The organism is Bacillus sp. NPDC094077 (assembly GCF_050279465.1).
Taxonomy (GTDB): Bacteria; Bacillota; Bacilli; order Bacillales; family Bacillaceae_G; genus Bacillus_A.
Map to the genome: position 1 here is coordinate 114,880 of NZ_JBNNUF010000011.1, position 57,671 is coordinate 172,550.

Sequence of the window (57,671 nt, forward strand, 5' to 3'; positions counted from 1 at the left end):
TGGTTAAGCAATCGTTGGCATAATCGAGAAGCGCTTTTGAAACGGAAAGACTGGCTTATGCTATATGATGTTATTTGTGAAGTACAAAGGAACGTATTCGGGGTCTTATTTGGTTTGAATAGAATGTATGTACACCATCCAGCGTTTAAATGGATGCCATATAATGTAGAACGAATGACTATTAAACTTGAAAATTTATATGAGCGTATGGCGAATACGTTGATAGGGAGTCCAGAGTATAGTGTACAGGAGTTAGAAGTGTTAATCGAAGAGGTATTACAGTTAGTAGAACAATATGCTCCAGAATTAAATATTGCTGAGCAGCAAAAACGTATTCAATATGCGAAGTAAAAAGAAGAGCTGTAACAACAAGTTACAGCTCTTCTTTTTATTTTACTAATTTCCCTAGTACAGGTAAACGGTGAATACGATCACCGAGAATATGCGAAGCAAGTCCACTCGTTAATACGAATAAAAGATAAACAAGTCCTCCTGCAGCGCCACATATAAATACAATGAGCAGTGATTCGATATAAGATTGTCCAGGAATAATCCATTGTAAAATTGCTTTTAATGCAATTACAACAGCAGACATTGCTGCGGAGTATATCGTAATAAGGAATACAGTTTTTGCTGTTTCGCCAATTTTAAATTTCGCAAATTTAATGATGCAATACAACATAATAATATTCGAAACGAGGTATCCAAGAATTGTTCCAAGTACAGCACCGTGTCCACCAAATAAGTGTAAGAGTGGTGTGTTTACTAAGATTTTAACGAGAATACCGACTGAAAATGCAATCATTGTTTTTCTTTGATAATCAATGCCTTGTAATATAGCTGCAGAAACTGTAAAAATCGCACTTAATATAGCAGAAGGTGCAAATGAAATCAAATATTGTGACCCACCGAGTGCAATTTCAGGGTTCACATAAACCATACGGAATGCATCGTAAGCGATACTAGCTAAACCGAATGCAGCTGGGATAGTGAAGAATAACAATACTTGGAATATCTTTGAAATTTGTTCTTGTAATTCATCTAGTTTCCCGCCTGTGTAAGATTTCGTAATAGCCGGAATGATTGTTAATGAGAATCCAGTTGCAAGTGAAGCTGGAATCATAATTAATTTTTGTGCATAATTCGTTATATAAGCGAAAACTGCATTGGCGGTTTCTAAAGGCTCTCCCATCGCCCTAAGGACATCTGCAACCGTATATTGATCTACTAATGTATAGAGCGGGATTGCAATGCCTACAAAAACAATTGGAATTGCGTAACGTAGTAATTCCATATAAATATTTTTTAACGAAATATCGGATGCTCTCGTTTTTAGCTCGCCTTCAGGAGGTTTTAATCCATTATATTTTTTCCAGTACATCATTAAAATGGAGACGCTCGCAAGTGCCCCGATAACAGCGCCAAATGTAGCAACTGCAACAGAAGAAGCTACGGAACCACCTAATAGTTTTGAGACGATAAAACTACCGACTAAAATGAAAACGACACGTGCAATTTGTTCTACGACTTGAGAAACGGCACTTGGCTTCATATGTTGAAAGCCTTGGAAATAACCACGTGTAACACTCATAGCTGGTACGATAATAAGCGCGAAACTTAATGCTCGCATCGTAAGTGTTACGTCGGCAATAAATTTTGGATCTGGCGTTTTAGAACGAATAATAAATTGTGATATGTAAGGGGCTCCAATAAATAAAATTAAAAATCCTAAAAAGCCCATAAATAGCATCAATTTTACGCTAGAGTTATATAATTTTTTACTTGTACTATAATCACCAAGCGCATTATGTTTTGCAACAAATTTGGAGACGGCAATAGGGATACCAGCTGTTGAAAAGCTTAATAAAATACCGTACCAAGAGTATGCATATCCGTATAAAGCGACCCCTTGCGTTCCAACTAATAATTGAAAAGGGAAGAAGTATATAAAACCTAAAATTCGTGAAATCATTGTTGCACCACTTAATAAAGCAGTGCCTTTTAAAACTTTTGAAGTGGACAAAATCCTTTCCTCCTACTCGTGCTGTCTTGCATTCATCCCGCATTAACGGGCAGTAAGACTCCCACCTCAAAATGCGACTGGAGCAAAGAAGTTAGGGGGAGATCAACTGCCCGTAAACGCCCGATTGGTTCAACTAATAATCAATGGGGGATGAACAAAACCCCCACTGATTAAAGTTTCACTTTATCGTATACTACTATAAACCTGTTAGAGAAGTTAATACAGTATAAACCATAAATGTTCTAATACTATTCATACAAAAGTCATATTTTGAATTTTTAAATAGAATGTAATACATAAAAATTCAAAATATGAGTTGACACTATTTTTAATGTATGATAAAAATGATAGTAATCAATTCGGAAAATAATATTTGGGCAATGAAAGGGTATAGTAGTGAAAATCTTCCTATTTCAGAGAGCTGATGGTTGGTGTGAATCAGTATATAGATTATTCATGAAGTTCGTCCTGGAGCATCTTTCATAAATCTCACATTATGAGGAAATGGAAGACGGTAGTTTATACCGTTATCAAATAAAGTGGTGAAGATTATTTCACAACTAGGGTGGTACCGCGATATTTATCGTCCCTACGTATTTACGTAGGGACGTTTTTTATTTAGGTCCTAACTTTGTTGTGTCTTCATAACTAGGGTGGTACCGCGATATTTTATCGTCCCTACGTATTTGCGTAGGGACGTTTTTATTTAGGTCTTACTTTTGTTATATCTTCATAACTAGGGTGGTACCGCGATATTTTTGTCGTCCCTACGTATTTACGTAGGGGCGTTTTTTATTAGGGAGGAAGTGAACGTATTAGAAAAGAGTATGGATCGAACAATATAAATACCGAATTGTAAAACAGAAAAAGATAAAGAGAGGAGATTGGCAAATGAATTCACAGCAATGGACATCGAAATTAGGTTTCATATTAGCTGCAGCAGGTTCAGCAATTGGTCTTGGGGCGATTTGGAAGTTCCCGTATATGGCCGGCATTGGAGGAGGCGGAGCGTTCTTCCTTATTTTCATCGGTTTCACATTATTAATTGGATTACCGCTATTATTAGCCGAATTCGTTATCGGAAGAAGTACACAAAAAGAGGCCGTTGATGCTTATAGAGAAATCGCACCGAAAACGTTATGGCCGTGGTTAGGTAAATTAGGGATTGTAACTTGTTTCATATTACTTTCTTTCTACAGTGTTGTAGGAGGTTGGATTTTATTATATTTATGGAATGCAATTACAGGTAGACTATGGGAAGGAAACGGGGCGTATGAAGCTACGTTCGGTGAAATCATTTCCAATCCGTATTTAGCAGTCGGATCACAGCTATTATTCATCCTTATTACTATTTTTATCGTAAGTAAAGGCGTGCAAAATGGTGTTGAAAAAGTAAATAAATATTTCATGCCGGCACTATTTGTTTTATTCTTTGTATTAATCGTTCGTGCACTTACATTAGACGGTGCTGGAGAAGGGGTGCGTTTCTTCTTACAACCTGATTTCTCAAATGTGACGTCAGAAATTATTTTATATGCGATGGGGCAATCGTTCTTCTCACTATCTGTCGGTGTAGCCGTTATGGTAACGTATAGCTCATACTTACCGAAAGAAGAAAGTTTACCGCGTTCAGCATTTTCTATTGTTGCTTTGACGCTCGTTATTACTTTACTTGCAGGACTTGCAATTTTCCCAGTTGTGTTCGCATTTGGAATGGAACCATCTCAAGGACCGGGACTATTATTTATCGTATTACCAGCTATTTTCAGTAAAATGGCGTTCGGAAAATTATTCTTCATCGTTTTCTTATTACTATTCTTCTTTGCTACTATTACATCAGCAATTTCGATGTTAGAAATTAGCGTTGCGTCATTAACATCAAAAGGTAAAGGGAAACGCGAAAAAATGGCCTTAATAGTTGGGTTATTAATCTTCGTTGTTGGTGTACCATCAGCATTATCATTCGGGATTTTAAGTGATCTCAAGATTTTTGGAAAGACTGTCTTTGATTTAGCAGATTATGCGGTTAGTAACGTATTAATGCCACTAGGCGTATTATTGGTTTCCATCTTCGTTCCTTTAAAAATGAAGAAAGATGTATTAATGAAAGAACTTGGCGTAAGTAAAAATAAAGGCTATAAACTATTCGTATTATGGTTATTCTTACTTCGCTATATTGCACCAATTGCGATTATTATCGTATTCTTAAATGTATTAGGAATCATTTAATCTAAAGCGCTAGTCTATCGTTTTAACGAAAGGCTAGCGCTTTTTCTTTAAGAAAACATGGAAGATGCAAGGTGAGAGGATTTGTCATATAATAAAATGCAAAAGGTATATTAGGAGGTGTTTATATGGCGATTATAATTCAATTGCCAGACACTGCAGCGTCTCATGCAAAGCCAAGTATGGAAATGGCGATACTTTGCGTGAGGTAGACAAGTAATATACAATCGCCCAAATGAGCTCGTATCATTTTTTATATTTGGCTTTGCACCTTATTGAAATGAACCATAAAAAATAAGGGGCGAGCAGAAATGAAATATGTAAAAGCTGCGACTGTTTTACCAGAAAGTTTAATTATTGAAATTCAAAAGTATGTACAAGGTGAAACAATTTACATTCCAAAACAAGAAACAGAACATTATAAATGGGGTACACAATCTGGAGGAAGAAAGCAATTGGATGAACGAAATAAAGCAATTAAGGATGCGTTTAAAAGTGGAATTGCTATTCATCAACTTGCTGAAAAGTATTTTCTGTCCGGAGAAACGATTAAGAAAATCGTGTATTCTAAATAAGGACGCCGCCTCTAATGGGAAAATTAGAGGCGGTTTTGTTATGTAAAGTTCTTTTGTAAATCGTCTTTTACATACCGTAAAACATGATTATTGTATACAATGATACTAGATCAACAATTTGTATGGAGTGATAAAGATGGAAGCTTTTATTAGAAGTGATCAATATAATTTTATAAAATCACAAGCTTATATTTTAGCGAACGGGCATGCGACAGCAAATGATAGAGGTGTAATTGCGGCATTAAAATCGCTCGCTATGGAGAAAGTAATCGGTGTTTTTGAAAATTTAAATGAGGAACAAAAAGAACTAATTGATACGGTATTAGAAGTTGAAAATAGAGAAGGTGCAGAATCGTTTTTACTAAAAATAAATCCGTATGTAATACCATTTCAGGAAGTTACAGCACAAACGTTAAAAAAATTATTCCCTAAGGCGAAAAAATTAAAGCTTCCTGATATGGAAGAACTGGATATGAAAGAAATATCTTATTTAAGCTGGATTGATAAGGGGTCAAGTAGAAAATTTATTATAGCGAAAAATGATAAAAATAAGTTTGTTGGTCTGCAGGGAACATTTCAAAGTTTAAATAAAAAAAGTATTTGTTCATTATGTCATGGGCATGAAGAAGTAGGGATGTTTTTAGTTGAAATTAAAGGTGATGTACCAGGAACTTTCGTTAAAAAAGGAAATTATATTTGCAAAGATGGTGTAGCTTGTAATCATAATATGAAATCGCTTGATAAATTACAGGATTTTATTGAGAGATTAAAGAAGTAAATAGAAATAGTAAACCTCTAGTTAATAAACTGGAGGTTTTATTTTTGCACCAGAACCGGTATTAGTGTGTATACTTGGAAATTTTGGAGACATTAAATATGCAAAACTTTGTAGTTTACATATTTTTCGCTTTTGTATTTTGGGAACAAGTGTTAGGAGGGTATTTATGATGAAAAGCTGTACAGCACTTCTTATTATTGATGTACAAGTAGGTTCATTTGAAGAGAGAAAAGTTCTATATAATGAAATGGAATTATTAAGAGTTATTCGATTATTGATTTCTAAAGCCCGTTCTGCTTCAGCCCCTATTTTTTATATGAAATTTAACGGGAAGTCTGGTTCCGCGCTTAAACAAGGGACACCTGGGTGGGAAATTCATAAATCTATTGCTCCAGCAACAGGAGATGTTGTTCTTGAGAAGAATCACCCGGATTCTTTTCATAAAACGGGTCTTCAACAAGCGCTGGAAATGAGGAATATAAAACGAATTGTTATAGCAGGAATTCAATCTGAAATTTGCGTAGATGCAACATGCAGGCGCGCGTACAGCTTAGGATATGACGTTACTCTTGTAGGGAATGGACATAGTACATATAATTCTACAGTATTATCAGCGTCTCAAATCATTAAGCATCATAACGAGATAATCGGTCAATGGTTTGCTTGTGTAAAAAGTGCGGAAAATATAGATTTTTAATAAAGATTTGGTTTTAGAAGCATTCCCACAACTATTATTTTTCTCAAGGTTATTAAAACAAGAACTGGACAACATGGAGAATTTTATTAAATGCTCTTAATGGAGTATTGGCATTTTAAATGAGATCAACGTCAAGAGGCATTAGAAAAAGCAGAACAATAATATTAAATTGGCTGTCATTCGCAGGAATTTAAGCCTTGCACTTATGACTATTTGGTTGAGCGATCGATATGTTGTGCTGAAACGCCAATATATCTTAAACAGGAGCTCTCTTTATCAAGAGAGCTCCTGTTCTTATTTCTTCTTCTTTTCTGTCGGTTGGCTTTGTTTAGCGAAATTAGATGAATCATCGAAATTCGGTTGCTTTTTACCCGCATTATTACTTCTACCTTTTCCCATATGTAATGCACCTCCCCTCACCCTTACTATTCCCAATAAAAAAATCCTTTTGCATCCAAAAGAATTTTTTATTGACTCTTATTAATAATGCCCAACTGTTCCCGTAGTACTTCCAGCTCTGCCATACCATATTGCATGTTTTTGACCATGGTGTTGATGTTGGCCATGAATTAGTCATATATAATATGTATCATCCCTTATTTTTTATGACTTTTTACGATTTAGGTCTTAATAATATAAAAACATTGCAAATTTAATTCAAAGCTACACTTGTTATAAAAGTAGGTGCGGATAAGTTTAAATTTTTAAAATGGTCAATAAAACAAAGGAAATCTTGAATATATATTGTTGCATATCAGGATGGATTGGAGTTGACATGGCTAATAAAAATAATAGAGTAAAAAATGAAATAATACTTTGGGCATTAACAACAATTGTGCTTTTAATCATATGGCATTTATTCGAAAGATAAAATCGCATCGTACCTTTAAAAGCACGATGCGATTTTATTATTTTTTATGCCAGTTTTTGTTAATAAAGTCTTCACGACCAGATTCTTTTTGCTCGGTAGCATACTTCTCAGGATTTTTTTTATAGAAATGTTGATGGTATTCCTCTGCCTCATAAAAAGGTGCAGATGGACGAATTTCAGTCACGATTGGATCTTTAAACATACCACTTTCTGCAAGAGTTTGCTTTGATTTTTCAGCAAGTTCTTTTTGTGTTTCGTTATGATAAAAGATTGCAGTGCGATAAGATGGACCACGGTCGAAAAATTGTCCGCCATCATCAGTTGGATCGATTTGTGGCCAATATAAATCTAATAATTTTTGATAAGGAAAAATAGAAGGATCGAATGTAATTTGTACAACTTCTAAATGGCCAGATGTTTCAGCCTTTACTTGTTCGTATGTTGGATTTTCTATGTGACCTCCCGCATAACCAGAAATAACTTTTTGAATACCAGGAAGCTCATCAAATGGTTTTACCATGCACCAAAAGCAACCACCTGCGAAGGTTGCGAGTTCGTATGTTTTTTCGGACATTGCTGTAATCCTCCTAAATGTATATGTTTTATATAGTATTATATAAATTGTTTTATTACGCAATAAAAAAGATTCGAAAATATATGTTTTTTATAAACAAGATCCTCCACTCACATCAATTAATTGTCCAGTAACCCAGCGACTGTCTGGAGAAGCAAGAAATGCAGCAGTATCGGCAATGTCTTCTACTTCACCTAAGCGATTGAAAGCGGAAATATTAGTAGCGTACTGTTTCATCATTGGATCGCTCAAGAGTTCCGCATTCATATCTGTTTTGATAAAGCCTGGAAGAATTGCATTCACCGTTATTCCTCTTGCTCCAAGCTGTTTTGCTAACGTAAAAGTCATTGTATTAATAGCACCTTTCGTCATACTATATGCAACAAAATCAGGTAAAGAAATGCGGGTGGCAGCGGATGAAATATTAATAATTCTGCTATTGTCACGTAAACGAGATAGAGCTTGTTGAATGATAAAGAATGGTGCTTTTGCATTTACTGAAACAATTCTATCAAAAAATTGTTCAGTCGTTTCTTCAATAAAAGCACCAGGACCAATTCCAGCATTGTTTATTAAAATATCAAATTGTGTTCCACCAGTTCTTTTTTGTAATTCGTTATCTAAAGAACTATAAAGGTTTTCTACACCATGTAAAGATTCAAGATTTGCACCGATAGAAAAAGCTGAGCCACCATTTGATTGAATTTCATGAACAGTTTCTTCAGCATCTTCTTTTCGATTTCCATAATGAACAGCAACTAATGCACCGTCGTTTGCTAAACGTTTTGCGATAGCACGTCCAATTCCTCGGCTTGCTCCTGTAACTAATGCCACTTTTCCTTTTAACATAGTTTTCTCATCTCCTCATAAATTTTATATGTTTTTAAGGTGTTTTTCTTTATGTAGTAACGCGAACATACTTAAGTAATATATGAGTATGTGTAAGAAGTTCATTCCGATTTTGTTTTGAGAAAAAATAAATAGACTTCTCGTAAATGGATTGAATTTTAATTTTTTTCAAAAAATATGTTGACAATGAAAAGAACAACGTCCTATAATACGTTTAACAAATAAAAGTTAATTAAGAATTTTCTAACTTTATATTTTGTATATGCAAAGAAGAGGAAAGTAGATGATTATGATCGTTTCAGAGAGCTACTCCATGGCTGTGAGAGTAGTAACAATCGAATCATTGAAGATCACCTCGGAGCATCGCTTGCGAAAGGGAAACTGAGTAGAGGGCGGCGGCATCGTCTCCGGTAAAAGGACGGGGGTCTGATTGGACCTACAGAGCTTATATTTCGTGAGAAGTGTAAGGAAGCTGAGTGGTAACGCGAAACTCTCGCCTCAGCAATCAAAGCTACTAAATTGTAGTAGTTGATTGCTGGGGCGAGAGTTTTTATTTTAAACAATAGAATAAAAGAATGTGTTGAAGAGGAGAGTAAATGATATAGATTGTTTCAGAGAGCTGCCCCAAGGCTGTGAGGGTGGTAACAATTCAATCATTGAAGATCACCTCGGAGCACTACTTTTGAAAACTAGTAAAAAGTAGCGGAGTTGTTTCCGATAGAAAAACAAAAGTCTAATTGGACTTGCAGAGCTTATATTTCGTGAGAAGTGTAAGGAAGCTGAGTGGTACCACGATTCCCTCGTCTCAGCAATGGATTGCTACAAGTATGTAACGAATCGATTGTTGTGACGAGTATATTTTTAAGTTTATTATACTGAATATTCTGTTAAAAATACTCATCTCAGCAATCGATATAGAAAGAGGTTGCAAAAATAGAAAGAAAAAAGAGGAGCGATGTGAGATGGGAAACCAGTACATTTATATGAATGGGGAATTTGTAGAAAAAGAAAAGGCAGTTGTTTCAGTATATGATCACGGTTTTTTATACGGAGACGGTGTATTTGAAGGGATTCGCAGTTACGGAGGAAATGTATTTTGTTTAAAAGAACATGTGAAACGATTATATGAATCAGCGAAATCTATTTTACTTACAATTCCAATGACGGTAGAAGAAATGGAAGGTGCAATTTTACAAACACTTCAAAAAAATGAATACGCGGATGCCTACATTCGATTAATTGTCTCAAGAGGAAAAGGTGACTTAGGGCTTGATCCGAGAAGTTGTGTGAAACCGAGCGTAATTATCATTGCAGAACAATTAAAGTTATTCCCTCAGGAATTTTATGATAATGGGCTAAACGTTGTATCTGTGGCTTCAAGACGTAATACGCCAGATGCTTTAGACCCACGTATTAAGTCAATGAATTACTTAAATAACGTACTTGTGAAAATTGAAGCGGCACAAGCAGGAGTGCTAGAGGCTCTTATGTTAAATCAACAAGGATATGTATGTGAAGGGTCTGGAGATAATGTTTTCATTGTGAAAGATGGAAAAGTGTTAACACCTCCTTCGTATTTAGGGGCGCTAGAAGGTATTACGAGAAATAGTGTTATCGAGTTATGTGAGCGTCTTAATATTCCGTGTGAGGAAAGGCCATTTACTCGCCATGACGTATATGTAGCAGATGAAGTGTTCTTAACGGGAACGGCAGCAGAGTTAATCCCAGTTGTCAAAGTTGATTCAAGAGAAATTGGTGATGGGAAACCAGGAAGTGTAACGAAACAATTAACTGAAGAATTTAAAAAGTTAACGAGAGAAAGAGGAGTACGTGTTCCAGGACTTGCAGAGAGCTTAGCGTAGAACAGGAGAGGAGTTAATCGAAATGGAGGAACAGTATACAACATGTGAGAAATTACAGTGTGAAGAAGTGACAGGTGCCGGACATGTTATTCAATGTTTGAAGAAATTAGGTGTAACGACCATTTTCGGTTATCCAGGCGGAGCGATTTTGCCAGTATATGATGCGTTATATGGAAGTGGTTTGAAGCACGTTTTAACTCGTCATGAACAAGCTGCCATTCATGCGGCAGAAGGATATGCAAGAGCTTCTGGAAAGGTCGGGGTAGTCTTTGCTACCTCTGGCCCAGGGGCGACGAATTTAGTTACGGGCTTAGCAGATGCTTATATGGATTCGATTCCTTTAGTTGTCATTACAGGGCAAGTTGCAACGCCTTTAATCGGTAAAGATGGATTTCAAGAAGCTGATGTTGTCGGAATTACAGTACCTGTAACGAAACATAATTACCAAGTCCGTGATGTAAATCATTTGTCACGCATTGTGCAAGAAGCTTTTTATATCGCTGAAAGTGGGCGGCCGGGACCGGTATTAATTGATATTCCGAAAGATGTTCAAAATGCAAATGTAACAAGTTTCTTTAATGAAGAAATTGAGATTCCAGGCTACAAACCAGAACTTGTACCAGACAGTATGAAACTTAGAGAGGTAGCTAAGGCAATTTCAAAAGCAAAACGCCCACTTCTTTACATCGGAGGAGGTGTCATTCATTCAGGTGGATCCGATGAACTCTTCGAATTCGCAAGGGAGAATCGTATTCCAGTCGTTTCAACCTTAATGGGGCTTGGTGCATATCCGCCAGGAGATCCATTGTTTTTAGGAATGCTCGGTATGCATGGGACATATGCTGCGAACATGGCGGTAACAGAATGTGATTTACTACTTGCTTTAGGTGTTCGCTTTGATGATCGTGTAACAGGAAAGTTAGAACTTTTTTCTCCGTATTCAAAAAAAGTACATATTGATATTGATACATCTGAACTTCATAAAAATATAACAGTCGAATATCCAATTGTTGGAGATGTGAAAAGGGCATTACGTATGCTAAATAAATTGCCTACTTATATAGAAACAACTACATGGCTTGCGAAAGTAAAGGAGTGGCAAGCAGAACATCCGCTGTCATATAGGCAAACAGAATCAGAGCTAAAACCACAACATGTTATCAATTTAGTGAGTGAATTAACGAGTGGTGAAGCGATTGTTACGACAGAAGTAGGGCAGCACCAGATGTGGGCCGCACATTTTTATAAAGCGAAAAAACCACGAACTTTTCTTACATCAGGTGGATTAGGAACAATGGGATTCGGTTTCCCGGCAGCTATTGGTGCTCAGCTTGCTAAAGAAAAAGAGCTTGTCATATGTATTGCGGGTGATGCTTCTTTCCAAATGAACATTCAAGAACTACAAACAATTGCCGAACATAATATCCCTGTAAAAGTATTTATTATAAATAACAAATTTTTAGGGATGGTAAGACAATGGCAGGAGATGTTTTATGAAAATCGCTTGTCAGAATCAAAAATTGGATCGCCAGACTTTGTAAAAGTCGCAGAGGCATATGGTGTAAAAGGGCTAAGAGCAACAAATGCATCCGAGGCGAAAAAGGTGATGTTAGAAGCCTTCGCACACGAAGGTCCTGTCGTAGTTGACTTTTGTGTAGAAGAAGGAGAAAACGTATTTCCGATGGTGCCACCCAATAAAGGGAATAACGAAATGATTATGAAGAGGTGGGAAGAATGACTCATACTTTTTCACTAGTTATTCATAACGATCCGAGCGTGTTATTACGTATAAGTGGTATTTTTGCTCGGCGTGGTTATTATATTTCTTCATTAAATTTAAGTGAACATGAAATGAAGTTAACAGCAATTTGTACAGAACAGGAAGCGACATTACTCGTTAGTCAGTTGGAAAAATTAATCAATGTATTACAAGTAAACAAATTATAAGGAGTGTATGGAATATGAAAACTTATTATGAGAAAGATGCAAATTTAGAGTTATTACAAGGGAAAACAGTTGCGGTAGTCGGTTATGGATCACAAGGTCATGCACAAGCGCAAAATTTACGTGATTCTGGTGTGGAAGTTGTAGTTGGTGTTCGTCCTGGTAAGTCGTATGAAGTAGCGAAAGCAGATGGATTTGAAGTAATGTCTGTTGCAGAAGCGGTTCGAACCGCACAAGTTGTACAAATGTTATTACCGGATGAGCAACAAGCGTATGTTTATAAAACGGAGGTAGAAGAAAATCTTTGTGAAGGACAAATGTTACTTTTCTCACATGGTTTTAATATTCACTTCGGACAAATTAATCCGCCAAGTTACGTAGACGTAGCGATGGTCGCGCCAAAAAGTCCAGGTCATCTCGTTCGCCGTGTATTCCAAGAAGGGAATGGTGTTCCGGCATTAGTCGCAGTGCATCAAGATGCAACAGGAACAGCGTTACATGTAGCACTTTCGTATGCAAAAGGAGTAGGTTGTACACGCGCAGGTGTAATTGAAACGACATTTCAAGAAGAAACGGAGACAGACTTATTCGGTGAGCAAGCGGTACTTTGCGGTGGGGTAACCGCACTTGTAAAAGCTGGTTTTGAAACATTAACGGAAGGTGGATACCGTCCTGAAATTGCATACTTTGAATGTTTGCATGAATTAAAGTTAATTGTCGATTTAATGTACGAAGGTGGATTAACAAATATGCGTCATTCTATTTCGGATACGGCAGAGTTTGGAGATTATGTAACAGGATCGAGAATTGTTACAGATGAAACGAAGAAGGAAATGAAGCGTGTTCTTGCAGAAATTCAGCAAGGTGAATTCGCGAAGAAATGGATTTTAGAAAATCAAGCAGGACGTCCAACGTATAATGCGATGAAAAAAGCAGAACAAAATCATCAATTAGAAAAGGTAGGAGCTGAGCTTCGTGAAATGATGAGCTGGATTAACGAGCCAGAAAAGAAAACGTTAGTAAAGAAATAGATTGAGAGATTATAAGTGAAAAATACGTAAGAGGGGATTTGACAAGATGAGAAGTGACATGATTAAAAAAGGTTTTGATAAGGCTCCACATCGTAGTTTATTAAAAGCAACTGGTTTAAAAGATGAAGATTTTGATAAACCGTTTATAGCAATTTGTAATTCTTTTATTGAAATTATTCCAGGGCATAAACACTTGAACGAGTTTGGCAAACTTGTAAAAGAAGCAGTACGTGCAGCAGGTATGGTCCCATTTGAATTTAATACAATTGGAGTAGATGACGGTATTGCAATGGGCCATATTGGTATGCGTTATTCGCTTCCGAGTCGTGAAATTATTGCAGATTCAGTAGAAACGGTTGTAAATGCACACTGGTTTGACGGCATGATTTGTATTCCAAACTGTGACAAAATTACACCCGGTATGATGATGGCGGCTCTTCGTATTAACATTCCAACTGTGTTTGTTTCAGGTGGACCGATGGCAGCAGGAAAAACATCTAAAGGAGAAGTTGTCGATTTGAGTTCCGTTTTTGAAGGGGTAGGAGCTTATCAATCTGGGAAAATTTCAGAAGAAGAATTAAAGGATATTGAAGATCATGGCTGTCCATCTTGTGGTTCTTGTTCTGGCATGTTTACAGCGAACTCTATGAACTGTTTATGTGAAGTGTTAGGTTTAGCCCTTCCTGGTAATGGGAGTATTTTAGCGATTGACCCTAGACGTGAAGAGTTAATTAAACAAGCAGCAGAAAAATTAAAAGTTTTAATTGAAAGAGATATTAAACCGCGTGATATCGTGACAGAAGAGGCAATTGATGATGCATTTGCACTTGATATGGCGATGGGTGGTTCAACAAATACAGTGTTGCATACATTAGCGCTCGCACAAGAGGCGGGACTAGATTATGATATGAGCCGAATTGATGCCGTTTCAAGACGTGTACCGCATTTATGTAAAGTAAGTCCAGCTTCTAACTGGCATATGGAAGATATTGATCGAGCGGGCGGAATTAGTGCAATCTTGAAAGAGATGAGTAGAAAAGAAGGGGTACTTCATTTAGACCGTATTACGGCTACTGGGCAAACATTAAGAGAAAACATTGCTCATGCAGAGATTAAAGATAAGGAAGTTATTCATTCTCTCGAAAACCCTCATAGTGAAGAGGGAGGCTTACGTATTTTAAAAGGAAATCTAGCGAAAGATGGAGCGGTTATTAAAAGCGGAGCAACCGAAGTAAAACGATTTGAGGGACCTTGCGTTATTTTTAATTCACAAGATGAGGCACTTGCCGGCATTATGCTTGGGAAAGTAAAAAAAGGAGATGTAGTTGTCATTCGTTATGAAGGGCCAAGAGGCGGACCGGGTATGCCTGAAATGTTAGCACCAACATCAGCAATTGCTGGTATGGGATTAGGTGCTGAGGTTGCATTATTAACGGATGGACGTTTCTCAGGTGCCTCACGTGGTATTTCGGTAGGACATATTTCACCAGAAGCAGCTGCGGGTGGAACAATCGCACTACTTGAACAAGGGGATATTGTATGTATTGATGTTGAGGAACGCTTGCTAGAAGTAAGAGTGAGTGATGAGGAATTAGAAAAACGTAAAAAAGAATGGAAACGACCAGAACCGAAAGTGAAAACGGGATGGCTTGGACGATACTCTCAGATGGTAACATCGGCGAATACAGGTGCAGTTTTAAAGGTGCCGAATTTTGATTGAGTCAAAATAAAAGAGATAAGGATGGTAGAAAATGGTGCAAAATGTGAAGGAGAGAGTGAAGATTGAAGATATCCTTATGGCTCATAACTGTATGAAGGATATCGTCATGAAAACGCCCTTGCAACGAGATAAGGTTTTATCTGAAAAATACGAATGTGAGGTGTATATTAAACGAGAAGATTTGCAAGTGATTCGTTCTTTCAAAATTCGCGGTGCATACAATTTAATTCAAAGTTTGTCGAAAGAACAATTACAAAATGGTGTTGTTTGTGCAAGTGCTGGCAATCATGCACAAGGAGTTGCGTATACGTGTAATTTATTAAATATTCCATCGAAAATCTTTATGCCAACAACGACACCAAAACAGAAAGTATCACAAGTTCAATTTTTTGGTGGTAGCTTTGCAGAAATCATGTTAGTTGGTGATACATTTGATGGTGCTTTTCAAGAAGCACAGCGCTATTGTGAGGGAAATAGGATGACATTTGTGCATCCGTTTGATGATCCGTATGTGATTGCAGGGCAAGGAACGGTAGCTGTTGAAATTATGCACGATATGGATAAGGCAGTTGATTATCTCTTTACAGCAATCGGCGGTGGTGGATTAGCATCGGGTGTAGGTACATATGTGAAAGGTGTTAGTCCAGCTACAAAGGTCATTGGTGTAGAACCGATGGGGGCTGCATCTATGAAAGAGGCTTTTCTTCAAAACGAAAATGTAGCATTAGAGAAAATAGATAGTTTTGTTGATGGAGCAGCTGTCAAAAAAGCAGGGAAGTTAACATTTGAAACTTGTAAAGATGTCATTGATGACATTGTTTTAGTACCAGAGGGAAAGGTTTGTACGACGATTTTAGAATTGTATAAGAAAAATGCAATTGTAGCTGAACCTGCTGGAGCGCTTTCTATTGCAGCGCTTGATCTATACAGAGATGAAATAAGAGGAAAAACAGTTGTATGTACGTTGAGTGGTGGAAATAATGATATTGATAGAATGCAAGAAATGAAAGAACGTTCGCTCATTTATGAAGGACTAAAGCATTACTTCATCATTGAATTCCCGCAGCGTTCGGGAGCGCTAAGAGAATTTCTTGATAAAGGATTAGGGCCAGAAGATGATATAACACGATTTGAGTACATTAAGAAACATAATAAAGAAAATGGTCCAGCACTAGTCGGAGTAGAATTAAAACATAAAGAAGATTATGAGCAATTAATTACTCGTTTTAAAGAAAATAATATTCAATTTGTGGAGCTTAATAAAAATCCTGTTTTGTTTGATTTGCTTATTTAGTAGAAAAAATAAACATGTAACTTTATTTGAAATGAAAAAAGATAGATACAAGCAAGGGAAATACTGCTTGTTCTATCTTTTTATAGTTAAATTAAATACTCCCCATATTCAAGAAGGATAAAGCTAGTTAACCAAAAAAATATCGCAATACGAATGATTACGTACATTGTAAATTCAAAGGGAGAAAGTTTTCTTTCTTCCTTTATTTTTCTTAGTAGTCTAATAGAAAAAAAGGAACATAAAAGCAGAACTGCTATAGATATTTTATATACGTTTCCTATCAGACTTATATTTTCTAATAAGTTTTTCAGCATGCTCATCACCTATTCTGTAATGTATGTTACAGAGAAAAGGATCTCGTGCTGTTTTAGTTGCGTTTGTTTATTATTTTCCCAGTAGCATTAATTTCTACATCAGTTGAAATCGTTTGTAAATATTGTAGAGCTTTTTTCTTTTCCTCCTCATTTACAGGGGAAACTTGGTTGTTGCGAATGATGTAAGGATTGAATGACATTTGGACATCTTTTCCTTTAAAGGTTAAAGTTAAGACGCCAGTTTCGGCGCTTTTTCCATTCACATAACTTGGGAATAAAAAGTTACCTAATGAGTAAGCGATAGGAACTTTATTATAATACTCAAATCCTTGTAACCAGTGCGGGTGACTTCCGACAATAGCATCAGCCCCTGCTTCAACCATTTTTGGTACATATTGTTTTTGGTATTCTACCGGACGATTTGATTTTTCAACGCCCCAATGCATATAGACGATTAAATAGTCTGCATCTTGTTTTTGCTCTTTAATTGTTTTTGTTACAAGATTTAAATCATAACCATTTGCAACGCCAGGTTTATTGTCACCAGCTACCCAATTAGAATCAGGCATAAATCGAACGAAGGAAAGGAATTTGAATTTTTTCCCTTTTACAGTGATTTCTCGTGCTGTATATGCATCTTTTGCATTTTTTCCGGCTCCAATGTAAGGGAACTTTAACTTTTCTACGTGAGAGATGGTATCTAATAATCCATCTTGCCCATAATCAAGTGTATGGTTATTCCCAATATTTACGATGTCATATCCAGTGTTTTTAATAGCTTGTAGTGTAGATGGATCACTTTTAATCCAAAACAGTTGCCCAGGTGCTTTCTTTTCTCTCGTTGTAAATGCCGACTCTAAATTAACAAAAGAAATATCAGCTTTTGTTATTTCTTCTTTTACATGTTGGAATGGGTAATCAGCCCCATTTTTTTCGATTACAGGACGTAATTGCCAATCGAACATTGTATCACCAGAGAAGGTGAGTGTAATCTCAGGGTCTTCTATTTTCTTTTCGCTTTTTGAAGCTGTTTTACTCGATGTGTTTTTTATATCGGGTTTGTCTTTCGCTTTTGAAATAAAAGAGTAATTGATTAATAAAACAATTGGTGTAATGAAAATGGCTATTAACAGAAATCGTTTTAGTAAAGTTTTCATATATACCTTCCCTTTTGAGTTTATCCCGCTATTGAAAACTTCCGCAATTAGATTAAAATCAATCCACTAAAGGGAGTTATCGAAATATGTATAGTTATAAAAAAACGGGTTATAGAAGTGAAAATCATTTGTTAATATTCACAATATTAAGTTAACATATAGATAACCTGTAAATCAATGTGTAAACCAAAATATAGAAATAAAGAATTCGAAGGGTGAAGAATGAGAAATGGTTATATTAGGAGCAGTTGTAAATGGGATTTGTATTATATTTGGTACTTTACTTGGCAAATTATTTAGTACAATTCCAGAGAGTATGAAAGGGACGATAATGCACGCGATTGGTTTAGCGGTTACTGTACTTGGACTTCAAATGGCATTAAAAAGTGAAAACTTTCTTGTTGTGATACTAAGTTTAGTTATTGGTACGGTAATCGGGGAATGGCTACAATTAGAAGAAAAGTTAAAACGTTTAGGGGATTGGTTAGAAAATAAAGTTGGATCGGAAGGGAAAGGAAGCATATCAGAAGGATTTGTAACAGCTACTCTTATTTTTGCAATTGGCGCAATGGGGATACTTGGTGCATTGGACAGTGGGATTCGCGGAAATCATGATATTTTATTCACAAAGGCGATTATCGATGGATTCATTTCTATTATATTAACGACAACTCTAGGAATTGGCGTAGTATTTTCAGCGATTCCAGTTATTTTATATGAGGGAGGTATTGCCATTTTTGCAACACAGATCAATAGTTTTGTCCCGAAAGAATTAATGAATCAATTTATAGTGGAAATGACAGCTACGGGCGGTATTATGATATTCGCCATTGGATTAAACTTACTTGGATTTATTAAAATTAAAGTGGCGAATTTACTTCCAGGTATATTGGTGGTTGGAATAATTGTTTCAATTATTTATGGTTACGGCTTGTTAGTAAAGTAGTAGAGGATGGAGATGCGTATGGAGGAATTTCAATTTACAAAACGTGTACATAAAATGTTGGAGATTGCAGCAAAAGAGACTGAATGTTATATCATTCAGCCAGTTCATCTGTTTATCGGCATGTGTAAAGAAGGTACTGGAGTTTGCGGCGAGTTATATATGTATTTGTTTCGTAAAGTGGGTGCGGATTTTTTAAAAGAACTTTCGTTACAAAAAATATTTGATTTAAATGATCAAGAGTATATAAAAATAGGGGAATATAAATTATCTTGTAAGACGCTAGAAATTTTACAAATAGCGAAGAAACGTATGGAACGTTTTCAGCAAGTATTAATCAATGAAGGACATGTTATATATGCATTATTTCGTGTAGATACTGTTATTGACAAAGCTATACATACACAAATGCAAAAAGATGTATTACGTATTACAGCTGAACCAAGAGATTTAGCGGTTGATTTAAAAAACTTTATTCCGATTTATAATAATTTAGCTTGTAATGTTAGAAGAGCTAGTTTTTCAGATTTTGAAAAATTAGTACGTTTTGTTAGGGATGAATTTGGTAAACGTTGGTTACATTCAATAGATTATGGATTTCGCACATATAAAGAAAATTTACCTATTTATATAGCTGAACAAGAAGAAGTGATAGTAGGTTTCGCTTGTTACGATGTAGTGAGAGGAAAGAAAGCATTGTTTGGTCCGATGGGTACAGCGAGACAAAATCGTGTGAAAGGGGTAGGGAGGGAATTGTTGCATCATTGTTTGTATAATATGAAGCAAGATGGATATGAATATGCAATTATTGGACAAGCGGGTCCGATTGAGTTTTATGAGCGATGTTGTCATGCTCGTTTAATACCGATAGAAGATAATTGACCAACTCCATATAGGGGAGTTGGTTTTATTATGAAAAAAATGTGGAATTTAAGTGGTTTTTGCTAGGAAATAGCGGGATTTGTAATTAATATTACGCGTAAAGCAAATTACTAAACTTTTTACAAAAAAAGGTGTAGAATGGGTATCGAATGAAAGAAGGTGTGAAAATGGCCAACTGGAAACGAAATTTAATGATTTGTTGGCTAGGTTGTTTTACCACTGCAGCCGGTATGAGTTTAGTAATTCCTTTTTTATCTTTTTATATTGAGGAATTAGGGGTGACTGGCACTTCTAGTATTGCACAGTGGTCGGGACTTGCATTTGGTGTAACATTTCTAATGGGTGCGATTGTATCACCGATATGGGGAAAGCTTGGTGATATACATGGACGGAAATTGATGCTTATTCGTGCTAGCCTTGGCATGGCGATTATTATGACGCTTATGGGGTTTGTAACGGACGTGTATCAACTAGTCGCACTAAGATTTTTGATGGGAGCAGTATCTGGTTTCCTTTCAACGGCGATGACATTTATTGCAGCAGAAACTCCGAAAGAGCATTCAGGTTGGGCAATCTCTACAATTTCAACTGGTGGCGTGAGCGGCTCTTTACTTGGGCCATTACTTGGAGGATATTTGTCTGAGTTAATTGGAATGCGCCATGTCTTTCTTGTTACAGGAGCTTTTTTATTCCTTTCCTTCCTCATCGTCTTTTTCTTCCTACATGAAGAAAATCAATCTGCTCAAGCAAAAAAGGTACAGCAAAAAAAAGTATGGACGATGGTCCCAGCAAAACATTTAATTATTAGTTTATTTGTAACAACATTTATTATTCAACTTGCGAATATGTCTGTTCAGCCAATTGTTACATTGTACGTGAAAAATTTAGTTGGCCCTCATACAGCACATATTGAAACAATTGCGGGCGCAGTTATGTCAGCGACAGGATTAGCAGTTATTTTAGCAGCGCCTAAATTAGGAAGATTATCAGATCATATAGGTCCTCAAAAAACGTTAGTAGTAGCATTGTTTGCTGCAGGAATTATTTTTATCCCGCAAGCATTTGTAACCTCAGCTTGGCAACTATTAATTCTTCGCTTTTTATTAGGAATCGCACAAGCAGGATTATTACCTTCCGTACAAACTCTACTAAAACAACATACACCAACCCATGTTACGGGACGAATATTTGGATATAATCAGTCGTTTCAGTTTTTAGGAAATATGATTGGTCCAGTGCTCGGGGGACAAATTGCAGCTCATGCAGGCTTCCAATATGTTTTCTTCTCTACATCATCATTATTATTCATTGCGTGTATTTGGGTTTATTTCCATAATAAGAACGAAGAGGTATCGGAGAAACAACATTTGGAAGTTAGTTAACTTAGTGAAAAAGGATGAGGCAATATTTGCTTCATCCTTTTTCACTAAAATTGAAGGCAAAGATAACTTAATGTACCAAGCTCGTAACTACGGTGAATGACTTCGCCGTTATTTACACCACTTCCCATTGCGATAAATAAAGGAACAAAATGCTCTGCTCTTGGTACTGCTAATTGTGCATGAGGCGCATTGTTCTCCCAATTAAACAATACATCTTTATCGTTAGTCTGCATATGTTTTATAATCCAATCATCAAATTCAATTGCCCATTTTTCAGGGGTAGTTTGATTCCATTTTAAGGCTCGTAAATTATGAACAGTAACTCCGCTGCCGATTACTAAAATACCTTCTTGTCCAAGTCCTTTTAGTGCTTCTCCAATTTCAAATTGTTCTTTCGCAGGAAGGAATGGATTTACTGATATTTGTACGACAGGAATATTTGCTTCTGGATACATGCGATGCAGGAGTGTCCATGAACCATGATCTAAACCTCTCGTCATATTATGATGGACTGGAATACCTTTGTTTTTAAATTTTGTTTCTAGCATAGAGGCAATGCTAGAAGAGCCTTTCGCCTGATATTTGATTTCGTATAACTCAGGGGGAAAACCTCCAAAATCATAAATTGTTTCATATTCATCATCTGATGAGGAGATTGTTAATACTTCACTTTCCCAGTGAGCGGTAAAAATAACAATTGCTTTCGGTTTAAATGTTTCTCCAAGTGTTTTTAAAAAACGTGTATAATCTGTATCTTGAATAGCAAGCATTGGTGAACCATGTGCTAAAAATAGTGATGGCATCATAATAGAAACCTCCTAAAAATATTTTAATTACTTTATGTTAGTAACTATATAATTTTATTTTAAATCCGTCAAGACAATAGTTGGAAAGATAATAAAAAATAAGGCATTTGTCATAATGGAAGCAATTGCATATAATACATAATAAGAAAAATGAATCCACATTCATTTTTTAGAGATACATAATAGATTTGGGGGCTGACGAAATGAACGTACAGGAAAGTTTCGTTACGGCATTGGATGGATCGGAAATTTATTTACGCAAGTGGTTACCAGAAGGTGAACCAAAAGGGATTATTCAAATTGCACATGGTATGACAGAACATGCAGGTGTGTATGCAGAATGTATTGATGCTTTATTGGAAGCAGGGTATGGTGTTTATGCGCATGATCATAAAGGGCACGGGAAAACAGTAAAAAAAGAAGAAGACTATGGTCATTTTGAGCCAAATGTAGGTTGGAATGAGGCTGTTTCTGATGTTATCTTTGTATCGGAAATGATAAAAGAAGAGCAGACGTGTCCATTGTTTTTACTTGGACATAGTATGGGCTCTTTTTTAGCAAGACGCGCTGTACAACTTAGAGGAGAACTATATGATGGATTTCTTATTTCAGGAACTGGCGGAAACCCAGGGTTTTTAGGAGTAATTGGTCATAAAGTAGCGACAATTGAGATGAAACTACGCGGAGCGAAAACGAAAAGTCCGATGCTAAACTTTTTATCTTTCGGAAACTTTAACTCGCACTTTAAACCAAATCGTACAAAATTTGATTGGTTATCTTCAGATATTAATCAAGTTGATAAATATATTGCGGATCCGTTATGTGGATTCATTTGTACGACGAGTTTTTATCGAGAATTATTTTCTGGTGTATTAGAAGTAAATAAACTAGAAGAATACAAGAAGACGCCAAAAAATCTTCCAATACATTTATTCTCTGGTGATCGTGATCCTGTTGGGGATATGGGAAAAGGTGTAAAAGAAGTTTATGAAAACTATAAAAAATGTGGTGTGAAAGACGTGACACTACGTTTATATGAAAATGGAAGGCATGAAATGTTCCATGAAGTGAATAGAGATGAAGTGTTTAAAGATTTGATTTTTTGGTTAGATGGACATATTGTATGAGAAGAAACCTCACTTTTTCTGAAGTGAGGTTTTTTGAGGAAACGGAGCAATAAAATAGAAAAACCAATTTTTTTGGCTACACAAAACCGAAATTCATTTCCCACCTACCGTTGGATTATCGTCCTTCACACGCTTGAGGAAGGAGACTTCTTTCGGATAATGTGTTAAAAGTTTTGATTTAAAAAATGTGAAATTGGACATAACGCAGACGGTTGTAGTTGCAAGATTTTAAGAATAACTTCTAATCAAACTTTTTATAAAGCGACAGATGCCTGTTCATAATAGTAGTATAATAGTGAATGAGGTGTTAATAGTATGGAAGATAAAACATTAGGCTTACTACTGGATGTTGTTGGTGAATTATTTTCAGATGAAATTTCAATTGCCGTTTCGAATACGAAAGAATATATCTACTATCGGCCAAGTAAACGAATTGATTTAAAGATTAGCGTCGGGGATCCTATAAAGGAAGGAACGATTGCCCATAAAGCAATGGTGACGAAGCAAAAAGCCTCTGAGTTTATTAACCGGGATGTTTTTGGTATTCCTTATCATGGAATGGCCGTACCATTTTCAAATAATGGAAAGCTTGAAGGTTGCGTGACGGCAATTTATCCAGCTTTAACAGATGGAAAGTCAGTCGTTACCTTAAAAACAACAGACGGCTGGATTCCGGTTCCTTTTTCAAAGGTCATGTATTTAGAGGCGAAAGATAAAAAGACGTATGTGAATTCAGAAGAGTTATCAGGAACACATAAATACTCTCTGCAAGAATTCGAATACTTGCTTCCGAAGGATTCATTTATTAGATGCCACCGTTCATTTATTGTAAATGTTAATCATATTAAAGCGATTTATCCTGATACCCATTCTACTTTTTTACTTTCGATGGATAATGGGGAGAGGGTACCAGTTAGTCAATCATATGCCAGTTATTTTCGCAAGATTCTAGGATTCTAGATTTTTCTGCTTTAGAACCTAGATTTGCTGTTTTATCTGAATTTTCGGCATTGTATACCAAAATCCCTATTTTGATGGTGTTAATGTGTAAAATAATTATGAATATTTATTAGGAGAGGGATTACATATGGAGAATAATTTGGATAGAATCAGGGATCAACGCCTGAAGGATCGGGTAGTTACACCTGAAGAAGCGGCTTCCTGGATTCAAAGTGGAATGACTTTAGGCTTAAGTGGGTTTACACGTGCAGGTGATGTGAAAGCAGTCCCATTTGCGCTGGTGAACCGAGTTAAGAATGATAAATCTTTTAAAGTAAATGTTTATACTGGGGCTTCCTTAGGTTCGGATGTAGACAAATTATTTGCTGAGGCAGGAATTTTAGGGAAAAGATTGCCTTTCCAAGCCGATGCGACTATGCGAAAAGGAATTAATAATGGAGACTTTTTATTTGTGGATCAGCATTTGTCTCATACAGCGGAGTTACTTCGCGCTGACGTTATGGATGTAGATTTCGCTATTTTGGAAGCGGTTGCGATTACTGAGGACGGAATGATTATTCCAACCACCTCAATTGGAAATTCCTTGGCATTTTCCCTAAATGCTAAGTCTGTTATTATTGAAATGAATATGGCTCAATCTACACAACTAGAGGGGCTGCATGATTTATATGAACCAGGTAAACAGGGGGAAAGGCTCCCGATTCCGCTCGTGAAAACGGATGATCGAATTGGAACAATCGGTATTCCGATTGATGTTGAAAAAGTGAAGGGAATTGTGTTTACGAACCAACTGGATTCACCATCGACAATTGTTCCTCCAGATGAAGAAACTGTTATTATGGCACAGCATTTAATAGAGTTCCTTCGAAAAGAAGTAAAAATAGGCCGATTAACAAATAGTTTAGCACCGTTACAATCGGGAATTGGTTCAGTGGCCAATGCAGTCCTGCATGGAATGTTAGATTCGGAGTTTGAAGATTTAGAAGTGTATTCTGAGGTTTTACAGGATGCGGTCTTTGATCTTATGGATGCTGGGAAAGTCCATTTTGCTTCCTGCTGCTCCATCACGCTTTCTGAAGAGAAAATGCAACAAGTATTTTCCAACTTTGAAAAATATCGTGACAAATTAATGATGCGCCCGCAAGAGATTTCCAATCATCCTGAAATCATTCGCCGCCTTGGATTAATCTCGATTAATACTGCTTTAGAATTAGATATATACGGAAATGTCAACTCTACTCACGTTTTAGGTACAAAAATGATGAACGGTATTGGTGGTTCTGGTGATTTTGCAAGAAATGCACGCTTAGCTATCTTTGTTACTAAATCCATTGCGAAAGGTGGTAACATTTCAAGTATCGTTCCTTTCGTATCTCATGTAGACCATACTGAACACGATGTAGATGTTATCGTCACTGAACAGGGCTATGCTGACCTAAGGGGACTGGCGCCAAGGGAAAGAGTGGAACTGATTATTGAGAATTGCGCACATCCAATGTATCGTGACCAACTACGAGCTTATTACGAAGAAGCACAAACAAGGGGTGGACAAACTCCTCATGTTTTAGAAAAAGCCTTTTCTTGGCATACGAATTATGCTAAAAATGGAACAATGCTTGAAGCGGTAGTAGAAACTGTATAGGTGCGTATCATAAGAAATAGTAAAACGAGTGATGGAGTTTGAAGCTCACTACAATATGTTACAAATATAAAGTGCCCTATAGGGTTAAATTTAGAAAAAAGAACGCCAATTTTCAGGAATGGCGTTCTTTTTCTTTAAATAAATTGTTAAAAACTGTACTTACCCATATAACGGTGAGCCGTTGTAGCTTTATAATAAAGATTTATAAAAATTACCTCTAATCTATGAAAATAAAGGTTTTTTAAATTACTTTCCGAATCATTTTATTAGTTTACATATCGAAGGTGAGGAGAAAGAATCATGAAGATAAGAGAAGCATTATTAAGAGAAGCAAATGAATTAAGTGAACTTGCACTACATTCAAAAGCAACGTGGAATTATAGTGAAGAATTTATTTTAGCTTGTAAGGAAGATTTAACAATTACAGAAGAGTACATAAAAAATAATTTTGTATATGTTTTAGAAAATGATAATACGAAGATTGGATTTTTCTCATTTTTACGTAATGAAAATGCTCTCGATTTCCTATACATTCATCCTCGTTTTAAAGGGAAAGGCTACGGAAAAATACTTTGGAAGTTTGTAATAGAGCAAGCAAATGAACTAGGATTAAAGAGTTTTACGATTGATAGTGATCCGAATGCAAAAGGGTATTACTTGAAAATGGGAGCAAAGCTAATCGGGGAGACACCATCAACGGTTTTTAAAGAGCGACTACTACCTCTTTTGCAATATGATGTGTAAAACTATTAATGTCAGGGGAAACTGAGAATGGATAATGTGAAGAAAAAACAAATATATGAAGCGTTAATAAAATCATGGTCGATTGAAACAAGTTCAAAGTGGACGATTGAGAATCCAGCAAAGGGACAATGTGGTGTAACGGCTCTAGTCGTTCAAGATATATACGGAGGAAAGATTAAAAAGACGAAAGTAGGAGAAGTATGGCACTTTTATAACCTTATAGATGGACAGGTGTTTGATTTTACAGAGACACAATTTAATGAAGAATTGAATTATATGGGCGTGGAATCTAATCGAGAAGAAGCATTTGCGGATACAAATGAAAAACAATATAGCAGTTTGAAGGGGAAGATAACGAAAGAATTAAAATTATCTTTTGACTCTTAATCTTTAATAAGTTACTATAATGGTGGTAACTCATTAAAGGGAACTTCATAGAGTTGAAAGGGGAAATACTTTTGAAAACAACTTATGTAAACGCTACAATTGCAACGATGAATGAACAAAACGAAGTGATAGAAAATGGATATATCATTGTAGAAAATGATCAAATTATAGATGTAAATAGCGGAGAATTCGCTAACGATTTTGAAGTAGATGAAGTAATTGACATGAAAGGAAAGTGGGTTTTACCAGGGCTTGTAAATACACATACACATGTTGTTATGAGTCTTTTGAGAGGTATTGGCGATGATATGTTATTACAGCCGTGGCTTGAGACGAGAATTTGGCCACTTGAAAGTCAGTTTACTCCAGAGCTTGCGGTCGCTAGTACGGAATTAGGATTACTTGAAATGGTGAAAAGTGGTACAACATCATTCTCTGATATGTTTAATCCAATTGGAGTAGATCAAGATGCAATTATGGAAACGGTATCAAGGAGTGGAATGCGAGCTGCTGTTTCAAGAACTTTATTTAGCTTTGGAACGAAAGAAGATGAAAAGAAAGCAATTGAAGAAGCTGAGAAATATGTGAAGCGTTATTATAAGGAAAGTGGTATGTTAACTACGATGGTTGCACCGCATAGTCCATATACATGTTCCACAGAACTGTTAGAAGAGTGCGCGCGTATTGCAGTAGAAAATCAAACTATGGTTCATATTCACCTTTCGGAAACAGAGCGTGAAGTACGTGATATTGAAGCACAGTACGGAAAACGTCCAGTAGAATATGCAGCAAGTTGCGGATTGTTTAAACGTCCAACAGTTATTGCGCACGGTGTGGTTTTAAATGAAAATGAGCGTGCTTTCTTAGCGGAATATGATGTTCGAGTAGCTCATAATCCGAATAGTAATTTAAAACTAGGTTCTGGTATAGCGAATGTAAAAGCGATGCTAGAAGCAGGAATTAAAGTAGGGATTGCAACAGATAGTGTTGCGTCTAATAATAATTTAGATATGTTTGAAGAAATGCGTATTGCAACTTTATTACAAAAAGGTATTCATCAAGACGCAACAGCATTACCAGTTGAAACAGCTCTTTCTCTTGCGACAAAAGGAGCTGCGGAAGTAATTGGTATGAAACAAACTGGATCACTTGAGGTTGGAAAGTGTGCCGATTTTATTACGATTGATCCGTCTAATAAACCGCATTTACAACCAGCTGATGAAGTGTTATCACACCTTGTATATGCAGCTAGTGGAAAAGATATAAGTGATGTAATTATTAACGGTAAACGTGTTGTTTGGAATGGTGAATGTAAAACATTAGATGAAGAGCGTATTATATTTGAAGCGAGTCGTTATAAACGAGGTTTACAAAGATAGGTATTTACATGTTGGTTGAAAAAGCTGTCCTTTTTTAAAAAGGACAGCTTTTTTCTTGAACGAATAAATATTCAATAGAATGTCGCATCTTTCTGTTAGCATTTCTGTTATAATATATAACGTTTTATAATAATTTATTTTTAAGGAGAACAATTTATGAAGCGAAAAAAGAGCCATTTAATGGTAATGGCACTTGTTACATCTTTATTATTAACAGCTTGTAATAATAAAGCGAATAAAAGTGATACAGAGGCTAAAAAACAAGTGTTAAATGTAACAGTATCAGAAGAAATTCCTTCGCTTGATACTGCGAAAACGATGGATGGTACATCAGCACACGTTATGCAAAACATATTTGAAGGGCTGTATGTGCTAAATGATCAGGATCATCCTATTCCAGCAGTAGCAAAATCGTTTAAAAGAAGTGAAGATGGTAAAAAATATACATTTGATTTGCGTAAAGATGCAAAATGGTCAAATGGAGACAATGTAACAGCAAATGACTTTATGTTTGCATGGAAACGTGCAGTTAACCCGCAAACGGCATCTCAATATGCATACATGCTCTTTTATGTGAAAAATGCGAAAGAAATAAATAAGGGAACAATGGCTCTTGATGAACTTGGGGTTAAAGTTATAAATGATTATAAGTTAGAAGTTGAACTAGAACAGCCAATTCCGTATTTTTTACAGTTGTTAGCGTTACCTATATACTTACCACAGCATGAATCATTTTTGAAAGAACAAGGAAACAAATATGGATTGGAACCTAGTAATCTCATATATAACGGCCCATTTGTATTAGAAAAATGGAAACATGAACAAGAGTTCCAATTAAAGAAGAATGCTACATATTGGGATCAAAAGAAAGTGAAATTAGACGAAATAAACTTTCATATCGTAAAGGATACAATGACGGCTGTAAACTTATATGAGGCTGGCGATTTGGATCGAGTACCTATTAATTCTCAAGTTGTAGACAAGTATAAAGGGAATAAGGAATTACATATGTCAAGTGATCCTGGAATCGCTATGCTACGTTTTAATGAGAAAAATAATGCGTTAGCCAATAAGAAAGTACGTCAATCTATCTCATTAGCATTAAATAAAGATGATATCGTTGCTCACTTTATTAATAACGGGGCAAAACCTGCAAATGGACTTGTACCAGTTGGTCATATAAATGAAGAGACGGGCAAAGATTTTAGAAAAGAAAACGGAGATATTTCTTCATATGATTTGCAAAATGCGAAAAGGCTTTGGGAAGAAGCGAAAAAAGAACTTGGAGTAGAAGAAGTAAAACTCGAGTTTTTAACGTTTGAACAAGATAACGCAAAACGTATGACAGAATATATAAAAGGTGACTTAGAAAATAATTTGCATGGATTAACGTTACAAATTAAACAGCAGCCATTTAAGCAAAAGTTACAGTTAGAACAAACAGGTGATTACGATATAACTATGGCAAATTGGGGACCTGATTATAAAGACCCAATTAGTTATTTAGATCTATTTACGACGGGTAATCCAAACAATAAAATGAGTTACTCCAATTCTCGTTATGATGATTTAATAAAGAAAGCGAAAAATGATTTTGTACTTGATCCAGAGAAACGATGGGAAGCGTTGCGAGAGGCTGAGCAGGTCTTATTAGAAGACGCTGCTGTGGCACCGCTTTATCACATTGGTTCAGCTTATGTACAAAAGGATTATGTAAAAGGAATTGAAAAGCATCAATTTGGTGGCGTGTATACTTATAAGAATGCTTATATTGAAGATAAATAGAGGTATTTATTATAAAAAAGAAACCTTACTTTGGAGAGTGAGGTTTCTTTTTTACACATGAGTGCTATTAAACCGATTTTAATAAAGAATAAAAATTCGTATCATATGGAATATCATCTTGATACATATAATTTTTTAGAACTCCTTCTTTTTCAAAACCTAATTTTAATAGCACTTTATTTGAAGCTTTATTTTCAAGAAAGACAATGGCACCAATACGTTTTAAATGAAGCGTGTGGAGACCATATGATATAACTTCAGAAATTGCTTCGGTGGCATATCCTTTTCCCCAGTATTCAGGGAGAAAGGCATAACTTATGTTTGCTCGTTTATGCTCAGAAGACCAATCGTGAAAACCAATTGTTCCAATGAGTTCTTTCTTATCTTTTAATTCGATTCCCCATTTTATACCGTTTCTTGCATTGTAACTCAACTTGAAATTATTAATAATTTGCTTTACTTGATCTACATTCTGTAATGGTTTTTGGCCATAATAGCGCAATACTTTAGGATTAGAAAAGCAATCCAATATACCTGGTGCATCTTCTTCGGTAAGTTCTCGCAAAATGAGTCGGTCGGTTTTTAATATAGGAAACATGCCTTCACTCCATTTCTTATGAAACTAGAATGTATTTGTTATTATTTAATTTAATCTGAAAATAAAGATTATTCAAGGCGTAATGATGATTTTGATTTATGTTAAAATTAATTGTGGAATATATTTCAAAAAAGAGGTTTAGATATGGACAAAAACTCAATATTAATCGTAGACGACGATCGAGATATTATTCAATTTATTAAAGTGAATTTAATACAAGAAGGTTATACTGTTTTCAGTGCTGAAAATGGGGAAGAGGCATTAGAGGTAATAAATAATAACAGTATTCAACTTGCTATCCTTGATGTTATGATGCCTCAAATGGATGGGATTGAATTGTGTAGAAGGATAAGAGAGAAACATAGTATTCCAATTATGTTTTTAAGTGCAAAATCATCAGATGTAGATAAGGTAATTGGATTAAGTACAGGAGCAGATGATTATATTGTGAAACCGTTTAGTACAATTGAGTTTGTGGCCAGGGTGAAGGCTCAATTAAGAAGGTATACATATTTCAATCAAAATACTGTTCAAGTAATTGAAAAGAAAATAAGCATTAGAGGTTTAGAAATAGATGAAGTGTCGAGAACAGTGATGCTATATGGACAAACAATTAATCTTACAAAAACCGAATATGATATTTTGCACTTAATGGCAGCTGCAAAGAACCGTGTGTTCACTATTGAAGAAATATTTGAAAGTGTTTGGAATGAAAGGGCTTATGAAAGTAATAATACGGTAATGGTTCATATTGCTAGGTTAAGAAATAAAATTGAGGGAAATCCAAAAGAGCCGAAGTTTATACAAAATGTTTGGGGAGTCGGATATAAAATTGAAGATTAAATTATTACAAGGAATTAGAGCTAAATTCTTTTTCGCATTTATATGTAGTATTTTGTTAGCTACGGTAAATATCATATTAGTTCAAATTTTATTTGGAAGTATATATAGTGATGTTGTCGCGCTAGAGGAAAGATATTCATTTTTTTATTTTATGTTTTTTCTTCTGTTAACCACTATATATTTTGCATTACTGACAAAGACTACTATAAAAAGATTGAATGAGATCAACAAGAATGTGAAGGAAATAAGCAATGGTAATTTGGAAATACATATACCTATTTCGAAGAGCGATGAGATTGGTGAGTTAGCGACGAATGTTAATAGAATGGCCAAAAGTCTAAAAGAGTCTATTGAGAATGAAAAAAAATCACAGGAAATGAAAAATGAAATGATTAGTAATATTTCGCATGACTTACGAACGCCTGTAACATCTCTAATCGGTTATGCTGACCTATTAGGAAATAAGCTTCATTCAAATGTAGAAGAATGTGAACAATATGTAAGTGTATTAAAGCGAAAAAGCTATGAATTAAAAAATCAAGTAGATGATTTATTAGAATACTGTCAAATAAATTATAGAGAGATCGAATTACATAAAAATGTAGTAAATATAAAAGCATTAATTGAACAAATCATGATTGATTTTGTACCACAACTAGATAATGCCAATATGAGCTTTTATATTAAAAGTGGTGAGGGGCTATATGTGGAAGTTGATGTAGCACTTATAGTGAGACTATTTGAAAATGTAATTAGTAATAGCATTATGTACGGGAAAGATGGAAAGGAAATTTTGATTCGAATTTCAAAAAGAGAAATGAATGTTGATATAGAAATCAAAAATTTTGGGCACCCCATTCAGAAAGAGAAACTTCCTTACGTTTTTGAAAAGTTTTATCGTGGCGAAAAATCACGTAGCGCTTATACTGGTGGAAAAGGCATGGGGCTTACGATTGCGAGAAGAATAGCAGAGCTCCATAAAGGAGATATCACTGTGCGTAGTAACGATAAAGAAACAATTTTCACCGTAATTTTACCGCAGTATACATAAATGTAAGAAAGTCGTAAATGTTTCTTCCATATGTCGTAATTTCTACTTTGTATCATGGAGAACAAAGATATGAAGGTAGGGATATAACATGTGGAAGAAATATTTTTTAGTAATTTTAGTTGCTTTTTTAATTATAAGTTGGAGTGTAGTTTATTTAGCTAATGGTGTTATATCAGTCATTGTTTGGTGGAGTATACAAGCTTTTAGCTTAGTTTCAATTGTTATTTTGATAGGTTCAGTATTACTATTTATTTGGAAAAGCATTTTTAGAAAGCAGATAGATAGAACGCTACTCTTAATAGTTCTATTCTCTATAATTGGAGCTTGGCCCTTAGGGTGGTTCGCTAACATAGGTGGAATTGCTTACCCAGCAGAGGTACAGTCTATGAGTCCTAAAGTAGTAGTTCGCTTTCCCTTGAATGAACGAGCACTAGTAGGCTGGGGCGGTGATCGATTAGAAACGAACTATCACGTTATAAAACCAAATGAAAGATGGGCATATGATATTCTCCTTCCACCTGCTGAAGTGAAAAGTAGTAAGTTGGGGGATTATGGAATATATGGAGCAGAAGTAATGACACCAGCTTCCGGGACAGTTGTATCAATTAATAATGATGAAAAAGATTTAGTTCCGGGATCGGATGATTTTCAGTCAATGGTGGGGAATCACATTTATATACAGTTAGATGAAACAGGAACATTTTTAGTTCTCGCCCACTTAAAGAAAGGATCGATTAAAGTTAAAGAAGGACAACATGTAAATGAAGGTGACATTCTTGCCCAAGTTGGAAACTCCGGAAGTTCAAGTGAGCCGCATTTACACATCCATCATCAAAGGCAGGATCCATCCAAGGTGAGTATGTTTTTTACGGAAGGATTACCACTATACTTTCGAATTGAAAAAGGTGCGATGATGCCGGAAAGAGGGGCATACATAAGTGGTAAGTAGAAGGAAATCATTTCGTCCAAAAAGGGTATTCCAAATTGAAATTGGAATACCCTTTTTCATTAACCTACAAATGTTTGATACAGTAAGAAAATATTTAAAACGATAACGAGTGCAGCGATTATCCACGCGATGAATGTTGTAATGCGATGGTTAACAAGCGCTCCCATAATCTTTTTATTACTTGTAAACATAATAAGTGGTACTAGTGCAAAGGCAATCCCGAACGATAAGACAACTTGGCTCATAACGAGAGCGTAAGTTGGATTTACACCTAAAGCAATTATAACTAGAGGTGGAATCATTGTTATAAATCGGCGTAAGTATAACGGAATATGCATGCGAATGAATCCTTGCATAATAATGTCACCAGACATTGTACCGACAGACGAGCTAGATAATCCTGCTGATAAAAGTCCGATTCCAAATAAGGCAGCGGATGCAGGACCGACTAAATTACTGAATTGGTTAAAAGCAACATCAAGATCTTCAACGTGCAAGCCGTTTTTAAAGAATAAAGCCGCTGCTACAATTAACATACTCGCATTAATTGCTCCAGCGATAACCATTGCAATAATGATATCAATGAATTCGAAACGGAAAATCTTTTTCTTTTGTTCATCATTTGTTCCAACTACGCGGCGCTGTGTTAAGGCGGAATGTAAATATATTGCGTGTGGCATAACTGTCGCACCTAAAATACCAGCTGCTAAAAGTATGCTATCCACGCCTTGGAATTTTGGAATAAATAGTCCTGAAAGAAGAGGGCTTAATTCCGGTTTTGCATAAAAAACTTGGACACCAAAAGCGATAACAACGATAAAAATCATCCCTGTTATGATAGCTTCTAATGGACGAAAGCCTCTGCGTTGAAATTCAAGAATAATAAACGATCCAGCTGCTGTAATTAAAGCGGCTGGTAACATTGGAATTCCAAATAATAAGTACAATCCGAGTGCTGCTCCAATAAATTCAGCTAAATCAGTCGCCATAATAACGAGTTCTCCTTGAATCCATAAACCGATGGAAACAGGTTTTGGGAAGTTTTCACGAGCTATCTCAGGAAGGTTTCTCCCAGTAGCGATTCCTAATTTAGCTGATAAAGTTTGAATTAATACAGCCATTAAATTAGAAGCGAGAATTACCCAAAGTAATAAATAACCATATTGTGAGCCGGCAGCAATATTCGTTGCAAAATTCCCAGGATCAATGTAAGCGACTGAAGCGATGAAAGCAGGCCCTAAGAATGGTAATAGTCTTTTTAAGCCTTTCGTTTGTCCGCTTAACGCTAAATGTGCTGATTGAACAGTTGTACTTTGAGAAGGGACTTGTTCTTCTTTTGACATATCTTTATTCATAGTATTGTTCCCCTTTGAAATCTTAACTTGATGAAATTATTGTATTTATTCTTACTCATTATTTCAATACATTTAAATATATTATGTGTCAATTTCATTTGAACATAAAAGTTTCCTTAATGCAAATTATATGACTTTGTGCAATCGATGGTGTGAAAATGTAAAATTATTTTGGAAGTTTATGGCTACTGAATAAAGGGGAAGATAATAAATTAAAGGGCTATTTTTGAAATTTATGTAAACATAAAGCCTATAATATAGCATATTAATTGATGGAAATGAATTTGTGTGATATATAATATATTGGGATTACAACATAACCATAGTGTTTTGATGTGTAATCTTGTTTTTATTTTTGTTAACTTATAGAAAAAATTGTAAATAGAAGAAAATAGGCTAAGTACAATTTCGCATATATTTTCTTATTATATATGTTTTGATATGAACGTTAACTTATACATGATTTTAAAAATTAGATAGGTGGTAGAAATACATTGGCAACTACAAAACCATATAGAGTATTACTATATTACATGTATACAACAATTGAAAACCCTGAAGAATTCGCTGCAGAACATTTAGCATTTTGTAATTCACTTGAGTTAAAAGGAAGAATTCTTGTAGCTAAAGAAGGAATTAACGGAACTTGTTCTGGAACTGTAGAGCAAACAGAGAAATACATGGAAGCAATGAACAATGATCCACGCTTTGATGGCATCGTGTTTAAAGTAGATGAAGAAGAAGGGCATGCATTCAAGAAAATGCACGTACGTCCTCGTCCAGAGTTAGTTACACTTCGTCTAGAAGACGACATTAACCCAAAAGAAATTACTGGGAAGTATTTAGAACCAAAAGATTTTTATGAGGCGATGAAACAAGAAGATACAGTTATCATTGATGCACGAAATGATTATGAATTTGATTTAGGTCACTTTAAAGGTGCAATTAAACCAGATATTGAATCATTCCGTGAATTACCAGATTGGATTAGAGAAAATAAAGAAACACTTGAAGGCAAAAAGATTTTAACGTACTGTACAGGTGGAATTCGTTGTGAGAAGTTCTCTGGTTGGTTAGTTCGTGAAGGTTACGAAGATGTAAGCCAGCTTCACGGCGGAATTGTAACGTACGGAAAAGATACAGAAGTACAAGGTGAACTTTGGGATGGTCAATGTTACGTGTTCGATGAGCGTATCTCTGTACCAGTAAACCAAAAAGAACATGTTATCGTTGGTAAAGACCACTTTACAGGTGAACCTTGTGAGCGCTATGTAAACTGTGCAAACCCAGAATGTAATAAGAAGATTTTATGTTCTGAGGAAAATGAAGCGAAATATTTACGTGCATGTTCTCATGAATGTCGTGTACACCCACGTAACCGCTACGTAGCACAACATGAATTAACTGAAGAGCAAGTAGCTGCTGCATTAGAGAAAATCGAAGCAGGAAAGTAAGCGGAATTAGTGTAATAAAAAGAGAAGAGGCTACTCCAAATTTCATTTTGTAGTAGCCTTTTTTATTGTTCGGTTCTTTATTTTGTCAGTTTTTGTCGGTAATTCGATATATTTTAAAAATCGCTGATATATTTTGAGTTGTGGTCGATATATTCGAAAAATCGCCAATAAAAAATTCACCTACTAACGTACGGCGCGCATTACTAGGGTAAGAAATAATCTTCTGGAGTCAAAAGTCTTTACTGCTTATCCTCTTTCTCTTTCACAGCAGAAAGAACAGTTTGTTTTACCCACGCTTTTCTTCTTCTATGCTGTATACCCCATTGGTATAAATTTTGCGCACCTAAAATAAAGGAAATGACTATGCCGCTGATCGCTATTAACAGCGCGAAAAATTCAAGAGGCGATGATATTTTGTTTGAATTGGTGTTTCTTAAAAGGTCAATCATAGTAAAACCTAACATTTGTCCTACTACAGAGTAGAGCGTTAAAATTAATAGTAAAAGGCTATCTTTTTTAGAGGCGACATTTTCTTGGTATTTAAATAAGCTATCAAGGTTTTGCTTCGCGTTTGCGTATAGAACCTCAATGTTAAAAAGCTTTCTTAAGCGGAAGAAAATATCTTCACTTTGTGATTGGGATACTAACTCTAAAGAAAAGTAATTAGCTGTAAACGAATTGATTGAATAAATTAATTTCTCTATTTCATTTGTATCTTGTTCAATATTTAGCTCAGCATAGGCGTTTGCCATTTTTAATAAAACAATTTTATGAAATAAATTTAATAATAAAGCGTAATAAAATTCCCCGTACATTTGACTAGCAAGTTTAGTGACTTCTTGTTCACCTTCATTTGTTATACATGTGAAAATGTGTTCTTCCATTATGAAATAGCGGTTAGGAGCCCATCTTTGGTAAGAATGATTTGCTAAATAATCGTGAATATAAGGAATATTATTTGCGCTAATATACGGTTTACCATCGTCTGTTAATCCGGAAAGACTGGAAGTACGATATATATCGACTACATGAAGGTCTGACTCTTTCTTTATGGATAATAAAGTTTGTACATACATTCGTTGGTCTTCAAAGAATGGGAATGTTTGAAAGTAAGAACTCCGCAATCTCTTTTTCTCAAAGAAATCTGTTAAGCCATGAAATAAATCACCAAATATAAGTTTTTCCACTTGTGAATATTTTTTTCCATCACATTCAATACAAATAGTCTCAGTTGTATCATTTCTAGTTTCAAGTACACGGAAGCGGGCAGCGAATTCGATTGCTTCTGATAATGTCATGTTTGGAGCGGTTTTTACTTCTGTTCGAATTGTTAAGAAGCCAAGCTCATAAGGACAAAGTGTTACATCAATTGAGTGTACGGTGAATGGGACTGAAATAAGGTTTGTTGTTAAATATCCATTTAAGTTAAGGTCTTTAGAATAACGTTGCAATCCTTTTTGATATTCTGAATGAGGAAAAAGAATTTTATTTGTAAATGAAAGATAGTACGCTTCCATATTTTGATGTGAAACTTTAAACTGCCCATAATATGTATTTTCATCATCGAGATGATCGAGTCGAAAAGGACGAAAATTATTTTTTTGTAAGAAAGGGAACATATTTTGTTCATATCCACTTTTAAACGAAAATGGGAAAATAAATTGAAATATAGCTGTTGTTACATCTTTTTCCTCTATTGATTGTATTGCCTCCATTTACATTGTTTCCTTTCCATTTAAGCTATAGAAACAACATGCCCAATTTTTCTTGAAAATAACCTCTCATTTTCAGTAGATTAGGAATGAAAATTCAGCTAATTAAGTAGGGGACATGTATAATATTATGTATACTAAAACTAGTATAATTATGTTATGAAAAGGGGGATATAGTATGCGTATTTTAGTGTTAGGGGCTGGGGGCGTTGGCGGATTTTTTGGTGGTCGATTAGTAGAAAAGGGAGAGGATGTTACATTTCTCGTCCGCAGTAAAAGAAAACAGCAATTAGAGGAAAAAGGACTTATTATTCGTAGTGTTAGCGGGGATTTTTCATTTCAACCGAAATTAATAACGAAAGAAGATCGTACTGCTCCATTTGATGTGATTTTATTTTCAACAAAGGCGTATCATTTAAACGACGCAATTGAAGATTTAAAGCCATTTGTAGATGAAAATACTGTGATAATCCCATTATTAAATGGTATCGCTCATTTATCGCTATTACAAAAGGAATTCGGTGAAGAAAAAGTAATTGGCGGTTTATGCTTTATCGAGACGACGTTAAATGATCAAGGAGAAATTGTACAAACTAGTACTGCCAACAGACTTGTATTCGGGGAAATAAAGCCCCAAGATTCAGCGAGAATAAAGCGTATTTCTAAAGTTTTTGCAGGTACGAAAGCCAGTTTTATTTTAAGTGAAAATATTACGCAAGATATGTGGCATAAATATTTATTTATTACTGTAATGTCAGGTGTGACAACATTAATGCGTGCACCGATAGGACCGATTCGTGAAAGTGATGGAGGTCGAGAATTTATCCGGAATTTATTTGCAGAATCTGTGCAAATCATGAAAGCTATGAAGGCACCAGTTAAGGATAATATTATTGAGGAACATATGAAAACGATTGATAAAATTTCGTATGATATGAAGTCATCGATGCAGCGTGATATGGAAAAAGGTTCGTTTATTGAAGGGAAGCACTTGCAAGGATACTTATTGGATTTAGCAGAGCAATTTTCTATAGAAGCACCATTATTAGGAGCGGTATATCAAAACTTGAAGGTATATGAAGAAATGGCCTTTAACAAATCTGTAATAGAATTAGATGTATGAAAAAATAAAAAAGATAGCAATATATAAGTGTATTGCTATCTTTTTTATTTGTGTATGACAAATTATTTGTTTCTTTTAACTCTTTCTGTCAAATTTATTTCCTCTTCACGTTTACCATATAGCTGATTAATTTCATTTGCTACTACATCTAAATATGAGTCGGAAAAAAGTGGCTTCTTTTTTTTAGACATATGGGTCTCCTTTGTGGATTTTTTAGTATTCATTATGTATATTTATTGGCGGATTATGCGCAATCATTTTAAATTTTTTCTTTTTCAAAATTTTTGTTTACTTTTTGAAAATAAAGGAGTATTATAATCCACAGTTTCAATTTTCTAAATCGCTGAAACCGCATGGTGCGGGGGACCCGTTTTAATGGATTAGTGCATAATCAAATGGGGTGAATCCTTGAAAAAGGTAGGGCTACTCATAGGCCCGAATCCGACAGCTAACCTCGTAAGCGTTATATTGAGAAGGAAGGTGGAGCTTGTGCGACAAAAAAAATAATGTCTACAAGTCTATTTCTTGATGGCTTGTAGACATTTTTTGTTTTCTGAAGAAATAGTTTATCCCGCTTTAACGGGCAATAAGACTCCCACCTCAAAATTCGGCGGATGCGCGGAAGTTAGGTGGGAGATCAACTGCCCGTAAAAGCTTGATTGGTTCAACTAATAATCCGTGGGGGATAACCCTTCCCCACGGATTAAAGTTTCACTTTATTAGCTGTAACTAGTAGAAAAGTTCGTACAAAATTATTGGAGAGTGGACAGCAGTGGTTTCATCTATCAAAAAATTTTTAATTGGAAGGCCGTTAAAATCAACTGAGTTAGGAGAACAAAAACTCAATAAAACGAAAGCGTTAGCTATTTTATCTTCTGATGCTTTATCATCAGTTGCTTACGGTCCAGAGCAAATTTTAATTGCTTTAACAGGTCTTGGAGCAATAGCTTATTGGTATTCCATTCCGATAGCTGTTGGAGTATTGGTATTATTGACAGCTCTTATTTTATCTTATCGTCAAATTATTTTCGCTTATCCTCATGGCGGGGGCGCATATGTTGTATCAAAAGAAAATTTAGGGATGAATCCAGGTTTAATAGCAGGAGGATCTTTATTAGTCGATTATATTTTAACTGTTGCAGTAAGTGTGTCTGCAGGTACAGATGCGATTACGTCTGCTTTTCCTAGCTTACATGCGCATAATGTAATCATTGCGGTTATATTTGTTATATTGATTACTATTTTAAATTTAAGAGGGGTAACGGAATCAGCTTCCATTTTAGCATATCCTGTTTATTTATTTGTTCTAGCACTATTTATATTAATTGGTGTAGGGATATACAATATTTTAACTGGTCACGTTTCACCGACTTTACATTCGCCAATTGGAACACCAGTTGCCGGAATTAGCCTATTTTTACTGTTACGAGCGTTTGCATCAGGAAGTTCTGCTTTAACAGGTGTTGAAGCAATCTCTAATGCAATCCCGAATTTTAAAGATCCTTCTCCTAACAATGCGGCAAAAACATTGCTTGCGATGGGGGCTTTACTTGCCGTTTTATTTTCGGGAATCGTCTTTTTAGCTTACTATTATGGCATTACTCCAAGTAAACAAGTAACGGTTGTTTCACAAATCGCTGAACAAACATTTGGACGTAATTTTATGTACTTTTTCATACAAGGTACAACAGCTTTAATATTAATTCTTGCTGCTAATACAGGATATTCTGCATTTCCATTATTGGCGGTTAATCTTGCGAAAGATAAGTTCATACCAAGAATGTTTACGATTAGAGGAGACCGTCTAGGGTATTCAAACGGTATTATTATACTTGGGATTGCTTCGATTATTTTAATTGTAGCTTTCCAAGGGAAAACAGAACACTTGATTCCGTTATATGCGGTAGGGGTATTTATTCCGTTTACACTTTCTCAAACTGGAATGGTACTAAAATGGCTTCGTGAAAAGCCTGAAGGATGGATGTTACGATTAACGATTAATTTAATTGGTGCAGTTATTAGTTTTATCGTTATGAGTATGTTCTTTTTAACTAAATTCGCGCAAGTTTGGTCAATCCTTATTTTCTTACCTGCAATCATCTTCTTGTTTCATCGAATTAAGAAGCATTACGATGCAGTTGGCGATCAATTGAGTTTAAAAACTTGTGAGCCGCTTATTCCGATTGAGGGGAATGTAATTGTTGTCCCTGTAGCTGGTATGACTCATGTAGTAGAAAATTCATTGAATTATGCTAAAGCTCTTTCACCAGATCAAGTAATTGCTGTATATGTTGCTTTTGATAGAGAAGAGGAAAAGGTATTTGAAGAGAAGTGGAAGAAGTGGCAACCTGACGTAAGGCTTGTTACATTGCACTCTCATTATAGAAGTATCATTCAGCCATTAACAAAGTTTATTGATACAGTGCAGTATAAAGCAAGTGAATCAAATTACAGAGTTACGGTCGTTATACCACAGTTTATTCCGAAAAAGGGTTGGCATAACATTCTTCATAATCAGTCTAGCTTATTAATTCGTGCGTATTTACTGTATCGAAGAAATGTTGTAATTACGACAGTACCATATCATTTGAAAAAATAGAAAAATTAATGTTAAGGATAGCTTCACTTTAGTGAAGCTATCTTTTTGTATGTATATGCTATGCATAATTGCATATAGGCTTAAAAGATATATTAATATAATTTTATCGGTTATGAGTAAATAGTGTTTTCTGTTGTGGTATATAGATAATCTAATCGGGAAAGTGAATCGAATTTTATTTTGGAATAAGGACATGAAAGCTTGAAAATAAAGGGAATGAAAATACTTCTTTACGATAGATAAATGGCTGTGTTTAAATGACCTTACAGTACAAAACTTAAATGAAAACAAAACGAGATTTCATATTTTCGTACGTTAATTAGTTTAAAATGAATAGTATTTTTATGTAATATATTCACTGTGTGAATGTGAGTAAAATAGAAATTTTATACAACTTTATTCGCACTAAACATATATGAAAAGTTATGGAATGTTTTATAACAATAAGTAAGTACTGTAGCAAGGAAATTTGAGAGAGAGGGTTAGTACATGAATCACGATGAGAACACTCTCTATTTTTAACCATCTCAATATATGTAAGAAAATAATACAATGCGATATTAATAGTTGCTAATACATAGGAGGAGTTAAAGTGAAAAAGACTTTAATTACAGGGTTATTGGTTACAGCAGTATCTACAAGTTGCTTCGTTCCTGTAAGCGCTTACGCTAAGGAGGGGCAAACAGAAGTGAAAACAGTTTATGCGCAAAATGTAATTGCCCCAAATACATTATCCAATTCAATTAGAATGTTAGGATCACAGTCACCACTTATACAAGCATATGGATTAGTTATTTTGCAACAACCAGACATTAAAGTGAATGCTATGAGTAGCTTGACGAATCATCAAAAATTTGCAAAAGCGAATGTACGAGAGTGGATTGATGAATATAATCCGAAGTTAATCGACTTAAATCAAGAGATGATGAGATATAGCGCTAGATTTAATAGCTATTATAGTAAGTTATATGAGCTAGCAGGAAAAGTAAATGAAGATAAACAGGCAAAAGCAGATTTTACAAGTGCATATGGAAAATTACAATTGCAAGTACAAAATATCCAAGAGAGTATGGAGCAAGATTTATTAGAGTTAAATCGATTTAAAACGGTATTAGACAAAGATAGTAACAACTTATCAATTAAAGCTGATGAAGCAATAAAGACACTGCAAGGATCAAGTGGAGATATTGTGAAATTAAGAGAAGACATAAAAAGAATTCAAGGAGAAATCCAAGCTGAACTAACTAATATTTTGAATAGACCTCAAGAAATTATTAAAGGTTCTATTAATATCGGTAAACAAGTATTTACAATCACAAATCAAACTGCACAAACGAAAACAATCGACTTTGTTTCTATCGGTACTTTAAGTAATGAAATTGTAAATGCTGCAGATAGTCAAACGAGGGAAGCAGCTCTTCGTATTCAACAAAAGCAAAAAGAGTTATTACCACTTATTCAAAAGTTATCACAAACTGAAGCAGAGGCGACTCAAATTACATTTATTGAAGATCAAGTAAGCAGCTTTACAGAACTAATTGACCGCCAAATTAAAACTTTAGAGACGTTATTAACGGATTGGAAAGTTTTAAATAATAATATGATCCAAATTCAAACAAATATTGAAGAAGGCACGTATACAGATAGTAGTTTACTTCAAAAACATTTCAATCAGCTCAAAAAAATAAGCGATGAAATGAATAAGCAAACAAATCAATTTGAAGATTACGTTACAAACGTTGAAGTACATTAAACAGAAAAATATTTAACGATATAGGGAGAGAAGAAAAATGACAAAAAAACCTTATAAAGTAATGGCTCTATCAGCACTTATGGCAGTATTTGCAGCAGGGAATATTATGCCAGCCCATACTTATGCAGCTGAAAGTACAGTGAAACAAGCTCCAGTGCACGCGGTAGCAAAAGCTTATAATGACTATGAAGAATACTCATTAGGACCAGAAGGCTTGAAAGATGCAATGGAAAGAACAGGTTCAAACGCTTTAGTAATGGATCTGTACGCTTTAACAATTATTAAACAAGGTAATGTTAACTTTGGTAATGTATCGACTGTTGATGCAGCTTTAAAAGGAAAAGTGATTCAGCACCAAGATACAGCTAGAGGGAATGCGAAGCAATGGTTAGATGTATTAAAGCCACAGCTTATTTCAACGAATCAAAATATCATTAATTACAATACGAAATTCCAAAATTATTATGATACTTTAGTTGCAGCGGTTGATGCAAAGGATAAAGCAACTCTTACGAAAGGCCTAACAAGATTATCAAGTAGTATTAATGAAAATAAAGCGCAAGTAGATCAGTTAGTAGAAGACTTGAAGAAATTCCGAAATAAAATGACGTCAGATACTCAAAACTTCAAGGGAGATGCAAATCAAATTACATCTATCTTAGCTAGTCAAGATGCTGGAATTCCGCTTCTGCAAAATCAGATCACAACGTATAATGAGGCAATTAGTAAATATAATGCAATTATTATTGGCTCATCAGTTGCAACAGCATTAGGTCCAATTGCAATTATCGGTGGTGCAGTTGTAATTGCTACTGGAGCAGGAACTCCGCTAGGAATCGCATTAATTGCAGGTGGAGCAGCTGCTGTAGGCGGTGGAACAGCTGGGATTGTATTAGCTAAAAAAGAACTTGATAATGCACAAGCTGAAATTCAAAAAATAACAGGACAAATTACAACCGCACAATTAGAAGTAGCAGGATTAACAAACATTAAAACACAAACGGAATACTTAACAAATACGATTGATACTGCAATTACAGCATTGCAAAATATTTCAAATCAATGGTATACAATGGGATCAAAATACAATTCTTTACTTCAAAATGTAGATTCAATTAGTCCAAATGATCTTGTTTTCATTAAAGAAGATTTAAACATTGCGAAAGATAGCTGGAAAAACATTAAAGACTATGCAGAAAAAATTTATGCTGAAGATATTAAAGTAGTAGATACAAAAAAAGCTTAATCGAATACGAATCGTTAGAGCGTTAAGTATTGATGAATGAGTTGAAGCTCCTGTTCAATTGTGAGCAGGAGTTTTTTATATCCTTATAAAAAGAAACAGGTGAAAAATATGCAGAAAACATTTTACAAAAAATGTCTTTTGACGATGGTGATCGCTGGGGTGGCAACGAGTAATGCATTTCCTTTACATCCTTTTGCAGCAGAACAAAACGTAAAAATACTACAAGAAAATGCGGGGAATTATTCTCTTGGTCCAGCGGGATTCCAAGATGTAATGGCGCAAACAACATCGAGCATATTCGCAATGGATTCATATGCAAAATTAATTCAAAATCAACAAGAGACTGATTTGAGTAAAATTAGTTCGATTAATGGTGAGTTTAAAGGAAATATGGTTCAGCATCAAAGAGATGCAAAAATTAACGCGGCGTATTGGTTAAATAATATGAAACCTAAAATTATGAAAACAGATCAAAATATTATTGATTACAACAATGCTTTTCAAGCGTACTATAATAGCATGCTATTAGCGATTGATCAAAAGGATAGCGGTAAATTAAAAGCGGATTTAGAAAAGTTATATGCGAGCATATTAAAGAATCAAAATGAAGTAGATATTTTATTAGGGGATTTAAAAGCATTTCGCGATAGGATGGCGAAAGATACAAATAGTTTTAAAGAGGATACGAATCAATTAACAGCGATTTTGGCGAGTACGAATGCTGGTATTCCAGCTTTAGAGAAACAAATAAATACATATAATGATTCGATCAAAAAGAGCAATGATATGGTCATTGCTGGTGGTGTACTTTGCGTAGCATTAATAACATGTCTTGCTGGCGGACCGATGATTGCGGTTGCGAAAAAAGATATCGCAAATGCAGAAAGAGAAATAGCCAATTTAAAAGATAGAATTTCTGGAGCACAAGCAGAAGTCGCGATTTTGACAGATGTGAAAAATAAAACAACGAATATGACAGAGACGATTGATGCAGCAATTACAGCATTGCAAAATATATCAAATCAGTGGTATACAGTAGGTGCGAAATATAATAATTTACTACAAAATGTAAAAGGAATTAGTCCTGAAGAATTTACCTTTATAAAAGAAGATTTAAATACGGCGAAAGATAGCTGGAAGGATGTAAAGGATTATACAGAAAAATTACATGAAGGCGTGACGAAATAAACAGTAGACTAGTTCTGCTGTTTATTTTTTATTCTTCTATTTGTGGCACATAATCCGTATGTAGGAGGGAAAACACCAATGATTAAAGGTTTACTATATATACTAATTGGAATAGAAATTTAGGCAGAGATATTTAGGGAGTCGAAATTTCTTGCATAAAGCTGTATAATGCTTGTAACGAAAGGGAAATACAGGAAAGGATTTGTAATGAGTTACTATGGAAAAAGATAAACAACAATTAAGCGTTGAAGTTGCAAGATTATATTATCAATCAGATTATAGTCAGCAAGAAATTGCAAATAAATTAAATATTTCAAGACCGACGATTTCTAGATTATTAAAGTATGCGAAAGAAAAAGGATTTGTTCAAATTAGTATAGCTGATCCATTTGCGGATTTAGATAACGTTGGGAATTTACTTAAGGAAAAGTATAATTTGTTAGAAGCACATGTTGTATTTTCTCCGGTACCAGAATATGCAACGATTACGGAGTATATTAGTAAATATGCTGCTGAGTATATGGAAAAGACGGTTAAAAACGGTGATATTGTTGGTGTAAGCTGGGGCATGACGATGTATGAAATCGCTAGAAAAATCGTACCACAACATGTAAAAGGTGTAGAAGTTGTCCAGTTAAAAGGTGGTATTAGTCATTCGAGTGTAAATACATATGCGAATGAGACGATTGCTTTATTTGCAGATGCGTTTCAAACGACGCCAAGAAACTTACCGCTCCCGGTTATATTTGATAATGCGGTGACAAAAGAATTAGTGGAGCAGGATCGACATATTCATCACATTATCGAAATGGGAAAACAAGCAAATATTGCAATCTTCACTGTTGGAACAGTGCGCGATGAAGCGTTATTATTCCGATTAGGATATCTAGATAAGGATGAAACGAACTTACTAAAAAAACAAGCTGTCGGTGACATTTGTTCACGTTTCTTTGATGGAGACGGAAATATTAGTAGTGAAGAAATTAATCAGCGTACAATTGGAATTGAGTTAGAAGAACTTAGATTAAAGAAGCGTTCTATTTTAGTTGCTGGTGGTAATAGAAAAATAAAAGCAATTGATGGTGCGTTACGTGGTGGGTATGCAAATGTATTAATTATCGATCAACATACAGCAAAAGAATTGTTACATTATCAAAAAGGATAGAAATAAAATGCTTTCTCAAAATATTAATTTTGAGAAAGCATTTTATTTTAGTTATGTATGAATGAATGAAAGGATTACTTCTTGGAAAATAAATTTCTTTTAAAAAAATAATTATGGATATTGAGATACATACTACCAGTGTTAACATAAAAGTTTTGATTTCAACTTGTGATGTATATGAATTGTTTCTTAGTTAGAATGTGCTTCATGTACTACAAGAAAATTCCTTTCGAAAAAAGAATGAACAAAATTTCAAAAGTATATTTACATTTGTTCAACTAAGAGTTAGAATGAAGTTGTTAAAAGATATGAGGAGTGAAGATAATGAACATTGCAAAATTAATTGACCATACAATTTTAAAACCTAATTCTACAAAAGAAGATGTTATGAAAGTAATCGAAGAAGCAAAGGAATATAAATTCGCTTCTGTTTGTATTAATCCAACATGGGTAAAATTAGCGGCTGACGAATTAGCTGGACATGATGTAGACGTTTGTACTGTAATCGGTTTTCCATTAGGAGCAAACACAACTGAAACAAAAGCATTCGAAACAAAAGATGCTATCGCAAAAGGTGCAACTGAAGTTGATATGGTAATCAACGTAGGTGCTTTAAAAGATGGCGACAACGAATTAGTTGAAAAAGACATTTATGAAGTAGTACAAGCAGCAAAAGGAAAAGCTCTTGTAAAAGTAATCATTGAAACTTGTTTATTAACAGATGAAGAAAAAGTTCGTGCTTGTGAATTATCAGTAAAAGCTGGTGCTGATTTCGTAAAAACTTCAACTGGATTCTCAACTGGTGGAGCAACTGCTGAAGATATCGCATTAATGCGTAAAACAGTTGGACCAAATGTTGGAGTAAAAGCATCTGGTGGAGTTCGTACACGTGAAGATGCAGATAAAATGGTGGCTGCTGGAGCTTCTCGCGTTGGAGCGAGTGCTAGTGTTGCAATCGTATTAAACGATGCAAAAGGTGCTACAGATAACTACTAATCGATAAATTGTGAAGAGCAATAGATACACGTTTAAAGTACAGTGTATCTATTGCTTTAACAATTGAAAAAGATGTAAGCGGATACGAATGGGAGGAGACGGCTTATGAAATATTTAATAGGTGTTTTAGGCCTCGTATTGATTTTAGGTATCGCTTGGCTTGCTAGTAATGATAGAAAGAAAGTCAAATATCGTCCAATCATAACGATGGTTATATTACAATTCATTTTGGGGTTTTTATTATTAAATACAAGCGTAGGGAATATATTAATTAGCGGAATAGCAGATGGTTTTGGAGAATTACTAAAGTATGCCGCTGAAGGTGTGAATTTCGTATTTGGTGGATTAGTAAATCAAAAAGAGTTTTCGTTCTTTTTAGGTGTATTAATGCCAATCGTGTTTATATCAGCTTTAATCGGTATTTTGCAACATATTAAAGTATTGCCTATTATTGTGAAATCTATCGGTCTAGCATTAAGTAAAGTAAATGGAATGGGGAAATTAGAATCATATAACGCGGTAGCTTCAGCGATTTTAGGACAATCTGAAGTGTTTATTTCAGTTAAGAAACAACTAGGATTATTGCCAGAGAAAAGAATGTATACACTATGTGCATCTGCAATGTCTACCGTTTCAATGTCTATTGTTGGATCATATATGGTGTTATTAAAACCGCAATATGTTGTAACCGCTTTAGTGCTTAACTTATTTGGTGGTTTCATCATTGCTTCTATTATTAACCCGTATGAAGTTACTGAAGAAGAGGATATGTTAGAAGTACAAGAAGAAGAGAAAAAGACTTTCTTTGAAGTATTAGGGGAATATATTATAGATGGATTTAAAGTTGCGATTACAGTAGCAGCCATGTTAATTGGTTTCGTTGCTCTTATCGCATTCATTAATGCAGTATTTAAAGGTGTAATCGGTATTTCATTCCAGGAAATTCTTGGTTATGTATTTGCACCATTTGCATTTATTATGGGTGTACCTTGGCATGAAGCAGTTAATGCCGGAAATATTATGGCAACAAAATTAGTATCAAATGAATTTGTCGCTATGACAGATTTAGCACAAGGAAACTTTAATTTCTCAGATAGAACGACAGCGATTATATCTGTATTCTTAGTTTCATTTGCAAACTTCTCTTCAATTGGAATTATTGCAGGAGCGGTGAAAAGCTTAAATGAAAAACAAGGAAATGTAGTCGCAAGATTTGGCTTGAAATTACTTTTCGGTGCAACATTAGTAAGCTTCTTATCAGCAACGGTTGTTGGCTTACTATTTTAATAGATTTCATATAACATGAAAAGGAATGGTGATTACAATGAGAATGGTAGATATTATTGCAAAAAAACGTGACGGCAAAGAATTAACAACTGAAGAAATCAAATTCTTTATCAATGGTTATACAGACGGAAGTATTCCTGATTATCAAGTGAGTGCACTTGCAATGGCAATTTTCTTTAAAGATATGACAGATCGTGAACGTGCTGATTTAACGATGGCGATGGTTGAATCTGGAGAAACAATTGATTTATCAGCAATTGAAGGAATTAAAGTAGACAAACATTCAACTGGCGGTGTTGGTGATACAACAACATTAGTATTAGGACCATTAGTGGCAGCTTTAGATGTACCGGTTGCGAAAATGTCTGGCCGTGGTTTAGGACATACAGGCGGAACAATTGATAAATTAGAAGCGGTAGAAGGATTCCATGTTGAAATTACGAAAGAGCAATTCATTGATATTGTAAACCGTGACAAAGTAGCTGTTATCGGACAAACTGGAAACTTAACACCTGCAGATAAAAAGATTTATGCGCTACGTGACGTAACAGGAACAGTAAACTCGATTCCTCTAATTGCAAGTTCAATTATGAGTAAAAAAATTGCAGCTGGTGCTGATGCGATCGTACTTGATGTAAAAACAGGTGCTGGAGCATTTATGAAAACAGAAGAAGATGCAAAAGAATTAGCTCATGCAATGGTACGTATCGGAAATAATGTTGGACGTCAAACGATGGCTGTTATTTCAGATATGTCACAACCACTTGGTTTTGCAATTGGTAATGCTCTAGAAGTGAAAGAAGCGATTGATACATTAAAAGGTGAAGGTCCAGAAGATTTAACAGAATTAGTACTTGTATTAGGAAGCCAAATGGTTGTACTTGCGAAAAAAGCAAATACGTTAGAAGAAGCTCGTGAAATGTTAATTGAAGTTATGAAAAATGGAAAAGCAACTGAGAAGTTTAAAGAGTTCTTAAGCAACCAAGGCGGAGACAGCTCAATTGTAGACAATCCAGAAAAAATGCCACAAGCGAAGTATGTAATTGATGTACCTGCAAAAACGTCAGGTGTTATTTCTAACATTGTTGCAGATGAAATCGGTATCGCAGCTATGCTACTTGGTGCAGGTCGTGCAACGAAGGAAGATGAAATCGATTTAGCTGTAGGTTTAATGTTACGTAAAAAAGTTGGCGACGCAGTAAAAGAAGGCGAACCATTCGTAACGATATACGCAAATCGTGAAAATGTAGAAGATGTAAAAGCAAAAATTTATGAAAACATTTCTATTTCTGAAACAGCAGTGGCACCTAAATTAGTTCATACAGTTATTACGGATTAATCATAATTACATTACCTTGAGGAGGAAATAATATGGATAAGAAAAAATATATTGAAGAAGCAAATAAGATGTTATCAAAAGCATATATTCCGTATTCAAAATTTCCTGTTGGTGCAGCATTAGTTACGAAAGAAGGTAAAATCTATACTGGTTGTAATATAGAAAATGCTTCTTACGGTTTATGTAACTGTGCAGAAAGAACCGCAATATTTAAAGCCGTATCAGAAGGTGAGCGCGACTTTAGCTACTTAGTCATTACAGGAGAAACTGATGGACCTATTTCACCATGTGGTGCTTGTAGACAAGTTATTGCTGAATTTTGTGATCCGAAAATGCCTGTATTACTAACGAATGTAAAAGGTGATGAAAAAGAAGTAACTGTTGAACAGTTACTGCCAGGCGCTTTCTCAATTGAAGATTTAAAATAAGTTGAAAAGCCATTTCGCAATTAGTAATTGTGGAATGGCTTTTTTATTTCCAAAAATAGAATGTAATATTCCGTTCATATTCCGTTCATAAACTTCGCGTAAAATGAGTGCAGCGAATATGGAAAGTTTACAGCAGGAGGAATATAATGAAGAAATTATATAATGCAGCATTCATTTACTTAATTATTGGTTTATTATCAGGTGTATTTGCAAGAGAGTATACAAAAGCACAAGGAATTAAAGGATCCACTATGTTGCAATTAGTGCATACACACGTATTGGTGCTCGGATTCGTATTCTTTTTAGTCGCTTTCGCTTTATTTAAAGTGTTTCATATACAAGAAACAAAAAGCTTTCGCGCATGGTTTATTGTATACAATGTAGGATTAATTTTTACTATCGCTACAATGGTATTTAGAGGGATTTTACAAGTGAATGGAACAGACTTTAACGGTTTAAGCCATATGGCTGGATTAGCTCATGTCATTATAAGTGTCGGGCTCGTTTGGTTTATGATTTTGCTTAAAAAGTCTTTTAAATAGGTAGGAGTGGGGAATATGAATGTAGCACTTTTATCAAGTATCGTAGCAGTTTGTATGGCTGTTGGGGTAATGTTTCTACGTTTTAAAGCAGCAAAAAAACCGGTAACGAAAAAGAAAATTATATTACCACCATTTTTTATGAGTACTGGTGCAATGATGTACTTCTTACCAGAGTTTCGGTTAACATCTTTAGAGATAGTAGAAGCAATTACCGTAGGACTTATTTTCTCTATATTTCTTATTAAAACAACGAAGTTTGAAATAAGAAGTGAGCAAATATATATGAAACCGTCAAAAGCATTTATATTTATTTTAGTGGGGTTATTAGCTGTGCGAGTAGCATTAAAATCATATTTAAGTCAATCGCTTGATTTAGCACAATTAAGTGGAATGTTTTTCTTACTCGCTTTTGCGATGATCGTATCGTGGAGAATTGCTATGTATCGCTCGTATGTTAAATTGCAAAAACAACAATATTAAATATAAAAAGAGCTGGAATTTCATTCTGAAAAGGCCAGCTCTTTTTATGTTTTATTGAAATTCTTTAGCGCGGAGCTCATTTACTAAATTTTAAACGATCTTGAGCATCTTGTAATGCAAGTGGTGTAACATTGATACCGTTTGGATCGACAATTTTTGTATTTAATAAAATGGAATCTAAGCTTCCACGAAATACTTTCGTATAGTTTGTTCTTAACATTTGTTGTTCTTGTTTTTCTTCATTACTTAACCCTAAAGTTTTTTCTTTTTTTGATAATTCATTAATGCGGAATAAAATGTTATTCATCTTGTTCACCTCTTATTTTAATTTAAATTAGTTACTTACTAATTTATAGTTATTTTAACTCGTAAATTTTATTATGTCAACATGATCTAAAAAGATTAAAAATTGACGAAAAATTATAACAATAATAAAATAAATAACAGAGGACAATTAGCTTTAAATGCATACATAGAACGTTAGGGGGATTATTATGAAATCAACATTTTTTGCTCAAAATAGAGAACGATTAACGAAAACATTGCCTGATGAATCTATTACTATTTTATTTGCTGGGCAGGCACCTCATATGTCAGCTGATGCACATTATAAATTTGTGCCGAATCGAAATTTTTATTACTTAACGGGAATCGATGAACCAAATGTTATTTTCATGTTGAAAAAGTTTGGAAATAGTGTAGAAGAAACTCTTTTCATTGAAAAATCAGATCCAGTGCTTGAAAAGTGGGTTGGAAAAACAGTTTCTAAAGAAGAAGCGGAGAAACTATCAGGTATAAAGAAAATTGTATATATAGATAGTTTTGAAAAGACAATGGCAAATACACTTTTCGTAGAAAATGTGAAACATGTGAATTTAGACTTGGAACTTCGTGAGTGGAAGGGTACAGAGACGAAAACTTTAGCGTTTGCTAAACATGTAAGAGAACAATATCCTCACATTACAATCGGAAATGTTTATCCGAACATTTGTGAATTAAGAGTGTTTAAAACAGAAGAAGAAATTGAAATCATAAAAGAAGCTATTGCTGTAACTAAAGAGGGTATTTATAATGTGTTGAAGCATGCGAAAGCGGATATGGTGGAATATGAATTAGAAGCTCATTTTGATTTCACGCTGAAATCATCTGGCATTAAATATCATGCGTTTCATACAATTTTGGCGAGTGGTAAAAATGCTACTGTGCTGCATTATGAAAATAACGATGCAAAAGTGGGGCAAGGTGATTTAGTACTGCTCGATTTAGGTGCTCAAAAAGACTACTATAATGCTGATATTAGTTATACATTCCCAGCAAGCGGAACATTCTCTAGTCGTCAAAAACAAATATATAATATCGTGTTAAAAGCATTGAAAGAAACAACGGAACTTATTAAGCCAGGTATAAAATTTGCTGCATTAAATGAGCATACAAAAAAAGTGCTAGCAGAAGAGTGTAAAGCAATTGGTTTAATTCAAGAAGACGAGGAATTATCTAAATATTATTATCATGGTGTCAGCCACTTCCTTGGTTTAGATACGCATGATGTAGGAACATACAAAGATAGAGTATTAGAAGAAGGTATGGTCATTACGATTGAACCAGGTCTATATATTGAAGAAGAATCAATTGGAATTCGTATAGAAGATGATATTCTTGTCACGAAGGACGGATATGAAAACTTGTCAAAAGATATTATTAGAACAGTTGAAGAAATAGAAGAGTTTATGAGCGAAAATAATGAACATATAAAGGGAAATCAGGCCGTAGTTAAATAATAAGAAAAAAGGTAACCACTAATTTATCCCGCATTAACGGGCAGTAAAACTCCCACCTCAAAATTCGGTTGGAGCAAAGAAGTTAGGTGGGAGATCAACTGCCCGTAAAAGCCCGATTGGTTCAACTAATAATCAGTGGGGGATGGACAAAACCCCCACTGATTAAAGTTTCACTTTATTTGAACTTTACCTCGAATCGTGGACACTAAAAAAAGTCCATGATTCGGGATAGAGTTCTGTGCTACCTTCGAAATACTAATCTTTAATTACTAATCCCAATAAAGTTGCAAACTGAACAGCTTGATATGTTGAGACTTTACATCCTCTTAAATCGTTCACTGAAACTGTAAGTGTATCAAAATTAGAAGAACTAATATCTATCCCCTTCAGTGATGTTTGATCAAAATTAGCTTCGTCAAGGCTACATAATTGGAATTCAACTTTTTTTAGTTTACAGTCAAAAAAATCTGCATTATTTAATGAAGTTTCATTAAATATAATTTTTTCAAGCTTAGAATTTCCAAATGCCGCTAAATTCAAAATGGAATTCTCAAAATTAACATTCCCTAAGCTAGATTCTGTAAAATTAACGCCGATTAATTTACTATTTTTAAACTCAACTCTGTGAACAGAAGAATTGCTTAAATTAACATTTGATAAATCGCAGTTTTCAAAACAAACATCTGTGATATCAATATTGCTAAAGTCTGTATTAGTGAACTTACAATTCTTTATCACTGCATCATATAATCGCACTCTATCTACAGATTCATTTTCGAAAGTGGATTCGATAATTTCACACATTTCTAATGTTGGGTCTTCTTCATAAAAAATATCTTGAAAATTCCTTGAAGATAACTCTGGTGAAATTTTTGGTCTATCAATTTTCATAGTATATCAATCCTCTTCTTTTTGATATATGAGTGTAATTTAGGTTTAGTGTCTTCCGAGAAAGAACATTAGTTCTTATTATACACAAACCTACGTTTTTTTGTGAAGAGCATTTTAGTTACTTTTTTCTTATTTAGAAATAACGTCATAATAAATACGAGAACTGCTAATACAGCCGTTACAAGGAAAGCATCTTGCATACCTAAAATATTCGCCTCTGCAGTAACATGACGAAACATAGAAAGAGGAAGTTGGTTTAAACCAAATGTCATCACTGTCATCATAATACATGAAATACCGAACATAAAAGCAGAGTAAAGGACAGTGACGTATAATAAACTTGAATCTAAACTTAAATAAATAATAAAAAAGTCATTCCTATTATATTATATTCGTATAATGGAAATGTCTTTTTTTATTACTAATAGTTTACTTCATTCTCTTCTACATAATATAAGAATTATCTTTTATAAGCGTAAGAGAAATGTCTGTTTAATACGTAATTTCTAATTACATCTCCATATTTTCTTGAAAATCATCTTCTATAATGATTTTGAAAAAGAAAAAGGGGGAATTTTCCATGAAGAGATTTGTATTAACAACAGTTATAGTCGCCGTAATATCTTTAATTGCTGCATGTTCTTCGGCCATAAATACAACAAAGGATCATAAAAATATGAATGATAAAAAAACAGCACAGACTGAAACCGCTATAAAACCACTTAAAGTTGTAAAAGGACCAGAAATTACTTTAGTAGCGAAAGAAGAGAAGCAAAAGCTGAGTAATGGTGTTATTGTTCCGGTCTGGGCATTTAATGGTTCATCCCCGGGCCCAGAAATTAGGGTGAAAAAAGGTGAAAAGGTTAAAGTGACATTAAAAAATGAACTATCTGCACCAGTATCTATTCATTGGCATGGGTATCCTGTTCCAAATAATATGGATGGAATTCCAGGTGTGACACAAGATGCGGTTGAACCTGGAAAAAGTTTTACCTATGAATTTGAAGCGAACGTACCAGGAACATATTGGTATCATTCGCATCAAGATTCTGTAAATCAACTAGATAGAGGTTTATATGGTGCTTTCATTGTAGAAGATCCAAATGAAAAGTATGATAAAGATTACACATTAATGTTGGATGAATGGGTTACAGATAAAGAAGAAATTGATAAGCAAGTAAAAGAAATGACAAAATGGAAAATAGAAAAAGCAGGCAGTAAAAAATCTAGTATGGATAATGAAAATACGAAAAAAAATGATGATATGAAGGGCATGGACCATTCTGGTATGAACATGGACGGTGATAAAAAAGACTCTGGCAATATGGCAGGAATGGATCATGGGAATATGAAGATGGAAGGTCATGATATGAGCATGTATGACTTATTCACAATCAATGGTAAAAGCGGTAATTTAGTAGAGCCGCTAAAAGTGAGTAAGGGAGATAAAGTTCGACTTCGACTAGTTAATGCTGGTTACCTATCACACAATATCCACGTTCACGGTCATGACATAAAAGTAATTGCCACAGATGGTCAACCAATTAATGATCCAAAAGTTATAAAGGACAAAGTAATTTCAGTTGCACCGGGTGAACGTTATGATGTTGAATTCACTGCTAACAATCCTGGGAAATGGTATGTTGAAGACCATTCGGCAGATAAAGGTGCAAAAGGAATGAAAGCGATTATTGAATATGAAGGTAGTAAAGAGATGAAAGATAAAGCAAATGAAAAAGAAAAACTACCAAAATTAGATATGACGAAATATGGTGCGAAAAAATTAAGTGGTTTCACGTTAGACCAACAGTATACTGCCACATATAATATGGACTTGAATACGCAAATGAATGGAAATGAAATGGTATATACAATTAACGGAAAAGTATTCCCGGATATTGATCAAATTCCAGTGAAAAAGGGTGACTTAGTAAAAGTCAAATTAGTAAATCGTTCGAAAGCAGACGATCACCCGATGCATTTGCACGGTCATTTCTTCCAAGTATTAAGTAAAGATGGAAAACCGATAGAAGGTTCTCCAATTGTTAAAGATACATTGAACTTGAAACCAGGAGAAGAATATGAAGTAGCCTTTGTAGCAGACAATCCAGGTGAGTGGATGTTCCACTGTCATGATCTACACCATGCTTCAGCAGGGATGGTAACAGAAGTAAAATATACAGATTACAAATCTGATTATGTTCCAAACCCTAATATTCCTAATAAGCCAGAATAATATAATATTCACGTAGTTGAAAGGAATATAAAGCAGTTATCTTATGGATAACTGCTTTATGCATTTTAATCGTTAGCGTTAATGCATATGATGATTGTGCTCAGAGGAAGGTGGAGGTATATGATCGGGGAATGTTACGAATACAGAAACAATGATTACTATGCTAATTGAAAGTAATAATAAAAAACGTCGGTGGATATAAGTAGAGAAGGTTTCTGATAAAAGCTGAATCATACATGACATAGTTATCGTTATCGTAAGTAAGAGGCTAATGAACAGTATACTATGAGCTTGTTGACCATTTAGCATTTCTGTAATCATTGCTCCCATCATACTTGCCATTAATCCAGAGAACATTCCTTCTAAGGCAGTATATAGATGAAAACGAAGACCGACTAAAAAACCGATAAAACCACTAATCAAAATAGCAAGCAAAGTAGAATATAGTAATTCTCCTTTAAGGAGAATACCTAAATAAAAACCTATACTTAAACCGATACTCATACTAAAAGACATAATGAATACCGTATACCGTATACTCCATTAGGGTACCCTTGCGTTTAGAAATATATGATGTAGTAATAATCGAGATGCAACAAAGTGTTAAGGCAGTTAATGTATAAGCAAACAATATGATACCTCCCTGTCTTATCGTTCACTCCATCCTATGTTTAAATAGAGAGTAATTATGCTTATTTATATCTGC

Annotated in this window: 51 protein-coding genes, 2 pseudogenes, 1 riboswitch and 3 other annotated features (1 of these 57 running past the window's edge); of the genes and pseudogenes, 39 read left to right on the forward strand and 14 right to left on the reverse strand. The window is 34.8% G+C overall.

Features of this window, described 5'->3' with window-relative positions; all coding sequences use genetic code 11:
• Positions 1 to 351, forward strand: partial view of a DUF4037 domain-containing protein gene (locus ACQKNR_RS22485; RefSeq protein WP_427320736.1) — the 3' end only. 474 nt of this gene lie to the left of the window's left edge; the window shows 351 of its 825 coding nt (coding positions 475-825); its start codon lies off the left edge, out of view; it ends in the stop codon at positions 349 to 351.
• 37 nt (positions 352 to 388) lie between these two features.
• On the opposite strand, the gene ACQKNR_RS22490 is transcribed toward ACQKNR_RS22485, so the two are convergent.
• Positions 389 to 2,023, reverse strand: coding sequence for a putative polysaccharide biosynthesis protein (locus ACQKNR_RS22490; RefSeq protein WP_427320738.1), 1,635 nt, complete (start codon positions 2,021 to 2,023; stop codon positions 389 to 391).
• A gap of 371 nt (positions 2,024 to 2,394) precedes the next feature.
• Positions 2,395 to 2,617 (forward strand) — a binding site (T-box leader).
• Positions 2,618 to 2,914: 297 nt separating this feature from the next.
• On the opposite strand from ACQKNR_RS22490, the gene ACQKNR_RS22495 reads away from it, so the two are divergent.
• From ACQKNR_RS22495 to ACQKNR_RS22510, 4 genes are all read left to right on the forward strand, one after another.
• Positions 2,915 to 4,252 carry a sodium-dependent transporter gene (locus ACQKNR_RS22495; protein ID WP_025148932.1) on the forward strand — a complete coding sequence of 446 codons (1,338 nt, stop codon included), beginning with the start codon at positions 2,915 to 2,917 and terminating at the stop codon, positions 4,250 to 4,252.
• A 308-nt stretch (positions 4,253 to 4,560) separates the two neighbouring features.
• Positions 4,561 to 4,824: a CD3324 family protein gene (locus ACQKNR_RS22500; RefSeq protein WP_002171359.1), complete on the forward strand. Its 264-nt coding sequence runs from the start codon at positions 4,561 to 4,563 to the stop codon at positions 4,822 to 4,824.
• A gap of 136 nt (positions 4,825 to 4,960) precedes the next feature.
• Positions 4,961 to 5,602 carry a FusB/FusC family EF-G-binding protein gene (locus ACQKNR_RS22505; RefSeq protein WP_427320740.1) on the forward strand — a complete coding sequence of 214 codons (642 nt, stop codon included), beginning with the start codon at positions 4,961 to 4,963 and terminating at the stop codon, positions 5,600 to 5,602.
• 166 nt (positions 5,603 to 5,768) lie between these two features.
• Positions 5,769 to 6,299, forward strand: a complete 531-nt coding sequence (locus ACQKNR_RS22510) for a cysteine hydrolase family protein (RefSeq protein ID WP_427320742.1) — start codon at positions 5,769 to 5,771, stop codon at positions 6,297 to 6,299.
• Between the two features lie 908 nt (positions 6,300 to 7,207).
• Here the strand turns inward: ACQKNR_RS22510 and msrA are convergent.
• Together msrA and ACQKNR_RS22520 are read right to left on the reverse strand one after the other, a co-directional pair.
• Positions 7,208 to 7,744 (reverse strand): peptide-methionine (S)-S-oxide reductase MsrA, encoded by a 537-nt coding sequence (gene msrA, locus ACQKNR_RS22515; RefSeq protein WP_427320744.1) that lies wholly within the window; start codon positions 7,742 to 7,744, stop codon positions 7,208 to 7,210.
• Between the two features lie 90 nt (positions 7,745 to 7,834).
• Positions 7,835 to 8,593: an SDR family oxidoreductase gene (locus ACQKNR_RS22520; RefSeq protein ID WP_427320746.1), complete on the reverse strand. Its 759-nt coding sequence runs from the start codon at positions 8,591 to 8,593 to the stop codon at positions 7,835 to 7,837.
• 258 nt (positions 8,594 to 8,851) lie between these two features.
• Positions 8,852 to 9,097, forward strand: a binding site (T-box leader).
• Positions 9,098 to 9,164: 67 nt separating this feature from the next.
• Positions 9,165 to 9,404: a binding site (T-box leader), on the forward strand.
• 151 nt (positions 9,405 to 9,555) lie between these two features.
• Here ACQKNR_RS22520 and ilvE point away from each other — a divergent pair.
• From ilvE to ilvA, 6 genes are read left to right on the forward strand one after another with little or no spacing between them, the layout of a single operon-like run.
• Positions 9,556 to 10,455, forward strand: coding sequence for a branched-chain-amino-acid transaminase (ilvE, locus tag ACQKNR_RS22525; RefSeq protein ID WP_427320748.1), 900 nt, complete (start codon positions 9,556 to 9,558; stop codon positions 10,453 to 10,455).
• 22 nt (positions 10,456 to 10,477) lie between these two features.
• The gene (ilvB, locus tag ACQKNR_RS22530; protein WP_427320750.1) at positions 10,478 to 12,193 is read left to right on the forward strand and encodes an acetolactate synthase large subunit; all 1,716 of its coding nucleotides are present in this window, start codon (positions 10,478 to 10,480) and stop codon (positions 12,191 to 12,193) included.
• Entirely contained in the window at positions 12,190 to 12,402 is a 213-nt protein-coding gene (locus ACQKNR_RS22535) for an ACT domain-containing protein (protein WP_427320752.1), read from the forward strand. The genes ilvB and ACQKNR_RS22535 overlap by 4 nt, the downstream gene beginning before the upstream one ends.
• Positions 12,403 to 12,416: 14 nt before the next feature.
• The gene (gene ilvC / locus ACQKNR_RS22540; RefSeq protein WP_427320754.1) at positions 12,417 to 13,430 is read left to right on the forward strand and encodes a ketol-acid reductoisomerase; all 1,014 of its coding nucleotides are present in this window, start codon (positions 12,417 to 12,419) and stop codon (positions 13,428 to 13,430) included.
• A 46-nt stretch (positions 13,431 to 13,476) separates the two neighbouring features.
• On the forward strand, positions 13,477 to 15,150 hold the full coding sequence (ilvD, locus tag ACQKNR_RS22545) for a dihydroxy-acid dehydratase (protein ID WP_427320756.1): 1,674 nt from the start codon (positions 13,477 to 13,479) through the stop codon (positions 15,148 to 15,150).
• Positions 15,151 to 15,181: 31 nt separating this feature from the next.
• On the forward strand, positions 15,182 to 16,444 hold the full coding sequence (gene ilvA, locus ACQKNR_RS22550) for a threonine ammonia-lyase IlvA (RefSeq protein WP_427320758.1): 1,263 nt from the start codon (positions 15,182 to 15,184) through the stop codon (positions 16,442 to 16,444).
• Between the two features lie 86 nt (positions 16,445 to 16,530).
• On the opposite strand, the gene ACQKNR_RS22555 is transcribed toward ilvA, so the two are convergent.
• Both ACQKNR_RS22555 and ACQKNR_RS22560 read right to left on the reverse strand, forming a co-directional pair.
• Entirely contained in the window at positions 16,531 to 16,758 is a 228-nt protein-coding gene (locus ACQKNR_RS22555; RefSeq protein WP_427320760.1) for a hypothetical protein, read from the reverse strand.
• A 53-nt stretch (positions 16,759 to 16,811) separates the two neighbouring features.
• Positions 16,812 to 17,915, reverse strand: coding sequence for a CapA family protein (locus ACQKNR_RS22560; protein WP_427320762.1), 1,104 nt, complete (start codon positions 17,913 to 17,915; stop codon positions 16,812 to 16,814).
• 229 nt (positions 17,916 to 18,144) lie between these two features.
• Between ACQKNR_RS22560 and ACQKNR_RS22565 the strand changes: the two genes are divergently transcribed.
• From ACQKNR_RS22565 to ACQKNR_RS22575, 3 genes are all read left to right on the forward strand, one after another.
• Positions 18,145 to 18,861, forward strand: coding sequence for a DUF554 domain-containing protein (locus ACQKNR_RS22565; RefSeq protein ID WP_427320764.1), 717 nt, complete (start codon positions 18,145 to 18,147; stop codon positions 18,859 to 18,861).
• 18 nt (positions 18,862 to 18,879) lie between these two features.
• Positions 18,880 to 19,740, forward strand: a complete 861-nt coding sequence (locus ACQKNR_RS22570; protein ID WP_427320766.1) for a GNAT family N-acetyltransferase — start codon at positions 18,880 to 18,882, stop codon at positions 19,738 to 19,740.
• A 167-nt stretch (positions 19,741 to 19,907) separates the two neighbouring features.
• Positions 19,908 to 21,122 carry a multidrug efflux MFS transporter gene (locus ACQKNR_RS22575; protein WP_427320767.1) on the forward strand — a complete coding sequence of 405 codons (1,215 nt, stop codon included), beginning with the start codon at positions 19,908 to 19,910 and terminating at the stop codon, positions 21,120 to 21,122.
• A 44-nt stretch (positions 21,123 to 21,166) separates the two neighbouring features.
• On the opposite strand, the gene ACQKNR_RS22580 is transcribed toward ACQKNR_RS22575, so the two are convergent.
• Complete coding sequence (locus tag ACQKNR_RS22580; protein WP_427320769.1) at positions 21,167 to 21,928, reverse strand: DODA-type extradiol aromatic ring-opening family dioxygenase; 762 nt, start codon at positions 21,926 to 21,928, stop codon at positions 21,167 to 21,169.
• Positions 21,929 to 22,131: 203 nt separating this feature from the next.
• On the opposite strand from ACQKNR_RS22580, the gene ACQKNR_RS22585 reads away from it, so the two are divergent.
• From ACQKNR_RS22585 to ACQKNR_RS22615, 7 genes are all read left to right on the forward strand, one after another.
• The gene (locus tag ACQKNR_RS22585) at positions 22,132 to 23,055 is read left to right on the forward strand and encodes an alpha/beta fold hydrolase (protein WP_427320771.1); all 924 of its coding nucleotides are present in this window, start codon (positions 22,132 to 22,134) and stop codon (positions 23,053 to 23,055) included.
• A gap of 315 nt (positions 23,056 to 23,370) precedes the next feature.
• Positions 23,371 to 24,015: a LytTR family DNA-binding domain-containing protein gene (locus ACQKNR_RS22590; RefSeq protein ID WP_427320773.1), complete on the forward strand. Its 645-nt coding sequence runs from the start codon at positions 23,371 to 23,373 to the stop codon at positions 24,013 to 24,015.
• 127 nt (positions 24,016 to 24,142) lie between these two features.
• A complete protein-coding gene (locus tag ACQKNR_RS22595) occupies positions 24,143 to 25,657 on the forward strand; it encodes an acetyl-CoA hydrolase/transferase family protein (RefSeq protein WP_427320775.1) in 1,515 nt (504 codons plus the stop codon).
• Between the two features lie 300 nt (positions 25,658 to 25,957).
• Positions 25,958 to 26,401 (forward strand): GNAT family N-acetyltransferase, encoded by a 444-nt coding sequence (locus tag ACQKNR_RS22600; protein WP_427320777.1) that lies wholly within the window; start codon positions 25,958 to 25,960, stop codon positions 26,399 to 26,401.
• A gap of 27 nt (positions 26,402 to 26,428) precedes the next feature.
• A complete protein-coding gene (locus ACQKNR_RS22605; protein ID WP_427320779.1) occupies positions 26,429 to 26,788 on the forward strand; it encodes a YunG family protein in 360 nt (119 codons plus the stop codon).
• A gap of 53 nt (positions 26,789 to 26,841) precedes the next feature.
• Positions 26,842 to 28,167, forward strand: a complete 1,326-nt coding sequence (locus tag ACQKNR_RS22610) for a bifunctional S-methyl-5'-thioadenosine deaminase/S-adenosylhomocysteine deaminase (RefSeq protein WP_427320781.1) — start codon at positions 26,842 to 26,844, stop codon at positions 28,165 to 28,167.
• A 156-nt stretch (positions 28,168 to 28,323) separates the two neighbouring features.
• Positions 28,324 to 29,952: a peptide ABC transporter substrate-binding protein gene (locus tag ACQKNR_RS22615; RefSeq protein WP_427320782.1), complete on the forward strand. Its 1,629-nt coding sequence runs from the start codon at positions 28,324 to 28,326 to the stop codon at positions 29,950 to 29,952.
• A gap of 67 nt (positions 29,953 to 30,019) precedes the next feature.
• Here ACQKNR_RS22615 and ACQKNR_RS22620 read toward each other — a convergent pair whose 3' ends face one another.
• On the reverse strand, positions 30,020 to 30,550 hold the full coding sequence (locus ACQKNR_RS22620) for a GNAT family N-acetyltransferase (RefSeq protein WP_427320784.1): 531 nt from the start codon (positions 30,548 to 30,550) through the stop codon (positions 30,020 to 30,022).
• Positions 30,551 to 30,694: 144 nt separating this feature from the next.
• Between ACQKNR_RS22620 and ACQKNR_RS22625 the strand changes: the two genes are divergently transcribed.
• From ACQKNR_RS22625 to ACQKNR_RS22635, 3 genes are all read left to right on the forward strand, one after another.
• Positions 30,695 to 31,393, forward strand: a complete 699-nt coding sequence (locus ACQKNR_RS22625; protein WP_427320786.1) for a response regulator transcription factor — start codon at positions 30,695 to 30,697, stop codon at positions 31,391 to 31,393.
• Positions 31,383 to 32,444, forward strand: coding sequence for a sensor histidine kinase (locus tag ACQKNR_RS22630; protein ID WP_427320788.1), 1,062 nt, complete (start codon positions 31,383 to 31,385; stop codon positions 32,442 to 32,444). The genes ACQKNR_RS22625 and ACQKNR_RS22630 overlap by 11 nt, the downstream gene beginning before the upstream one ends.
• Positions 32,445 to 32,532: 88 nt before the next feature.
• Positions 32,533 to 33,393: a peptidoglycan DD-metalloendopeptidase family protein gene (locus ACQKNR_RS22635; RefSeq protein ID WP_427320790.1), complete on the forward strand. Its 861-nt coding sequence runs from the start codon at positions 32,533 to 32,535 to the stop codon at positions 33,391 to 33,393.
• A 59-nt stretch (positions 33,394 to 33,452) separates the two neighbouring features.
• Here the strand turns inward: ACQKNR_RS22635 and ACQKNR_RS22640 are convergent, their stop codons facing one another.
• Entirely contained in the window at positions 33,453 to 34,748 is a 1,296-nt protein-coding gene (locus tag ACQKNR_RS22640) for an Nramp family divalent metal transporter (RefSeq protein WP_427320792.1), read from the reverse strand.
• 494 nt (positions 34,749 to 35,242) lie between these two features.
• On the opposite strand from ACQKNR_RS22640, the gene ACQKNR_RS22645 reads away from it, so the two are divergent.
• On the forward strand, positions 35,243 to 36,202 hold the full coding sequence (locus ACQKNR_RS22645) for a rhodanese-related sulfurtransferase (RefSeq protein ID WP_427320794.1): 960 nt from the start codon (positions 35,243 to 35,245) through the stop codon (positions 36,200 to 36,202).
• A 239-nt stretch (positions 36,203 to 36,441) separates the two neighbouring features.
• Here the strand turns inward: ACQKNR_RS22645 and ACQKNR_RS22650 are convergent, their stop codons facing one another.
• A complete protein-coding gene (locus ACQKNR_RS22650) occupies positions 36,442 to 37,917 on the reverse strand; it encodes a hypothetical protein (protein WP_427320796.1) in 1,476 nt (491 codons plus the stop codon).
• 175 nt (positions 37,918 to 38,092) lie between these two features.
• Between ACQKNR_RS22650 and panE the strand changes: the two genes are divergently transcribed.
• Positions 38,093 to 39,037, forward strand: coding sequence for a 2-dehydropantoate 2-reductase (panE, locus tag ACQKNR_RS22655; protein WP_427320798.1), 945 nt, complete (start codon positions 38,093 to 38,095; stop codon positions 39,035 to 39,037).
• 62 nt (positions 39,038 to 39,099) lie between these two features.
• Here panE and ACQKNR_RS22660 read toward each other — a convergent pair whose 3' ends face one another.
• Positions 39,100 to 39,228, reverse strand: a complete 129-nt coding sequence (locus ACQKNR_RS22660) for a hypothetical protein (protein WP_427320800.1) — start codon at positions 39,226 to 39,228, stop codon at positions 39,100 to 39,102.
• Positions 39,229 to 39,368: 140 nt separating this feature from the next.
• Positions 39,369 to 39,515: riboswitch (cyclic di-AMP (ydaO/yuaA leader) on the forward strand.
• Positions 39,516 to 39,809: 294 nt separating this feature from the next.
• Here ACQKNR_RS22660 and ACQKNR_RS22665 point away from each other — a divergent pair.
• The 11 genes and pseudogenes from ACQKNR_RS22665 to ACQKNR_RS22715 all read left to right on the forward strand — a co-directional run bounded on the left by ACQKNR_RS22665 (position 39,810) and on the right by ACQKNR_RS22715 (position 52,089).
• Positions 39,810 to 41,636, forward strand: a complete 1,827-nt coding sequence (locus ACQKNR_RS22665) for an APC family permease (RefSeq protein WP_427320802.1) — start codon at positions 39,810 to 39,812, stop codon at positions 41,634 to 41,636.
• Between the two features lie 592 nt (positions 41,637 to 42,228).
• Positions 42,229 to 43,389 (forward strand): non-hemolytic enterotoxin NHE subunit A, encoded by a 1,161-nt coding sequence (gene nheA / locus ACQKNR_RS22670; RefSeq protein WP_427320804.1) that lies wholly within the window; start codon positions 42,229 to 42,231, stop codon positions 43,387 to 43,389.
• 37 nt (positions 43,390 to 43,426) lie between these two features.
• Positions 43,427 to 44,635: a non-hemolytic enterotoxin NHE subunit B gene (nheB, locus tag ACQKNR_RS22675; RefSeq protein ID WP_427320806.1), complete on the forward strand. Its 1,209-nt coding sequence runs from the start codon at positions 43,427 to 43,429 to the stop codon at positions 44,633 to 44,635.
• Positions 44,636 to 44,743: 108 nt separating this feature from the next.
• Complete coding sequence (locus ACQKNR_RS22680) at positions 44,744 to 45,823, forward strand: HBL/NHE enterotoxin family protein (RefSeq protein ID WP_427320808.1); 1,080 nt, start codon at positions 44,744 to 44,746, stop codon at positions 45,821 to 45,823.
• Positions 45,824 to 46,040: 217 nt separating this feature from the next.
• Positions 46,041 to 46,988, forward strand: a complete 948-nt coding sequence (locus ACQKNR_RS22685; RefSeq protein ID WP_427320810.1) for a sugar-binding transcriptional regulator — start codon at positions 46,041 to 46,043, stop codon at positions 46,986 to 46,988.
• 324 nt (positions 46,989 to 47,312) lie between these two features.
• Positions 47,313 to 47,984: a deoxyribose-phosphate aldolase gene (gene deoC, locus ACQKNR_RS22690; RefSeq protein WP_427320812.1), complete on the forward strand. Its 672-nt coding sequence runs from the start codon at positions 47,313 to 47,315 to the stop codon at positions 47,982 to 47,984.
• A gap of 105 nt (positions 47,985 to 48,089) precedes the next feature.
• Positions 48,090 to 49,271, forward strand: a complete 1,182-nt coding sequence (locus ACQKNR_RS22695; protein WP_427320814.1) for a NupC/NupG family nucleoside CNT transporter — start codon at positions 48,090 to 48,092, stop codon at positions 49,269 to 49,271.
• Between the two features lie 37 nt (positions 49,272 to 49,308).
• Positions 49,309 to 50,610 (forward strand): pyrimidine-nucleoside phosphorylase, encoded by a 1,302-nt coding sequence (locus ACQKNR_RS22700; RefSeq protein ID WP_427320816.1) that lies wholly within the window; start codon positions 49,309 to 49,311, stop codon positions 50,608 to 50,610.
• 32 nt (positions 50,611 to 50,642) lie between these two features.
• Positions 50,643 to 51,038 carry a cytidine deaminase gene (locus tag ACQKNR_RS22705; protein ID WP_000358532.1) on the forward strand — a complete coding sequence of 132 codons (396 nt, stop codon included), beginning with the start codon at positions 50,643 to 50,645 and terminating at the stop codon, positions 51,036 to 51,038.
• Between the two features lie 146 nt (positions 51,039 to 51,184).
• On the forward strand, positions 51,185 to 51,580 hold the full coding sequence (locus ACQKNR_RS22710; protein ID WP_427320818.1) for a DUF2871 domain-containing protein: 396 nt from the start codon (positions 51,185 to 51,187) through the stop codon (positions 51,578 to 51,580).
• A gap of 15 nt (positions 51,581 to 51,595) precedes the next feature.
• A pseudogene (locus tag ACQKNR_RS22715) lies at positions 51,596 to 52,089 on the forward strand (CcdC family protein).
• Between the two features lie 47 nt (positions 52,090 to 52,136).
• Here ACQKNR_RS22715 and ACQKNR_RS22720 read toward each other — a convergent pair.
• Complete coding sequence (locus ACQKNR_RS22720; protein WP_427320820.1) at positions 52,137 to 52,367, reverse strand: DUF896 domain-containing protein; 231 nt, start codon at positions 52,365 to 52,367, stop codon at positions 52,137 to 52,139.
• A 187-nt stretch (positions 52,368 to 52,554) separates the two neighbouring features.
• Here ACQKNR_RS22720 and ACQKNR_RS22725 point away from each other — a divergent pair, with 187 nt between their 5' ends.
• On the forward strand, positions 52,555 to 53,838 hold the full coding sequence (locus ACQKNR_RS22725; RefSeq protein ID WP_427320822.1) for an aminopeptidase P family protein: 1,284 nt from the start codon (positions 52,555 to 52,557) through the stop codon (positions 53,836 to 53,838).
• Between the two features lie 255 nt (positions 53,839 to 54,093).
• Here the strand turns inward: ACQKNR_RS22725 and ACQKNR_RS22730 are convergent, their stop codons facing one another.
• Both ACQKNR_RS22730 and ACQKNR_RS22735 read right to left on the reverse strand, forming a co-directional pair.
• On the reverse strand, positions 54,094 to 54,729 hold the full coding sequence (locus tag ACQKNR_RS22730; RefSeq protein WP_427320824.1) for a pentapeptide repeat-containing protein: 636 nt from the start codon (positions 54,727 to 54,729) through the stop codon (positions 54,094 to 54,096).
• Positions 54,730 to 54,797: 68 nt separating this feature from the next.
• Positions 54,798 to 55,001, reverse strand: a complete 204-nt coding sequence (locus ACQKNR_RS22735; protein WP_427320826.1) for a hypothetical protein — start codon at positions 54,999 to 55,001, stop codon at positions 54,798 to 54,800.
• A gap of 308 nt (positions 55,002 to 55,309) precedes the next feature.
• Here ACQKNR_RS22735 and ACQKNR_RS22740 point away from each other — a divergent pair, with 308 nt between their 5' ends.
• Positions 55,310 to 56,965 (forward strand): multicopper oxidase family protein, encoded by a 1,656-nt coding sequence (locus ACQKNR_RS22740; RefSeq protein ID WP_427320829.1) that lies wholly within the window; start codon positions 55,310 to 55,312, stop codon positions 56,963 to 56,965.
• A gap of 78 nt (positions 56,966 to 57,043) precedes the next feature.
• On the opposite strand, the pseudogene ACQKNR_RS22745 reads toward ACQKNR_RS22740, so the two are convergent.
• Positions 57,044 to 57,596, reverse strand: a pseudogene (locus tag ACQKNR_RS22745) (hypothetical protein).
• Between the last annotated feature and the right edge of the window lie 75 nt (positions 57,597 to 57,671).

Bases quoted from the DNA above. Each gene is read 5' to 3' on its own strand.
- ACQKNR_RS22710 (WP_427320818.1), top strand. From the start codon at position 51,185: ATGAAGAAATTATATAATGCAGCATTCATTTACTTAATTATTGGTTTA.
- ACQKNR_RS22730 (WP_427320824.1), bottom strand. From the start codon at position 54,729: ATGAAAATTGATAGACCAAAAATTTCACCAGAGTTATCTTCAAGGAAT.
- ACQKNR_RS22600 (WP_427320777.1), top strand. From the start codon at position 25,958: ATGAAGATAAGAGAAGCATTATTAAGAGAAGCAAATGAATTAAGTGAA.
- ACQKNR_RS22495 (WP_025148932.1), top strand. From the start codon at position 2,915: ATGAATTCACAGCAATGGACATCGAAATTAGGTTTCATATTAGCTGCA.
- ACQKNR_RS22685 (WP_427320810.1), top strand. From the start codon at position 46,041: ATGGAAAAAGATAAACAACAATTAAGCGTTGAAGTTGCAAGATTATAT.
- ACQKNR_RS22590 (WP_427320773.1), top strand. From the start codon at position 23,371: ATGGAAGATAAAACATTAGGCTTACTACTGGATGTTGTTGGTGAATTA.
- panE (WP_427320798.1), top strand. From the start codon at position 38,093: ATGCGTATTTTAGTGTTAGGGGCTGGGGGCGTTGGCGGATTTTTTGGT.
- ACQKNR_RS22615 (WP_427320782.1), top strand. From the start codon at position 28,324: ATGAAGCGAAAAAAGAGCCATTTAATGGTAATGGCACTTGTTACATCT.
- ACQKNR_RS22740 (WP_427320829.1), top strand. From the start codon at position 55,310: ATGAAGAGATTTGTATTAACAACAGTTATAGTCGCCGTAATATCTTTA.
- ACQKNR_RS22580 (WP_427320769.1), bottom strand. From the start codon at position 21,928: ATGATGCCATCACTATTTTTAGCACATGGTTCACCAATGCTTGCTATT.
- ACQKNR_RS22635 (WP_427320790.1), top strand. From the start codon at position 32,533: ATGTGGAAGAAATATTTTTTAGTAATTTTAGTTGCTTTTTTAATTATA.
- ACQKNR_RS22725 (WP_427320822.1), top strand. From the start codon at position 52,555: ATGAAATCAACATTTTTTGCTCAAAATAGAGAACGATTAACGAAAACA.
- ACQKNR_RS22705 (WP_000358532.1), top strand. From the start codon at position 50,643: ATGGATAAGAAAAAATATATTGAAGAAGCAAATAAGATGTTATCAAAA.
- ACQKNR_RS22700 (WP_427320816.1), top strand. From the start codon at position 49,309: ATGAGAATGGTAGATATTATTGCAAAAAAACGTGACGGCAAAGAATTA.
- ilvD (WP_427320756.1), top strand. From the start codon at position 13,477: ATGAGAAGTGACATGATTAAAAAAGGTTTTGATAAGGCTCCACATCGT.
- ACQKNR_RS22575 (WP_427320767.1), top strand. From the start codon at position 19,908: ATGGCCAACTGGAAACGAAATTTAATGATTTGTTGGCTAGGTTGTTTT.
- msrA (WP_427320744.1), bottom strand. From the start codon at position 7,744: ATGTCCGAAAAAACATACGAACTCGCAACCTTCGCAGGTGGTTGCTTT.
- ACQKNR_RS22680 (WP_427320808.1), top strand. From the start codon at position 44,744: ATGCAGAAAACATTTTACAAAAAATGTCTTTTGACGATGGTGATCGCT.
- ACQKNR_RS22640 (WP_427320792.1), bottom strand. From the start codon at position 34,748: ATGAATAAAGATATGTCAAAAGAAGAACAAGTCCCTTCTCAAAGTACA.
- ACQKNR_RS22565 (WP_427320764.1), top strand. From the start codon at position 18,145: ATGGTTATATTAGGAGCAGTTGTAAATGGGATTTGTATTATATTTGGT.
- ilvA (WP_427320758.1), top strand. From the start codon at position 15,182: ATGGTGCAAAATGTGAAGGAGAGAGTGAAGATTGAAGATATCCTTATG.
- ACQKNR_RS22505 (WP_427320740.1), top strand. From the start codon at position 4,961: ATGGAAGCTTTTATTAGAAGTGATCAATATAATTTTATAAAATCACAA.
- ACQKNR_RS22595 (WP_427320775.1), top strand. From the start codon at position 24,143: ATGGAGAATAATTTGGATAGAATCAGGGATCAACGCCTGAAGGATCGG.
- ACQKNR_RS22500 (WP_002171359.1), top strand. From the start codon at position 4,561: ATGAAATATGTAAAAGCTGCGACTGTTTTACCAGAAAGTTTAATTATT.
- ACQKNR_RS22570 (WP_427320766.1), top strand. From the start codon at position 18,880: ATGGAGGAATTTCAATTTACAAAACGTGTACATAAAATGTTGGAGATT.
- ilvE (WP_427320748.1), top strand. From the start codon at position 9,556: ATGGGAAACCAGTACATTTATATGAATGGGGAATTTGTAGAAAAAGAA.
- ACQKNR_RS22620 (WP_427320784.1), bottom strand. From the start codon at position 30,550: ATGTTTCCTATATTAAAAACCGACCGACTCATTTTGCGAGAACTTACC.
- ilvC (WP_427320754.1), top strand. From the start codon at position 12,417: ATGAAAACTTATTATGAGAAAGATGCAAATTTAGAGTTATTACAAGGG.
- ACQKNR_RS22520 (WP_427320746.1), bottom strand. From the start codon at position 8,593: ATGTTAAAAGGAAAAGTGGCATTAGTTACAGGAGCAAGCCGAGGAATT.
- ACQKNR_RS22720 (WP_427320820.1), bottom strand. From the start codon at position 52,367: ATGAATAACATTTTATTCCGCATTAATGAATTATCAAAAAAAGAAAAA.
- nheB (WP_427320806.1), top strand. From the start codon at position 43,427: ATGACAAAAAAACCTTATAAAGTAATGGCTCTATCAGCACTTATGGCA.
- ACQKNR_RS22735 (WP_427320826.1), bottom strand. From the start codon at position 55,001: ATGACATTTGGTTTAAACCAACTTCCTCTTTCTATGTTTCGTCATGTT.
- ACQKNR_RS22650 (WP_427320796.1), bottom strand. From the start codon at position 37,917: ATGGAGGCAATACAATCAATAGAGGAAAAAGATGTAACAACAGCTATA.
- ACQKNR_RS22585 (WP_427320771.1), top strand. From the start codon at position 22,132: ATGAACGTACAGGAAAGTTTCGTTACGGCATTGGATGGATCGGAAATT.
- ACQKNR_RS22605 (WP_427320779.1), top strand. From the start codon at position 26,429: ATGGATAATGTGAAGAAAAAACAAATATATGAAGCGTTAATAAAATCA.
- ACQKNR_RS22535 (WP_427320752.1), top strand. From the start codon at position 12,190: ATGACTCATACTTTTTCACTAGTTATTCATAACGATCCGAGCGTGTTA.
- ACQKNR_RS22555 (WP_427320760.1), bottom strand. From the start codon at position 16,758: ATGCTGAAAAACTTATTAGAAAATATAAGTCTGATAGGAAACGTATAT.
- ACQKNR_RS22510 (WP_427320742.1), top strand. From the start codon at position 5,769: ATGATGAAAAGCTGTACAGCACTTCTTATTATTGATGTACAAGTAGGT.
- ACQKNR_RS22560 (WP_427320762.1), bottom strand. From the start codon at position 17,915: ATGAAAACTTTACTAAAACGATTTCTGTTAATAGCCATTTTCATTACA.
- ACQKNR_RS22625 (WP_427320786.1), top strand. From the start codon at position 30,695: ATGGACAAAAACTCAATATTAATCGTAGACGACGATCGAGATATTATT.
- deoC (WP_427320812.1), top strand. From the start codon at position 47,313: ATGAACATTGCAAAATTAATTGACCATACAATTTTAAAACCTAATTCT.
- ACQKNR_RS22695 (WP_427320814.1), top strand. From the start codon at position 48,090: ATGAAATATTTAATAGGTGTTTTAGGCCTCGTATTGATTTTAGGTATC.
- ACQKNR_RS22660 (WP_427320800.1), bottom strand. From the start codon at position 39,228: ATGTCTAAAAAAAAGAAGCCACTTTTTTCCGACTCATATTTAGATGTA.
- ilvB (WP_427320750.1), top strand. From the start codon at position 10,478: ATGGAGGAACAGTATACAACATGTGAGAAATTACAGTGTGAAGAAGTG.